Here is a 56,753-nt window from a genome sequence, read left to right on the forward strand (position 1 = left end):
TCCTCGGACCGGCGGTCGCCTTAGGCCAAGAGGTACCGCGTGTTGACGCCGGCCACTGCGGGCGGACACCCCCCGGCACGTCCCCTTGCCGCCGTGGGCGGGTGCGGCGCCGCCGGGGTGCGCCATCACGGCCGCTGTGCGACGCCGGTCCCGGCTTTCCATCCCTTCCGGCATCCGGGGCGAGGGCTGTGCCATCCGTGGCCCCCACCCACCCGCAGCTGGCTGCGCATCGCGCCGGCGGCGCTTCTCAGCGCCGGTCCCGGCATTTCAGCCCGTCCGGCGTTTGAGGACGAGGCCGTTCAGGCCGATGGGGGGCCAGGGGGCGCAGCCCCCTGGCGGGGTCGAAGGGGCGGAGCCCCTGGGGGTGGGACGGGTAGGGGCGGCGGGGGCGAGGAAGGTGCGGCTCGCCCCCGGTGGGTTAGTGCCCCGGCTCATCCTCCGGCCCGGTCTCCGGAGGAGGCGGCGCGGTAGGCCGTAGCTTCAGCCAGGTCAGGAAGAACAGGCCCAGGAGCAGCATGCCGAGGCCGGTCCAGAGGTTGATGTTGATGCCCTGGGCCTTGTCGATCGCGGCGTCGTCGTCGGTGAGGCCCACGATCGTGACGATGACGCCGTAGAGCACGAAGAGCCCGCCGATGATGCGCCGGATGTCGAAGAGCTGGGCGGCCGTCGCGGACTTGCCCTCCAGGTCCGTGACTTGCCGCAGCAGGTCCTTCTCGGAGAAGCCGGGGCGTTCGGAGTGGTGGTCGGTCATGAGTTGTCAGAGCTCCGTCGTCAGAAGGAGAACGGGATGTAGCAGGCCGCAGCGAGGACCACCGCGCCCCAGCCGAGCAGCGCCGGCTTGCGGTACCACGCCTCGTCCCCCGGCGCGGGCGGCTCGGCCATGCCGGGGGAGCGGGTGCCGTAGACCAGGCCCTGGAGTTCCTCCGTCGGCTTGGGGGCCGTGAAGAGGGAGACGGCCACCATGACGACCCCGCCGGCCACGAAGCCCGCGATCGCGGAGACGAAGTTCGCGCCCTGGTCGGAGGGGATCGAGATGAAGTCCTGCTTGTAGAGGACGAAGTAGTTCACCATCGCTGCCGTCGTGCCGGCCAGCAGGCCCCAGAAGCCCGACTTGATCGACGCCCGCTTCCAGAACATGCCGATGATGAAGACCACGAACATCGGCACGTTGAAGAAGGAGAAGAGGGTCTGGAGGTAGCTCATGATGTTGGAGAAGGACGACGCCAGGAACGCCGTGCCGATCGATGCCAGCACCCCGATCGCGGTGATGAGGCGGCCGAAGCGGACGTAGTAGCCGTCCTCGCGGTCCTTGACCACGTACCGCGCCCAGATGTCGGTCGTGAACACCGTGTTGAAGGACGAGACGTTCGCCGCCATGCCCGCCATGAACGCGGCGAGGAGGCCGGTCACGGCGATGCCGAGGACGCCGTTGGGCAGCAGGTCCTCCATCAGGTACGGGATGGCGTCGTTGTACTGGTAGCCCGACTCCTCGGTGCCGAAGCCGGGGATCAGGGCCGCGGCCGCGAGCCCCGGGATCATCACCAGGAACACGATGAAGATCTTCGGGAACGCCGCGATGAGGGGAGTGCGCTGGGCCGCCGAGAGGTTCTTGGCCGACAGCGCCCGCTGGACCTCGGCGAAGTTCGTCGTCCAGTAGCCGAAGGACAGCACGAAGCCGAGGCCCAGGACGATCGTCAGCCAGTTCGCGCCCAGCGGGTTCGCGTCGCCGATGCCGGTGCCGCCCCAGGCGGTGACGAAGTCGTCGCCGTGGGACTTGGTCAGCGTGTCCGTCAGGCCGTCCCAGCCGCCCGCCTTCTTCAGTGCCAGCACGGTGATCGGGATCAGCGCGGCCAGGATCACGAAGAACTGCAGGACCTCGTTGTAGATCGCCGACGACAGGCCGCCGAGGGTGATGTAGGCGAGGACGAAGAAGCCGGCCACGACGATCGCGACCCATTGGGGCCAGCCGAGGAGGGCCTCGACCACGATCGCCAGGGCATAGAGGTTCACCCCGGCGATCAGGATCGCGGCGAAGGCGAACAGGATCGAACTGAGCAGGTGTGCCCATTTGTCGAAGCGCAGGAGCAGGAACTCGGGGACCGAGCGGACCTTGCTCCCGTAGTAGAAGGGCATCATCACCAGGCCCAGGAAGACCATGGCCGGGATGGCGCCGATCCAGTACCAGTGGACGGTGTAGGCGCCGTACTGCGCGCTGTTGGCGGCCATGCCGAGGATCTCGGTGGCGGCCAGGTTGGCGGAGATGAAGGCGAGACCGGTGACCCAGGCGGGCAGGGAGCGGCCGGAGAGGAAGAAGTCGAGGCTGGTCTTCACCGACCGGCGGGCGGCGAAGCCGATGCCCAGCACGACGACGAAGTAGATGCCCAGCAGCGTGTAGTCGAGCCAGTTCGTGGGGAGCCGTAGCTCGGCGGCGAGGTAGGTGGGGGATTGTGTGGGGGTTTGCATACGTACTCGCTTCGTTGCGCGAACCGATACAGAGCGGAACCTACGCCGCCGTGTTCAGTAATTGAACACGTCTGGTGATGGTCTTTGTTTGATTGTGATGTTGACTGAGGTGGTGCGTTGTGTTTCTCTGTGTTTAGTTATGTTTGATGGAGGAGTCCAGCGTGAAGAAGACCTCGACCCGTCTGGCCGACGGTCGTGAGCTCGTCTACTACGACCTGCGCGACGACACCGTGCGGGACGCTGTCGACCGGCGGCCGCTGGACCGGACCGTCACGACGTCCGAGGTTCGTCGGGACGCGCTGCTCGGGGACGCGGTCGCCATCGCCTCGCACCGGCAGGGGCGGACCTATCACCCGCCGGCCGACGAGTGCCCGCTGTGCCCTTCGGAGGGTGAGCGACTGAGCGAGATCCCCGACTCCTCCTACGACGTCGTGGTCTTCGAGAACCGTTTCCCCTCGCTCGCCGGTGACTCCGGGCGCTGCGAGGTCGTCTGCTTCACCTCCGACCACCACGCCTCCTTCGCCGACCTCACCGAGGAGCAGGCCCGGCTGGTCCTGGACGCGTGGACCGACCGGACCTCCGAACTGTCGTCCCTGCCCGCCGTGGAGCAGGTCTTCTGCTTCGAGAACCGCGGCGCCGAGATCGGTGTCACCCTCGGCCATCCCCACGGGCAGATCTACGCCTACCCCTTCACCACCCCGCGTACCGCCCTGATGCTGCGCTCGCTGGCCGCCCACAAGGACGCCACCGGCGGGGAGAACCTCTTCGACGCCGTGCTGGAGCGTGAACTCGCCGGCCGGCGGGTCGTCCTGGAGAGTGAACACTGGGCGGCCTTCGTGCCGTACGCCGCGCACTGGCCCTACGAGGTCCACCTGTACCCGAAGCGCCGGGTGCCCGATCTGCTCGCGCTCGGCGAAGAGGCGCGCTCAGAGTTCCCCAAGGTTTATCTGGAACTCTTGAGGCGCTTCGACCGGATCTTCGACGGACGGGACGGGCAGGACGGAGGGAAGAACTCCGCGGGTGAGCCTCCTACGCCCTACATCGCCGCCTGGCACCAGGCGCCGTTCGGCACACTGGAGGAATTCGAGGGCGTGGTGCGGGAGGACTTCGCTCTTCACCTCGAGCTTTTCACCATCCGACGCACTTCCGGCAAGCTTAAGTTTCTCGCGGGTTCCGAGTCCGGCATGAACGTGTTCATCAACGACGTGCCGCCGGAGCGCGCGGCCGAGCGACTGCGAGAGGTAGCGAGTTCATGAGTGGGAAGTACCTGGTCACCGGTGGCGCCGGCTATGTGGGCAGCGTGGTCGCCCAGCATCTGCTGGAGGCGGGAGACGAGGTCGTCGTCCTGGACAACCTCTCGACCGGATTCCGCGAGGGCGTGCCGGCCGGGGCTTCCTTCATCGAGGGCGACATCCGCGACGCCGCCAAGTGGCTGGACGCCTCCTTCGACGCCGTGCTGCACTTCGCCGCGTCCTCGCAGGTCGGCGAGTCGGTCGTGAAGCCGGAGAAGTACTGGGACAACAACGTCGGCGGCACCATGGCGCTGCTCGGCGCGATGCGTGACGCCGGCGTGCGCAAGCTCGTCTTCTCCTCCACCGCCGCCACCTACGGCGAGCCCGAGGAGGTGCCGATCGTCGAGTCGGCCCCGACGCAGCCCACGAACCCGTACGGCGCCTCCAAGCTCGCCGTCGACCACATGATCTCCGGCGAGGCGGCGGCCCACGGACTCGGTGCCGTGTCGCTCAGGTACTTCAACGTGGCGGGCGCCTACGGCGACTGCGGCGAGCGCCACGACCCCGAGTCGCACCTGATCCCGCTCGTCCTGCAGGTCGCCCAGGGCCGGCGCGACGCGATCTCCGTCTTCGGCGACGACTACCCGACGCCGGACGGCACCTGCGTGCGCGACTACATCCACGTGGCCGACCTCGCCGACGCCCACCTGCTGGCGCTCAAGGCCGCCGAGCCGGGCGAGCACCTCATCTGCAACCTCGGCAACGGCAACGGCTTCTCCGTCCGCGAGGTCGTCGAGACCGTCCGTCAGGTCACCGGGCACCCGATCCCCGAGGTCGTGGCCCCGCGCCGGGGCGGCGACCCGGCGGTCCTGGTCGCCTCCGCCGGCACCGCCCGCGAGCGGCTCGGCTGGAACCCGTCCCGCGCGGACCTCGCGGGGATCGTCGCCGACGCGTGGGCGTTCGCCCAGCGGCACGAAGGCTAAGTTCCACGGCCGGCAGGGACGGCCGTACGTTCCAGGGCTGTTCGGCCGGTCAACTCACCGGCCGCTTCGGCCCCCGCCGCGTAGCGGCTGTCGGATGCAGCAGCAGGGAAGGTCAGGGTCAGGGGATGAACGTCGACACGGCAGCCGCGGTCGCCGAGCGGTTCAGGGAGCTGTACGGGGCGGAGCCGGAGGGGGTGTGGGCCGCGCCGGGCCGGGTCAACCTGATCGGCGAGCACACCGACTACAACGACGGCTTCGTCATGCCGTTCGCCCTGCCGCACACCGCGGTCGCCGCGGTCTCGCGCCGCACGGACGGCGCCCTGCGGCTGCACTCGGCGGACGTCGGGGGCGGCGTCGTGGAACTGCGCGTCGAGCAGCTGGAGCCCGAGTCGGACCGGAACTGGACGGCGTACCCGTCGGGTGTGGTCTGGGCGCTGCGCCAGGCCGGCCACGCGGTGACCGGCGCCGACATCCACCTGGCCTCGACGGTCCCGGCGGGCGCGGGCCTGTCGTCGTCGGCGGCACTGGAAGTCGTCGTGGCGCTCGCTCTGAACGACCTCTACGACCTCGGCCTGAAGGGCTGGCAGCTGGCCCGCCTGTGCCAGCGCGCGGAGAACGTCTACGTCGGCGCACCTGTCGGCATCATGGACCAGACCGCGTCCGCCTGCTGCGAGGCCGGGCACGCCCTGTTCCTCGACACCCGGGACCTCTCCCAGAAGCAGATCCCCTTCGACCTGGCCGCCGAGGGCATGCGCCTGCTCGTCGTCGACACCCAGGTCAAGCACTCCCACAGCGAGGGGGAGTACGGCAAGCGGCGCGCGGGCTGCGAGAAGGGCGCGGCGCTGCTGGGCGTGGACGCGCTCAGGGACGTGGCGTACGACGAGCTGGACGCGGCGCTCGACCGGCTCGGCGACGACGAGGAGGTGCGCCGGCTGGTGCGCCACGTCGTCACCGAGGACCAGCGCGTCGAGCAGGTCGTCGCCCTGCTGGAGTCGGGCGACACCCGCGCGATCGGCCCGGTCCTGACGGCCGGCCACGCCTCACTGCGCGACGACTTCCGCATCTCCTGCCCGGAGCTGGACCTGGTCGTGGACACCGCCCTGGCCGGCGGCGCCCTGGGTGCCCGCATGACCGGCGGCGGCTTCGGCGGCTCGGCGATCGTCCTGGCCGAGGCGGCCGACGTCGAGACCGTCACCAAGTCCGTCGAGGAGGCCTTCGCCGCCGCCGGGTTCACGGCACCGCGGGTGTTCGAGGCGGTGCCGGCGGCGGGTGCGCGGCGGGTGCGCTGACCCGCTCACGCCAGTCGCTTGGTGAGCGTGTACTCCGTGATCCCCGGCGGATAGTCGGGGATCACACACACCACGTCGTACCCGCGTTTGCGGTAGAACTCCGGCGCCTGGAAGTCCCATGTCTCCAGGCGTACGGCCGTGCAGGCCCGTTCGTCGCGGGCCATGCGCTCTGCAGTTGCGAGCAACTGCGAACCCAGGCGGGCACCGCGGTGGCGTTCGTCGACCCAGAGGTACGTGACATGGAGCCAGGTGGTCCAGGTGTGCCCCACGAGCCCGCCGGCCACGGCGTCTGACTCGTCCAACGCCCAGACCTGGAGCGGATGTTCGCGTTCACCTGGGGTTCCGCGCAGGGCGCGCAGAATCGGGGAGACCGCGGTGTTGGTGTCCCGCAGTCGCCGGCGGAGCAGATCCTGGCGAGATTTGTCGACTTCTGTCTCCAGACGAAACATGCGGCTCACCATAAACGCGTCGGCCAACCAGTTCTGCAAATTACCTTCCGCTGCTGCCCCCCGCCCGTACTCTGATGAGCAGCACCGGTGGGGGCCGGTGCTGATCAGGGGGCGAGACAGGTCGGGTACGACGCCCGAAGTGGGGGTAGCAGTTCTTGCACGGCGGCGGCCGTGCGGCCATCCGCGCTTCGGGCGCCGTGCCCGCGACGGTGTTCGTCTCCCGATGTCGTCCTCATGGCGATGGGGTATCCCCTGCTCTTCGGGAGCTTGGGGAAGGGGGTTTCGTGGTTCGCATCCGAGTCCTGGTCGTCGACGACCATCGCATCTTCGCCGAGTCACTCGCCGCCGCGCTGGCGGCCGAGCCCGACGTCGACGTCTCCGCCGCCGGCAGCGGCCCGGCCGCGCTGCGCAGCCTTGAGCGCGCGGCCGCCGAGGGGCGCCGGTACGACGTGCTGCTCGTCGACGCCGACCTGGGCGGCAACGCGCCGGGCATACGGCCGGCCGTACCCGTTCAGGAGGTGGGCGAGGACGGGCTCGTCGACGGCATCTCGCTGGTCGTCGGCGTCCGCTCCGCGCAGCCGGCGGTACGGATCGTCGTCCTCGCCGAGAAGGACGATCCGCGCCGGGCCGCGCTCGCCCTGCAGGCCGGCGCCTCCGGGTGGGTCGCCAAGGACTGTTCACTGTCCCGGCTGCTCACCGTCATCCGCGGGGTGCTGCGCGACGAGACGCATCTGCCGCCCGCCCTGCTCACGGGGGTTCTGCGGGAGCTGACGGCCGCGCGCAAGCACCGCACCGAGAGCGAGCGGCTGGTGGAGTCGCTGACCCCGCGCGAGCGGGAAGTTCTTCGGTGCATGGTGGCGGGACTGGGGCGCAAGGCCGTCGCCGAGCGCCTGTATCTCTCCCCGCACACCGTCCGCACCCATATGCAAAACGTCCTGGGCAAACTGGGCGTCCACTCCACACTGGCCGCCGTCGCCCTCGCGAGGCGGGCCGGGGTGGGGCCGGTCGACCTGGGACCTGCCGGCCGGATCATGCCGGAGGAGAGCAGCAGCGCCTGATCAGCGGGGCTGAGCGGCCGCGCCCCTGTAAGGGGCGCGGGGAACTGCGCGACCAGCCACCATGGCGCAGCAGGCGATCGACGGCACAGCGCGGCACTTCCCAGCGCGGCACTACCAGCGGAGCGTCTAGCCGGGAATGTTGTCGAACGGCGCCGTCAGCTGCCGCAGCAGCCCCGCCAGTTCACCCCGCTGGGCACGCGACAGCTCCGCGAGGATCGCCCGCTCCTGGTCCAGCAGCCCGGCAAGTGCCTGGTCCGCCCGGTCGCGGCCCTCGTCCGTGAGGCGGACCAGCACCCCGCGCCGGTCGCTGGGGTCGGGCAGGCGCTCCACCAAACCCTTCTTGGCCAGCCGGTCGATGCGGTTCGTCATCGTGCCCGAGGTGACCAGGGTCTGTGTCAGCAACTGCCCCGGAGAGAGCTGATACGGCGTCCCCGCGCGCCGGAGCGCGGTCAGCACGTCGAACTCCCAGGGCTCCAGGCTGTGCTCGGAGAAGGCCAGCCGGCGTGCGCGGTCCAGATGCCGGGCCAGTCTGCTCACCCGGCTGAGCACCTCGAGCGGTTCCACGTCGAGGTCCGGGCGCTCCCGGCGCCATGCTGCGACCAGCCGATCGACCTCGTCCTCCATGACGATCAGTGTAGTGGTTGTGTCGACGTGAAGTCTCTTGACGTCAAGATATCTTGCGGGGCAGGCTGGAGGGCGACAGAAGCGACCGACAGGAGACGCGATGTCCGCTGCCGACACCCCCACCTGGGACCCCGGCCAGTACCTGCGCCACGCCGATCACCGCGCCCGCCCCTTCACCGACCTCCTCGCCCGCGTCCCCGACCTCCCGGGCGACCGGCCGCGCATCGCCGACCTCGGCTGCGGCCCCGGCAACGTCACCGCCGTGCTCGCCGAGCGCTGGCCCACCGCGCACATCACCGGCCACGACAACTCCGCCGAGATGCTCGACAAGGCCCACGTCGACCACGAAGGGCCGACAGCCGGTGGCGGCCGCCTCGACTTCGCCCACGCCGACGTGCGGACGTGGACGCCGGACGAGCCGTACGACCTGATCATCAGCAACGCCACGCTGCAGTGGGTGCCGGGGCACCCGGACCGCTTCGGCGAGTGGGTGCGGGGCCTGCGCCCCGGCGGCACCTTCGCCTTCCAGGTCCCCGGCAACTTCGACGCCCCGAGCCACCGCCTGATGCGCGACCTCGCCCGCCGGCACGGCCTCACCGACACCCTGCGCCACACCGACGCCGTCCTCACCCCGCAGGACTACCTCGCCCGCCTGACCGGCCTGGACTGCACGGCCGACGTGTGGGAGACGACGTACATCCATCTCCTCACCGGCGACGACCCCGTCCTCGACTGGGTGAAGGGCACCGGACTGCGTCCGGTCCTGACAGCCCTCGCCGACGCCCCCGACCAGCGGGAAGCCTTCCTGCACGACTACCGGGCGGCCCTGCGCGAGGCCTATCCGCCCGGCGCCCACGGCACCCCCTTCCCGTTCCGGCGGATCTTCGCCGTGGCACGCAGGGGAGCGTGATGATCGCCGCCGTCGACCATGTCCAGCTCGCGGCGCCGCCCGGCTCGGAGGAGCGGCTGCGGGCGTACTACGCGGGCGTCCTCGGGATGACCGAGATCCCCAAGCCGCCTGTGCTCGCCGCGCGCGGAGGCTGCTGGTTCCGGGCGGGGCCCGTGCAGCTGCACCTCGGTATCGAGACGGACTTCCGGCCCGCGAAGAAGGCCCACCCCGGCCTGCGGGTCACCGGCATCGAGGCGTACGCCGCCCGGCTGGCGGCCCGGGGAGGCGCTGTGACCTGGGACGATGACCTGCCGGGGCACCGCCGGTTCTACTCGTACGATCCCGTCGGGAACCGGCTGGAGTTCCTGGAGCCGATCGCCGCGAGGCAGGGGACCCCTGTTTGAGGGCCCCGCTGCGGGTCACCCGCTGCGGTGAAACCGACGTCGAACCTTACGGGAGTGAGGAACGTGGCGAAGGAAGAGAAGACCCGGGCCAAGAAGGAACAGCTCAAGGGCAAGGCCAAGGAAGCGATGGGTCGCATGGCCGGCAACGAGCGGATGACCGCCGAAGGCAAGGCCGACCAGATGAAGGGCGACGCGCGCCAGGCGAAGGAGAAGGGGAAGGACACCTTCAAGCACTGAGTGCGCCGGCACCGCGGAGCGTGTCAGCTCTTGCGGTGCCCAATCAGCCGCGGCTTCGGCTCCAGCCCGTCCAGCCCGTGCCACGCCAGATTCACCAGGTGGGCGGCCACCTCCGCCTTCTTCGGGCGGCGAACGTCCAGCCACCACTGGCCGGTCAGGGCGACCATTCCGACCAAGGCCTGCGCATACAGCGGGGCCAGCTTGGAGTCGAAGCCGCGGTTCTTGAACTCGCGGCCCAGGATGTCCTCCACCTGAGTCGCGATGTCGGAGATCAGCGAGGCGAAAGAACCCGTCGACTGCGGGATGGGCGAGTCACGGACCAGGATGCGGAAGCCGTCCGTGTACTCCTCGATGTAGTCCAGGAGAGCGAACGCCGCCTGCTCGCACAGTTCACGCGGGTGGCCGGCCGTCAGCGAGCTGGTCACCATGTCCAGCAGCCGCCGCATCTCGCGGTCCACCACCACCGCGTACAGCCCCTCCTTACCGCCGAAGTGCTCGTACACCACCGGCTTGGAGACCCCGGCCTTCGCCGCGATCTCCTCCACCGACGTGCCTTCGAAGCCCTTCGCGGCGAACAGGGTCCGACCGATCTCCAGCAGCTGCTGGCGGCGCTCCGCACCGGTCATCCGGGTACGGCGCGTCCGCCGCGGCTTGTCGTTGCTGGGGGTATTGCTGGAGTCGGTCGCCACGGCGTCAATCATGCCGTCTTTACGGGTTCCTTCCGGCGCCGGGAGCCGCCTTCCTCGCTGTTCCGGCGCGAATCGATACGCGAGCGTGACGGCCAGCGCACGTCGTAGGCCAGACCGAGCTGCTCGCACCAGCGGATGATCCGGGCCGAGGAGTCGATCTGCCCGCGCTCCACACCGTGCCGCGCCGACGTCGGGTCCGCGTGGTGCAGGTTGTGCCAGGACTCACCGCAGGACAGGACCGCCAGCCACCAGACGTTGCCGGACATGTCGCGCGATTTGAACGGGCGCTTGCCCACCGCGTGACAGATCGAGTTGATCGACCACGTCACGTGGTGCAGCAGCGCCACCCGCACGAGCGAGCCCCAGAAGAAGCCCGTGAACGCGCCCCACCAGGACATCGTCACCAGACCGCCGATCAGGGCGGGCAGCGCCAGCGACAGAATCGTCCAGTAGATGAACTGACGGGAGATCGTCCGGATCGCCGTGTCCTTGATCAGATCCGGCGCGTACTTCTCCTGCGACGTGCGCTCCTCGTCGAACATCCAGCCGATGTGCGCCCACCACAGGCCCTTCATCAGAGCCGGGACCGTCTCGCCGTAACGCCACGGGGAATGCGGGTCACCTTCCGCATCGGAGAACTTGTGGTGCTTGCGGTGGTCCGCGACCCAGCGGACCAGGGGACCCTCCACCGCCATCGAGCCCGCGATGGCGAGAGCGATGCGCAGCGGGCGCTTCGCCTTGAAGGAGCCGTGGGTGAAGTAGCGGTGGTAGCCGATCGTGACGCCGTGGCAGGCGAAGAAGTAGAAGAAGACCAGCAGACCCAGGTCGAGCCAGCTCACGCCCCAGCCCCAGGCCAGGGGAACCGCGGCGGCGAGCGCCAGGAACGGGACGACGATGAAGAGAAGGAGCGCGAACTGCTCGAGCGACCCCTTCTTCTCACCGCCGAGCGTGGCAGAGGGAGTGGTGTCGTCGTTCGCCTTCGGGGCGTCTTCGATCACATCGGAGCTCGTGGTCATGGGCGTCCCCTGTGGGGTTCGAGGGTTTTGGCAGGTGCCGGGTCGCAGGAACTGTTCCCAGGTTCCGTTACATCGGTCCCTACGGCTACGTAACCTACGGCGTCGTAAGTATGGCAGTGCGTCGCCCGGCAGCAAGAGCCCGAGAGTCTGCGCGTCCGCATGGACACCTATCCTTGGAGTCGGTCGGACAGCGCGGTCCGCTCTGAATTCTTCCCGGATGCCAGGAGCCGTATGCGGCCCCCGCCGCGCGGCCCCCGGGCGCCGAGTTCCCTCCCGGACGAGCTTCAACACTGCAAGGAGCCGCACCTGTGAGCAGTGCCGACGACCAGACCACGACGACCAGCAGTGAGCTGCGTGCCGACATCCGCCGACTGGGTGACCTCCTCGGGGAGAGCCTCGTCCGGCAGGAAGGCCCCGAGCTCCTCGACCTCGTCGAAAAGGTCCGCCGCCTCACCCGCGAGGACGGCGAGGCCGCCGCCGAACTGCTGCGTGGCACGGAGCTGGACACCGCGGCCAAGCTGGTCCGCGCCTTCTCCACCTACTTCCACCTGGCCAACGTCACCGAGCAGGTCCACCGCGGCCGCGAGCTGCGCGCCCGCCGCGCCGCCGAGGGCGGCCTGCTCGCCCGTACGGCGGACCGCCTGAAGGACGCCGACCCCGAGCACCTGCGCCAGACCATCCAGCACCTCAACGTGCGCCCCGTCTTCACCGCGCACCCCACCGAGGCCGCCCGCCGCTCCGTCCTCAACAAGCTCCGGCGTGTCGCCGCACTCCTGGAGACCCCCGTACTCGAAGGGGACCGGCGCCGGCACGACACCCGACTGGCCGAGAACATCGACCTCGTTTGGCAGACGGACGAGCTGCGCGTCGTACGCCCCGAGCCCGCCGACGAGGCCCGCAACGCCATCTACTACCTCGACGAACTGCACGCCGGCGCCGTCGGCGACGTCCTGGAGGACCTCACCGCTGAACTGGAGCGCGTCGGCCACAAGCTCCCCGACGCCACCCGCCCCCTCACCTTCGGCACCTGGATCGGCGGCGACCGCGACGGCAACCCCAACGTCACCCCCCAGGTGACCTGGGACGTCCTCATCCTCCAGCACGAGCACGGCATCAACGACGCCCTGGAGATGATCGACGAGCTGCGCGGCTTCCTGTCGAACTCCATCCGCTACACCGGCGCCACCGAGGACCTGCTGGCCTCCCTCCAGGCCGACCTGGACAACCTCCCCGAGATCAGCCCCCGCTACAAGCGCCTCAACGCCGAGGAGCCCTACCGGCTCAAGGCCACCTGCATCCGGCAGAAGCTGGAGAACACCAAGACGCGCCTGGCCAGGAACATCCCGCACGAGGCAGGGCGCGACTACCTCGGCACCGGCGAGCTCCTGCACGACCTGAAGCTGATCCAGACCTCGCTCAGGGAACACCGCGGCGGCCTCTTCGCCGAAGGGCGCATGAACCGGACCATCCGCACCCTGTCCGCGTTCGGCCTCCAGCTCGCCACCATGGACGTACGCGAACACGCCGACGCCCACCACCACGCCCTCGGCCAGCTCTTCGACCGCCTCGGCGAGGAGTCCTGGCGCTACGCCGACATGCCCCGCGACTACCGCGGCAAGCTGCTGGCCAAGGAACTGCGCTCCCGCCGCCCCCTCGCCCCCACCCCGGCACCCGTGGACGCGGCCGGCGAGAAGACCCTCGGCGTGTTCCAGACCGTCAAGCGGGCCCTCGAGGTCTTCGGACCCGAGGTCATCGAGTCGTACATCATCTCCATGTGCCAGGGCGCCGACGACGTCTTCGCGGCAAGCGTGCTCGCCCGCGAGGCCGGCCTGATCGACCTGCACGCCGGCTGGGCGAAGATCGGCATCGTGCCGCTCCTGGAGACCACGGACGAGCTCAAGGCCGCCGACACGATCCTGGAGGACATGCTCTCCGACCCGTCGTACCGGCGCCTCGTCGCCCTGCGCGGCGACGTCCAGGAGGTCATGCTCGGCTACTCCGACTCCTCCAAGTTCGGCGGCATCACCACCTCGCAGTGGGAGATCCACCGCGCCCAGCGCCGCCTGCGTGACGTCGCCCACCGCTACGGCGTCCGGCTGCGCCTCTTCCACGGCCGCGGCGGCACCGTCGGCCGCGGCGGCGGTCCCTCGCACGACGCGATCCTCGCCCAGCCCTGGGGAACCCTGGAGGGCGAGATCAAGGTCACCGAGCAGGGCGAGGTGATCAGCGACAAGTACCTGGTGCCGTCCCTGGCCCGGGAGAACCTGGAACTGACCGTCGCGGCCACCCTGCAGGCCTCCGCCCTGCACACCGCGCCGCGCCAGTCCGACGAGGCTCTCGCCCGCTGGGACGCCGCCATGGACGTGGCGAGCGACGCGGCCCACGCCGCCTACCGCAAGCTCGTCGAGGACCCGGACCTGCCGTCCTACTTCCTCGCGTCGACGCCGGTGGACCAGCTCGCCGACCTGCACCTCGGCTCGCGGCCCTCCCGCCGCCCCGGCTCGGGCGTCTCGCTCGACGGACTGCGCGCCATCCCGTGGGTCTTCGGCTGGACCCAGTCCCGGCAGATCGTCCCGGGCTGGTTCGGCGTGGGCTCCGGTCTGAAGGCGCTGCGCGAGGCCGGCCTGGACACCGTGCTCGACGAGATGCACGAACAGTGGCACTTCTTCCGCAACTTCATCTCCAACGTGGAGATGACCCTCGCCAAGACCGACCTGCGGATCGCCGCCCATTACGTCGACACCCTCGTGCCGGACGACCTCAAGCACGTCTTCGACACCATCCGCGCCGAGCACGAACTCACCGTCGCCGAGGTCCTGAAGATCACCGGCGAGAAGGAACTCCTCGACGCCGCCCCGGTCCTCAAGCAGACCTTCACCATCCGCGACGCCTACCTGGACCCGATCTCCTACCTCCAGGTCACCCTGCTCAAGCGCCAGCGCGACGCGGCGGCCACCGGCGCCGAGCCCGACCCGCTCCTCGCCCGCGCCCTGCTGCTCACCGTCAACGGCGTGGCGGCAGGCCTGCGCAACACAGGCTGAGCCACCCGCACACGACGGTGCCCCCGTGCTCGTACCAAGAGCACGGGGGCACCGTCATGAACAAGACCAACAAGACCAACAAGATCAGCAAGATTTACAAGGCCGGCAAGACCAACGGATCCGCGGATCCCCAGTCCCTCAGACCGCCAGGAACGCCGCCGTCAACAGCGCCGTCCCCGACCCCGCCATCACCCACGCCAGGCGTGTGCGCCGCAGTCCGCCCGCGACGACGACCGAGGCCAGCAACAGCGCGCCGCCCAGCGGAACCCAGGAGTACAGGATTCCCGCGGGCCCGGACCGCACGACGGTGTCACCACTCGGCTTGATCACGACCGTGTACGTCTGCCCCTTGCGCACGGCCACGTTCTTCTCGATGACGACGGACCTGCGCGGCTGCGACCCCGCCGAGATAGGCGTGTACGGCCCGCTGCACGAGTCCGCACCGCACCGGGTCACCTCGATCGTGCCGCTCTCCCGGCCCTTCGTGAGCATCACGTGCTGCGCGGTGCCCCACGACGCCCACACACCCGCGATCAGAATCAGCACCACGACCGTACCCATCGCCGCGAGCCGCCCGAACCGCAGCGCGGCGAAAGCGCCCTGACTGGAGACAACGGCAGAAGGCATGGCCGCGATCCTTGGCCATGCCCCTACTGCCGGTCAACCTGGGCCCGTTCGGGTGGGCGGACAAGTCAGGAGTTGTACGTGCTTTGCGCCCGCTCCAGCCCTTCGATCACCAGAGCCTCCACCGCGTCCGACGCCCGGTCCACGAAGTAGTCCAGCTCCTTGCGCTCCGCCGCCGAGAAATCCTTGAGCACAAAGTCCGCGACCGGCATACGCCCCGGCGGCCGCCCGATCCCGAACCGCACCCGGTGGTACTCCGAACCCATCGCCTTGGTCATCGACTTGAGCCCGTTGTGCCCGTTGTCCCCGCCACCCAGCTTCAACCGCAGCGTGCCGAAGTCGATGTCCAACTCGTCATGAACAGCGACGATATTGCCCACCGGCACCTTGTAGAAATCCCGAAGAGCGTTCAGCGGGCCGCCGGAGAGATTCATGTACGACATCGGCTTCGCCACGATCACCCGCCGGTTCAACGGCCCGGGCGGCCCGATCCGCCCCTCGACGACCTGTGCCTGAGCCCGGCCGGCCCGCTTGAACTTCCCGCCGATCCGCTCGGCCAGCAGATCCACCACCATGAACCCGACGTTGTGCCGGTTCCTGGCGTACTCCGGTCCGGGATTGCCGAGACCGGCGATCAGCCACGGGGCGCTCGGGTCCGTCGTCACGTCCATGTCTCCTTGATACGCGCCAGCCGCTGCCCCCATCGGGAACAGCGGCTGACGAACCGATGGCAGAGCCGAGGATCACGCCTCTGCCAGAGCTGAGGATCAGGCCTCGGCGACTTCCTCGCCCGCGGCGGCCTCTTCGCCCTCCGGGGCCTCCTCGGCCTGCGCGGCCAGGACCTGCAGGACGACAGTGTCCTCCTCGACGGCCAGCGTGGTGCCCTTGGGCAGTGTGATGTCCTTCGCCAGGATGGAGGCGCCGGCCTCCAGGCCCTCGACGGACACGGTGACGGCCTCGGGGATGTGCGTGGCCTCGGCCTCGACCGGCAGCGCGTTCAGCACGTGCTCGAGCAGGTTGCCACCCGGGGCCAGCTCGCCCTCGGCGTGGACGGGGACCTCGACGGTGACCTTCTCGCCGCGCTTCACCAGCAGCAGGTCCACGTGCTCCAGGAAGCCCTTGATCGGGTCACGCTGCACGGACTTCGGGATCGCCAGCTCGTTGGTCTTGCCGTCGATGTCCAGAGCGATCAGGACGTTCGGCGTACGCAGGGCGAGCAGCAGGTCGTGACCCGGGAGGGTCAGGTGCAGCGGGTCGGTGCCGTGGCCGTACAGGACACCGGGAACCTTCGAGTCACGACGGATACGACGGGCGGCACCCTTACCGAACTCGGTGCGGGTCGCGGCGGAGATCTTGACCTCGGACATGATCACTCCTCGTAGAACTAGAGACGGACGTGGTCACCCGGCCACGAACGGCCTGCTACGAAGAGCGCGTCGATAACGGATCGCCGACACCTGCGCGAACAGGTACGGCCTCCCTCGCCGAGCAACTGAAGCAGTCTACTCGGACAGGGAGGCCGTTCCCAAAAGGATCTCTATCGCGCGATCACTGCTCGTCGAACAGGCTCGTCACCGAACCGTCCTCGAACACCTCACGCACCGCGTTCGCGACCGTCGGCGCGATCGACAGCACCGTCAGCTTGTCCAGATCACGGCTCAGCTCACCCGGCGTCGGCAGCGTGTTCGTGAACACGAACTCGCTCACCCGGGAGTTCTTCAGCCGGTCCGCCGCCGGACCCGACAGCACACCGTGCGTCGCCGTCACGATGACGTCCTCGGCGCCGTGCGCGAACAACGCGTCGGCCGCGGCACAGATCGTCCCACCGGTGTCGATCATGTCGTCGACCAGCACACACACCCGGCCCTTGACCTCACCCACGACCTCGTGGACGGTCACCTGGTTCGCCACGTCCTTGTCACGACGCTTGTGCACGATCGCGAGCGGCGCACCCAGCCGGTCGCACCACCGGTCGGCCACCCGCACACGCCCCGCGTCGGGAGACACGACCGTCAGCTTCTCCCGGTCCACCTTCCGGCCCACGTAGTCCGCGAGCAGCGGCAGGGCGAAGAGGTGGTCCACAGGGCCGTCGAAGAAGCCCTGGATCTGGTCCGTGTGCAGATCCACGGTCAGGATGCGGTCCGCACCCGCCGTCTTCATCAGATCCGCGATCAGACGCGCCGAAATCGGTTCACGCCCACGGTGCTTCTTGTCCTGACGTGCGTAACCGTAGAACGGCACGATCACGGTGATGGAGCGCGCCGACGCACGCTTCAGTGCGTCGATCATGATCAGCTGCTCCATGATCCACTGATTGATCGGAGCCGTGTGGCTCTGGATCACGAAGCAGTCCGCACCGCGCGCCGACTCCTGATAGCGGACGTAGATCTCACCGTTCGCGAAGTCGAAGGCCTTCGTCGGGACAACCCCGACACCCAGCTGCTGGGCGACCTCCTCGGCAAGCTCGGGGTGGGCGCGGCCGGAGAAGAACATCAACTTCTTCTCGCCGGTCGTCTTGATCCCGGTCACAGCACTGTCTCCTCAGAGGTGTCTCAGCTGCCTGTAGAGCGACCTCGGCTGGGCATGGTGGAGGCCGTCTCAGCTGGTGGGGTGCGGGTGTGCACTTATCACGGTACGCCGTGTTAGACGCACCTGTTTCCGGTCAGCCCTCGCCGTCCTCCCGGCGAGACGCCGCCTCAGCCGCCTTCGCGGCCGCACTGCCCGGACGCTTACGGGCCACCCAACCCTCGATATTCCGCTGCTGACCGCGGGCCACGGCCAGCGAACCGGGCGGCACGTCCTTCGTGATCACGGACCCGGCCGCCGTATAGGCGCCGTCCCCGACCGTGACAGGCGCCACAAACATGTTGTCCGAGCCGGTACGGCAGTGCGAGCCGACCGTCGTGTGGTGTTTGTCCTGTCCGTCGTAGTTCACGAAGACACTCGCGGCGCCGATGTTCGTGTACTCGCCGATGGTCGCATCACCGACGTAAGAGAGGTGAGGCACCTTCGTCCCCTCACCGATCGAGGCGTTCTTCGTCTCGACGTACGTACCGATCTTGCCCTTCGCGCCCAGCCGCGTTCCCGGCCGCAGATACGCAAACGGTCCCACCGTCGCGTTCGCGCCCACATGCGCACCCTCGGCCACCGTGTTGTCCACTCGTGCACCCGCATCGACACGCGTGTCCTTCAGCCGGCTGTTGGGGCCGACCTCCGCGCCCTCGCCGAGATGGGTGGACCCCTGCAACTGCGTACCGGGCAGGACGACGGCATCCTGCTCGAAGGTGACGGTCACGTCGACCCAGGTCGTCGCCGGGTCGACGACGGTGACGCCGGCGAGCATCGCGTCGGTCAGCAGCCGGTCGTTGAGAATCCGACGGGCCTCGGACAGCTGCACACGGTTGTTGATCCCGGCGATCTCGCGGTGATCGCCCGCCACGGAGGCGCCGACCCGGTGACCGGCCTCGCGCAGAATCCCGAGCACGTCGGTCAGGTACTCCTCGCCCTGCGAGTTGTCCGTACGGACCTTCCCGAGGGCGTCGGCCAGCAGCTGCCCGTCGAAGGCGAACACACCCGAGTTGATCTCCCGGATCGCCCGCTGCGACTCACTCGCGTCCTTGTGCTCCACGATGGCCGTCACGGCACCCGAGGCGCCGTCGCGCACGATCCGCCCGTACCCGGTCGCGTCCGGGACCTCGGCGGTCAGCACCGTCACGGCGTTGCCGTCGGCGGAGTGGGTGGCGGCGAGGCGGGTCAGGGTCTCGCCGGTCAGCAGGGGAGTGTCGCCGCAGACGACCACCACGGTCCCGTCGACGGCCCCGCCGAGCTCCTCGAGGGCCATCCTTACGGCGTGCCCGGTGCCGTTCTGCTCCGCCTGCACGGCGGTGCGTACGCCGGGGTCGATCTCACCGAGGTGTGCGGAGACCTTCTCGCGGGCGTGCCCCACGACCACGACCAGGTTCTCGGGCTGCAACTCACCCGCGGCGGCGAGCACATGACCCACGAGGCTGCGTCCGCAGATCTCGTGCAGGACCTTCGGTGTGGCCGACTTCATACGGGTGCCCTCACCCGCTGCGAGAACGACGACGGCTGCCGGGCGAATGGCGCTCACGGGATGCCCTTCGGCTGTGGAGGGGGTGGGGTGACATCCGCAGGATACCGGGGTGTTTCTTGGGGGACATGGGAGCGGGCCCTGACCGAGATGTCAGGGCCCGCTGGGCAAGCAGCTCCCCCATCAGGATTTGAACCTGAACTTAAGGGACCAAAACCCTCAGTGCTGCCTGATTACACCATGGGGGAAGGATCTCGACTAAACCGGACATTTGGTCAGGTTGCCGAGGTGGCACCCAACACTATGCCGTACCAAGACCCTTCGATGCGACGGTACAAGTCGGCACCCTTCAGGACTTTGATCACGAGGCACCCCCTGTAGGACTCGCCGACGTTCTTCCGTACCGTCTTGGGGTTGTGCTTCTTGAGCGTCGTCTTGTTGAACGCGGAGCCGTCGGCGCCAACGAGGTCGGCCCAGTACTTCTCGGCGTCTTCGACGTCAGCGTTCTCGTGGACCATGACGGTGAAGCGCAGTCGTTCCCGTTCGACGTCGAGCAGGTCGAGCCAGACGAGGAAGACGCGGATCATGCCGGGGTCGCTGTTCACGAAAGTGACGTTCTCGCGCCGGTCGTACGGCTTGTCCTTGCCGCCCTCCGCCCAGTAGAGGCCGACGCCCACCAGGAACAGCTCGCGGGCCGAGAGGATGCCGATCGCCTGCTCGGCTGCCTCCTTGGTCCGTTGCCGCTCCTCGTCTCGGATCCGGAGTTTCGCCTCCCATCCCTTCTTGGCGATGACCGCCGCTTCCGTGTGGCTGCGCTTCCGCTCCGGCCTCGGCAGGTCCCGCACCCAAAGAGAGACCGAACTCCTGGAGCACCCCAGCTCCGCCTCGATCTGGTCGTACGTCCAGCCCTGGAGCCGTAGCTCCCGTGCCTTCGCCTTCAGGTCGTCCTTCGCGTTCGGCCTCTTCGTCCACTCCGGCGGAGGCTCACCCTTGACCAGCCGGTTGAGGATGTCGTTGTTGAAGATCTTCAGCTCGTCGCGGATCTGCCGAAGGCTGTAGCCCTGCCGCCGCAGCGCCACCGCCCGCTTCCGCAACCCCTCGAAGTCGGCGTATTTGCCTGATGCATGTGCCATGGGCATACCGTCCGGCCGGAATGATCGCTTCCAGGGTCGAACGGTGTGCGATTCAGCAGTTCGAGGGATATCGGGTCGTTTCGCTTACGTTCGGTCACGGAGTGTGGTGTAGGCCAGTCCACAAAAGTCGCCGGAAAACCACGGCTGCCCGCCCGTAGGCTGGAGGCATGACCACGACGGGGGAAGAGCAGGCCGGGGAACCACCACCGGGGGCGGGGCCGTGGTGGTGGGGCAGGTTGCGCAGTGCCGTGCTGGACGTGAGTCTGGCCGTCGTGTCCGCGCTGGAGTGCGGAGCTGAGGGGGTTCGGTTCGCGCGGGAAGCCGGGATTCCGGTGGCCGCGGGGGTGGTGTTCGGGGTTCTGGCCGGGTCGGTGCTCCTGGTGCGGCGCCGGTGGCCGATAGCCGTCGTGCTCGTGTCGATCGCCGTCATGCCCGCCCAGATGGGCATCCTGCTGGGCATCGTGGGCCTCTACACCCTCGCGGCGTCCGAGCTGCCGCGGCGGATCATCGCGTCGCTCGCGGGGATGTCGTTCGTCGGGACGCTGATCGTGACGTTCGTGTGGGTGCGCCAGGACGTGGCGCGGGGGAATCTGACCTTCGGGGACTGGGTGATTCCGTTCGCGTCGATCACCACGGCTCTCGGTGTCACGGCGCCTCCGTTGCTGCTCGGGCTGTATGTGGGCGCCCGGCGACGGCTGATGGAGAGCCTGCGGGAGCGGGCGGACAGTCTCGAGCGGGAGCTTCAGTTGCTCGCGGAGCGCGCGGAGGAGCGTGCGGAGTGGGCGCGCAACGAGGAGCGGACGCGGATCGCGCGGGAGATGCACGATGTCGTCGCGCATCGGGTGAGTCTGATGGTGGTGCATGCGGCGGCGCTCCAGGCCGTGGCGCGGAAGGACCCCGAGAAGGCCGTGAAGAATGCCGCGCTCGTGGGAGACATGGGACGGCAGGCGTTGACCGAGTTGCGGGAGATGCTCGGGGTGCTGCGCAGTGGGGGTGCCGCGCGGCGGCCTTCGGATGTGGATCAGCCTCTGGGGGCTGCCGTACCGCTTGCCGCGGTGGGGGCCGCTGCCGCTGCGGCGGCCGATCGGGGGCGTGGTGTCGGCGGGGACGACGTCGGCGCCGAGGGGCCTTGCCTGTCGGAGTTGGACGAGCTGATCGGGCAGTCGGCCGCGGCGGGGATGGTGGTGGATCTGTCCGTCGAGGGGGACTCGCGGGCGTATGCGCCGGAGATCGAGCAGACGGCGTTTCGGGTGGTGCAGGAGGCACTGACGAACGTCCACAAGCATGCGGCGGGTGCGAAGACGCATGTACGGCTCGCGCATCGGGTGTCGGAGATCGCGATGCAGGTGGAGAACGAGCCGCCGCCGGAGCTGTCGTCGGCGTCGCTGGCCCGGCTGCCGTCGGGGGGGAACGGCCTGGTGGGGATGAAGGAGCGGGTCGTGGCGCTCGGCGGGGTGTTTGTGTCGGGGCCGACGGATGCCGGGGGGTTCCGGGTGTCGGCGGTGATTCCGGCGGCGTAGCCGCGGTCCACGGACGCCGGGCCGGTGGTGCCGGTGCGGCCGTCTTCGTGTGTCAGCCCGCTGTCAGCCGTGCCGGTTCTATGCCGGCGACGAGGCCGGCGAGGGCCTGGTCGATGTCGGGGCCGAGGTACCAGTCGCCGGTGTGGTCGAGGGCGTAGATGCGGCCCTCGGTGTCGATGGCGAGGAGGGCCTCGGTGTCGGTTTCGGCACCGAGGGGGCAGACCTCGGTGTCGAGGGCGCGGCCGAGGTCGCCGAGGGTGCGGGCCATGTGGAGGCCGTGGAGCGGGTCGAAGTGGAGGGTGGCGGGGGCGACCTGGCGGCCGGGGCCGGTGGGTGCGAGGTGCAGACCGCCGAATTCGGCCCAGGCTTCCACGGCGGCGGGGAAGACGGCGTGGCGGTGGCCTGCGGGTGAGGCGTGTTCGCGCAGGGTGTCGGCCCAGATCTCCGCTTGTTTGATGTCCCAGCGTCCGGGTTGCCAGCCGGCGGCGCGCAGGGCGGCGTCGACGGGGACGGGGAAGCGGGTGGTGGAGGTGCGGTCGGTGTGCATCTGCCCTTCGTTCGTCGGTGTGATGGGGATGTGCGGGGGTGTGGGGTGGGGGTGGGTCGGCAGTCCGTGGCGGGGTTGAGAGGTCAGCCGTCCGCCGCTGCCGGGTCGACGACGCGGACGCCGAAGTGGGCGCTGAGGGCGGTGCAGGCGCGGCAGGGGGTGGCGAAGCTGCCGTGCAGGGGGTCGCCGTCCTCGCGGATGCGGCGGGCGGTGAGTTTGGCCTGTTTGAGGGCTTTGCGGGCTTCGCCGTTGGTCATGGGTTTGCGGGCGGCGCGTTTGCTGCGAGTGGCGTCGGCCGCGGTGATGTGGCGTGAGATGAGGATGGTTTCGGCGCAGCGGCCGGTGAAGCGGTCGCGTTGACCGCTGGTGAGGGTGTCGAGGAAGTCCTGGACGAGGTGGTGCAGCGCGGGGGGCTGGTCGCCGCGGGCGGCGGTGCCGGTGAGGGTTTCGCCGCGGACGGAGAGGGCGGCGGCGACGGTGGGGAGTATGCCGTCGCGGCGGTGGCGGAGGGCGGGCGCGTGGGGGTTTTCGGTGGCGCTCCAGCCGATGCGGGGGTCGCCGGACCTGGCGGCGGGTTGGCCTGTCTGCGTCGCGTTCATGTTCTCATCCCCTCCCGAGCATCCCCCGGGCATGCTCTCGGACGTCACAGAGTGCCAAACGGCGTGGCGGGTGCGGAAGCTGGGGCGCCGCGACACGCCCGGGTTTGGGCGGGCTGTCACGGCAGGGTGACGGCTGGTCACGGAAGCGGAGGGGGTCGCAACCGGCGCCGGTGACCGGTGTCGTCGTACCGCATAGGCTGTCGGCACCGCTTTCCATGCAGTGACGCGTGGACGGGGACGAGACAGTTGATACGGGGCGTTGTGACCGAGAGTGGTCATGGCGGACCGTATCTGAACGCCGCAGGGGGCAACCGCCATGACGACAGGTCGGCTCGGGCTGGGGGCACCTCCCGGCCGCCAGGCCGGGGGACACGCCGCGCCGCCGAACGCGGCCTACGCCGGGCAGGTCGTGCATTTCCCGGATCCGGTTCGCGCGTCGCGTCACCCGAGAGGAGTACGGGTGGACGAGCGTGGTCACCCCGACTTCTCGCCGTATGCGCGCGCGGCGGTGGAGATCGCGGAGCCGCCGGAGGGCTTCGGAGTCGACGAGTTGCGGCTGACGGACTATGTGTCGGCGAACGCGGCGCTGGCGGCGTCGGGGCACGAGTTGTGGGGCACGGTGCCGGCGGTGGCGACGCCGCACGGCTGGACGTGGCATCACGTGGTGGGTTCGCGGCGGCTGGAGCTGGTTCCGGTCGAGGTGAAGGCGTTGCTGCGGCATCACGGCGGTATCGCGACGTCGGCGGTGGAGCACGACAAGCGGGGGACGCGGCCGTTGCAGGAGACGCGGCCGGCGCACTTCCGGCTGCCGAAGTCGGGTGTGGCGGTGACGGAGGCGCAGGCGCTGGGGGTCGAGGAGGATCTCGGGTACCGGTTGCCGGGGGCGTATCGGTCGTTCCTGAAGGCCGCGGGCGGATGTGCGCCGGTGGGGACGGCGTTGGACGCGGAGTTGGGTCTGCTGGTCGACCAGCCGCTGTTCACGGTGCGGGACGAGGCCGCGGTCAATGACCTGGTCTATGTCAACAAGTGTCTGCGCGACCATCTGACCAAGGACTACCTGGGTGTCGGGTTCGTGCAGGGCGGGTTGCTGGCCGTGAAGGTGAAGGGCGACCGGCTGGGTTCGGTGTGGTTCTGCGCGTACGACGACGCGCGGGACGTCGATCCTTCGTGGGCGCCGGCGGATCGTGTGGAGCGGCTGTTGATGCCCTGCGGTGAGGACTTCGACGCGTTTTTGTCCCGGCTGGCGGGTTCTCCGCCGGAGTTGGAGACGGTGGCGAATCTGATGGTGGACGGTGGGTTCGCGCGTGTGGTGCCCGTTGCTGCCGCGGCTGTGGGGGAGTGAGCTTCGCGATGGTGACGTTCGCACAGGCGCAGGAGCGTGCGGAAGAGTGGATCAACGGTGAGGTGCCGGGGTACCAGCATCGTGAGGTGCGGGTACGGGAGTTCGGGCTCGGGTTCGTGGTGTGGGCCGAGGACCGCGCCGACGGTCCGCGTTCGGACGGGGGCGCACAGCGGCTGGTGATCGCCCGGGACAGCGGGGAGGCCACGTTGTGGCCCGGGCTGCCGGTGGGTGAGGTGATTCGCCGGTACGAGGAGGAGTACGGCCGTGGGGACGCGGCTGCGCAGCCGGCGCCGGCGGCCCCGGCGCGGGTGGATCTGAATCAGACGTCGTTCCTGCTGACGCCGCCGGAGTGGTTGCAGGAGGCGGCGGACCGGATAGGGGTTCCGGACCGGCGGGACGGGGGCTCGGGCTCCGGTTCGGGCTCGGCTTCGGTTTCGGACTTCGACACCGGTGCGGGCGGCGGTACGTCGGGTGCCGGGTCGTTGCCCGAGACGCAGGGCGGGGTGCCGGTGGGTGCCGCGTCTGCGTCGACTCCTCCGCCGCGGGAGCCCGGGGTGCCTGACGGGGCGACTCCCTGGGCCGGTACGGACACCAACGCCGATCCCGGTGAGGACCGTTCGGTGCCGTTGCCGGAGACGGTGTTCGCACCGCCGCTGAGCGGTGACGACGCCACGCCGCCGGACGCCAAGACGGCGCTGATCTCGGGCGGCAGCCAGCTTCCGAAGACCGCGGTCTCGCCGGCGCTGGACGGTTCCGACGTGCCGGGCGCGACGCCGCCGCCGGGGGCGCCTCCTTCGTACGGGTATCCGCAGGGTGCGGCCGGTCCGGGTACGCCGCCTCCGCCGCCGGGTGCGCCTTCGTACGGCTATCCGCAGGGGCCGGGTGCGCCGGGTACGCCCGCGCCGGGTGTTCCTGGGGCGGGTGCCACGCCGCTGCCTGCGCCTTCCTATGGCTATCCGCAGGGTGCGCAGCAGGCTCCGGAGACGCCCGGGCGCTCGCTCGCGCCCAACGCCGGTGACATCGCCGATGCCGCGACCAGCAAGGCGGCGCCTCCTCGTGCGCGGGGTGGGGCCACGCCGCCGCCTCCGCCTGGGGTTCCGGGGACACCGGGCGCTCCGGGTGCGCCGGGGGGCGGGTACGTTCCGACGCAGCTGGTGTCGTCGCTCGGCCCCGACGGGCCCGAGGGCGCTGCCGGGCCGGGGGCTCCGCAGGGTCCGGGTGCCCCGAGCGGGCCCGGCATTCCGCAGCCTCCGGGTGCCCCGGGTGCGCCCGGCATGCCCGGCGCACCGCAGCCTCCGGGCGCCCCCAACCCGCCCGGCACGCCCGGCGGTACGCCCCCGGGCGGTGTGCACCATGCCGCGACCGTGCTGGCCGACCCGAGCCAGATGGGCGGCGCCCCGCAGCCGCCGGGACCGCCCGGACCTCCTGGGGCGCCGGGTGCGCCGAATCCGCCCGGTCTTCCCAACCCGCCTGGTGCTCCCGGCGCTCCGGGCATGCCTGGTGCGCCGCAATCGCCCGGCATCCCGAACCCGCCCGGCGCTCCGGGTATGCCGGGTTCGCCGCAGCCGCCGGGTGCCCCTGGCGCGCCCGGTGCTCCGGGTGCCCCTGGCGGCGCTCGCGATGGCGTTCACCACGCGGAGACGGTGCTCGCCGCACCTTCGGTGGGCGGACCCGGTGTGCCGCCTGCACCGTCCGCGCCCGGCGCGCCGCAGCCGCCCGGAGCTCCGGGCATGCCGCCGGGTGCACTCGGCATGCCGCCCGGCGTCCCCGGTGCCCCGCCCGGAGCCCCGGGTGTGCCGCCCGGTGCGATGGGTATGCCGCCCGGCGCACCCCAGCCCCCGATGCCGCCCGGCGCGATGCCCCCGCCCGGCCGGCCCGGTCCGGGGCAGCCACCGGCGTACGGCTACCCGCAGCCGCCCGCCGGTCAGCCGACCGTGGGCCCCGGCTACCAGGCCGTGCTCCGCTACCGTGCGCAGGACGGGTCGGAGCAACAGCTGATCCGGCGTTCGGCGCCGGGTACGCCGCATCCGGAGTGGCAGATCTTCCACGAGCTGCGGGGCATGAACGTGCCCCCGGACCAGGTGCTGGAGCTGCACACCGAGCTGGAGTCGTGTGAGCTGCCGGGCGCGTACTGCGCGCGGATGATCCGGGAGCAGTGGCCGCAGGCGCGGATCACGTCGATCGCGCCGTACGGCACGGATCACGCGAGCCGGCAGCAGGGCATGCAGCAGCTGATCGCCCATCAGGGCGAGTTGCACCAGGTGGCGGACGGGCCCGCCCGGCCGGCGCCGGTGCGTGTCCCCGTGCAGCCGGTGCAGCCGGTGCCGCCGATTCCCCCGGAGGGCGTGGCGCAGGAACTGGCGGGGGCGTTCGGGCCGGGGCTCTTCCGGTTCGAGCAGGCCGCCGTGTCCCGGCAGGGTGTGCCGCCGGTCGTGGCGCACTGTCTGGTGGTCGGTGGTCTGCCGATGGACATGGGTCCGTTCTTCTGGGCGCAGGCCCAGCCGGGGCGGCCCGTTCCGACGCTGGCGGAGCTGGCGCAGGAGCGCGGGGTGCAGCCGGCGTCGGACGCGGGGTCGTACCTGGTGATGGGCAGCGACTTCGGCAAGGCGCTCTGTGTGCAGTACGGGACGGCGAACATCGTCGCCGTGCCCGTGGAGGCGGGCCCGGGCGGCGCGCCCGTACCGCCGCAGTTCGTGAACACGGGCTTGCTCGAGTTCCAGCGCTGTCTGGCGCTGCTGGGCCGGATGTGGCGTCTTCGCTTCGGCCTGAACCAGGAGCAGGCGGGCCGCTGGACCGTCGACTTCCAGGCCCAGCTCGCCTCGCTCGACCCGGCGGCGCTCGGGTCGCCGGAGAGCTGGTGGTCGGTGCTGCTGGAGCAGATGTGGGACGGGCTGCTGTGACGCCGTGCGGCTGCTCGATGTGAGGTGATGTCACCCGACTGCCGCTGACGGCGGCGTGCGGGTTGTGAAAGGGCCGGCTCCCGGTTGTGCGACCGGGGCCGGCCCTTTGCGTATGCGCTACTCGCCGCGCCTTTGTGCCTCTGTGCCCACCGTGCCGTGCCTCCTGCGCGGAGTGTCGCGTTATGAACGGTTCCGCCCGATACATCAAGATGTGCGCTAAATCATCATTTCGCATCCGTTCGGCGGAGAGGGGTTCAAGGATGAGCAGCGCACCGGTCCCGCTCTACGACTTCGTGGTCGCACGAGGGCGTGGCTACCGTCCGGAACAGGTCGACGCCTACATCGACGACCTGTTTCGCGACCGTGACGCCGCCTGGGAGCGGGCCGCCCGGCTCACCGTGCTCGCCAGGGAGATGGATGCGGAGGCGGAGCGGCTGCGCGAGGTGGTGGACGAACTCGACCCGCAGACGTACGAGGAACTCGGGCATCGGGCGTGGCGGCTGTTCGAGATGGTGCAGGAGGAGGCCGCCGCCGTGCGGGAGGGTGCGCGCAAGGAGGCGCAGCGGCTGATGGAGGAGGCTCAGACGTACGCGGACGAGATGCGTGACGCGGCACAGGCGCACGCCGACGCGGTGAACGCCGAGGCCGAGGAGTGCGCCCGTCAGCGGTTGCTCGCCGCGCGCGGTGAGGCGGGCGAGATCCGTATCGCCGCCCGGCGTGAGGTGAAGGAGGAGCGCGGGGAGGTGCTCGGCCCGATGCGTGAGGCGCGCCAGCGCACCAAGGTGTTGCTCGCCCAGCAGGCCAAGGAGCACGCCGCGCGGGAGGAGGAGGCAGAGCGGGAGGCCGAGAAGGGGCTGGCCGCGGTGGAGGCGTCGGAGGAGGAGGGGGTGGCGCGGGCCGAGGCGGCGTTGGCCGAGGCGCAGCAGGAGTTCGCGGACGCGGAGACCACGTCGAAGACCCTGCAGGTGGAGGCGCGGGCGCGTGCGGAGGAGGTGGTCGAGCAGGCGCGCAAGCGGGCGGAGGAGATCGCCCGGGACACGGAGCAGGTGCTGCGCGAGCACGGGGAGACGTGGGACGAGGTGCGCATGCAGATGGACCAGATGCGCAACAGCCTCTCGACGCTGGAGCGGCAGGCGGCCCTGGAGTGAAGCGGGGCCGGGATCCGGGGCGCAACCCCGGCCCCGGCCCCGTGAGGCAGGCTCAGTTCCCCCTGCGCACCGCCCCGGCCAGAATCCACCCTTCGACGGCCTCGTACTGCCGCCGCTGTTCCTCCGACTTGCCCCGTCCCGACACGACCGTCCCCAGCCAGCCGAAGAGGAACCCGGCCGGAATGGACACGAGCCCGGGCGTGGTGAACGGGAACCAGTTGAAGTCGGCTTCGGGGAAGGCCGAGATCGGCGACCCGGAGACCAGATTGGTCCCCGGCATCATCACCAGCACGACCAGCGAGCCGCCGATCAGCGTCCACAGCAGACCGGACCGCGTGTACCGGCGCCAGAAGAGGCTGTAGACCAGGGCCGGGGCGATCGCCGAGGCGCCGAGTGTGAAGGACAGCGTCACCAGCGGCTGGAGGCTGCGGTGCTGGACCATCGTGGCCAGCACGATCGCCGGGACGCCCACCGCCAGTGCCGCCAGCCGGGCCACCATCATCTCGCGGCGGCCGGACAGCTCCCGCAGCCGGGTGGCGAACACGTCGTGGGCCAGGGAGTTGGCGCAGGCGAGGATCATGCCGGCGACCGAGGCGAGCACGGTCAGGAAGATGGCCGTGGTGACCGCCGTGAACAGCAGCGTCTCCGCGGTGGAGACCTCGGCGCCGAACGCGGCCCTGGAGCCCAGCAGATACGCCGTGTTGCCCTGCGGGTCCGCCCCGGCGATCACCTCGCGCCCGATCAGCGCCGTCGCGCCGAAGCCGACCACCGTGATCACCAGCACGAACAGCGCCACGCTCGACACCGCCCACGACATGGAGCGGCGCACCTGACGGGCGCCCGACGCCGTGTACATGCGCATGGTGATGTGCGGCAGGACCGCACCGCCGAGGACGACCGCGAGCTGGGAGCTGATCATGTCGAGCCGGGGATGCGGACCACCCGCGAACTGCAGACCCGACTCCAGGAACGCCGAGCCGACCCCACTTCGGTCCGCTGCCGCGTTGAACAGGGCGCCCGGGTCCCAGTCGAACCGGTCCAGCACCAGTACGGCGACCACGGCGCCCGATCCGAGCAGCATCACCAGCTTCAGGATCTGGATGAGCGCGGTGCCCTTCATTCCGCCGATCGCCGCGTAGCTGATCATCAGCACGCCCAGGCCGACGATGCATCCCGTCTTCAGGGTGTCGCTCGAGAATCCGAGGATGAACGCCAGCAGCTGCCCGGTCCCGGCCAGCTGCACGAGCATCAGCGGCACCAGCGCGGCCAGCGTCACCGCGCAGGCCGCGATCCGTACGCCCCGCCCCGGCATCCGGCGCGCGAGCGCGTCCCCCATGGTGAACCGGCCCGCGTTGCGCAGGGGTTCGGCCAGCAGGAACATCAGCAGCATCAGCGACAGGGCGGTACTCAGGGCCAGCACGATCCCGTCGTAACCGCACAGCGCGACCACACCGGTGGTCCCGAGCACGGTGGCCGCGCTGATGTAGTCGCCGCCGATCGCCAGGCCGTTGCGCATCGGGGACAGAGAGCTGTAGCCCGTGTAGAACTCGTCGAGGTCGTCCCGGTCCGGGCCGGTCATCACGCACAACAGCAGCGTGACGGTGGCCACCGCACAGAAGGCGACCAGCGACATCGCCTGCGCGTTATCGCTGAAGTCCGTCATCGCCACGTCTCCCTCTGCCCCGTGCCCTGCCTGCCCGCCTCCCGCTTGCCCGCTTCCCGCTTGGCGTCCACCGCGGCCTCCCTGCGGATGCGGTCCGCGAGCGGGTCGACGTAACGCCGGGCGGTGTGCTCGTACAGCCATATCGCCAGCCAGGTGACCGGCAGTTGGAGCAGCGCGAGCAGCAGGCCCGCGGGCAGGCCGTCGGTGACCGTGCCCGACATGAACCCGGGCGCGAACGCGGACAGGATCAGGAAGAGGGTGAAGTAGCCGAGCGCGGTGAGCGTCGCCACGCGCCGCTGCCAGCGGTAGGCGGTGCGCAGGATCCGCAGGTCACGGTGGTGCCCGAGCGGTGGGTGATCGGGGGTTCGGTGCTGTGGGGGTGGGGGTGGTTGCGGTGGGTCGGGGGGCTGCCAGGGGTAGCCGGCGTATGGGTCGTACGGGGAGGACATCCCGTGCTCCTTGCGTGACTCGGGTCCGGTGCGGCGGACCGCAGGGAGTGTGGGGGGCGGGCGAGCCACGCACGTTACTTCGGAGTACCTGTTGAACGCGAGGGTTTCTTCAAACTGAGTGGTCGGTATGCACTTCCTTCACCGAACCGTGTCTGACCTGGTGCGTTACCCCCGTTAACTCAGACTTTTGAGTCGGCTATGAGCTACAGCAGGCGACGGTTGCGCTACTTCAGGTGAGCCGGCGCGTCAGGCGAGCGCCGGTAGCGGAGCCCGGGCCGTCCGTCGATGGTGATGTCCTCCACCACGGTGAAGGCATTCCTCTCCAGGACGGTCCGGGAGGCGCGGTTGTCCAGGGTGGTGACGGCGACCAGCGACGTCAGTCCGTACGCCGTCGCTGCCATCCGGCACAGCTCCGCCACCGCCGCCGTGGCGACGCCCTTGCCGGCCGCTCGCTCACCGACGCGGTACCCGAGTTCGGCGCAGCCGTTCTCGGCGTCCATCAGGTTGACCCGTCCGACGATGTGGCCCTCGTCGTCCAGTACGACATGGAAGTGGCAGATTCCGGCGTCCTGTTCGGCCAGCAGGGCCTGGTGCCGGGCGGCGAACCCGGCGGCTTCGAAGTACGCGTCGCCGCGGTCCGGGATCGTACGGGCGAAGTACTCCCGGTTCTCCGCCTCGAAGGCGAGAAGGGCGGGCGCGTGGTCGGCGCGCAGGCGTTCGAGGGTCAGCATGACGGCCAGGGTAAGGGTCCGTCCGCGGTACCACCGGGCGTCCGGAGGAGGGGACTGCGGGGCGACGCCCGGTCAGGGGCCGCGGCCTAGCGTCCTTTGCATGAACCGATCACGCTTCTCAGCCGTCGCCGCGGCCGCCGTCCTCGCGCTCGCGCCCGCCCTGACCGCGCCCGCCGTCGCCACGGGCACGGGGCCCGGCTCCGCCGCGCCCGTGTCCGCCGGTTCTGCCCTCGCCGACCCCGCGGCCTCCACCACCCTCGCCGGGGCGGCCCGGCTGCCGGGCCCCACCGGTCTGCACGCCGTCGGCCGCAGCACCCTCCACCTCGTCGACCACGACCGACCGGACCCCTGGGTGCCGTCCGCCGGCGCCCGTCAGCTGATGGTGTCCATGTACTACCCCGCCCGCCCCGGCACGGGCGGAGCGACGGCTCCCTACATGACCACCGAAGAGGCCCGTCTGCTGCTGGAGTTGAGGGTCCCGGACACCACGGTTGCGCCGGAGGAGATCAGCGGCGTACGCACCTGGGCGCGCACGGAGGCCCGTCCGGCGCACGGCCGGTTCCCGCTCGTCGTGCTCTCGCCCGGGTTCACGTTGCCGCGCGCGACCCTGACCGCTCTCGCCGAGGACCTCGCCGGCCGCGGATACGTCGTCGCGCTGGTCGACCACCCGTACGAGAACGCCGGTACGACCCTCCCCGACGGGCGGACGCTGCCCTGCGCCATCTGCGACGAGTTCGACTCGATCGGAGGTTCGGCCGTTGCCCGGAGCCGTGCCGAGGACGTCTCCTTCGTGCTCGACCGGCTGACGGGGCGGCACCCTGCGTGGCGGTACGCGCGCGTGATCGACCCGAAGCGGACCGGCATGGCCGGGCACTCCATCGGCGGCAACGCGGCCGCCGCGACGATGGCCGCCGACGCGCGCGTACGGGCCGGCGTGAACATGGACGGCACCTTCTTCTCCCCGGTCCCCGCAGGCGGACTCGACGGCCGGCCCTTCCTGATGATCGGGGCCGAGAACAGGCCCCCGCGCGACACGACATGGGACGAGGCCTGGGCCGACCTCGACGGCTGGAAGCGCCGGCTCACCTTCGACGGAACCGACCACGGCTCGTTCACCGACGCGCCTCTGCTCGGGGAACTCCTCGGCATCCCGGACACCGCGCCGCTGCCCTACGGGCGTTCACTGGCCCTCACGCGTGCGTACGTCGCCGCGTTCTTCGACCTGCATCTGAAGGGCGTCCCGCAGCCCGTCCTCGACGGGCCGTCACCGGCCAACCCCGAGGTCCATGTCCGTCTTCCGTGAGCCGTCCTCGTCGAGTACCGGGAACCGTCTCGGCGCCAGCAGCAACAGCATCAGGAACGCCATCGCCGCCGCGGCGGACGCCCCCAGGTACACGGCGTGCACCGCGTCGGCGATGGCCCGCCTGGTCGCCTCCGGCGCCGCGCTGCCGGAATCCAGGGCCCGCGTCACCGAGTCCAGGTCGCTCGCCCCGCCGAGCCTCGACGCCAGCACCCCGTTGGCGACCGCGCCGAAGATCGCAGCGCCCAGCGTCTGCCCCGTCTGACGGCAGAACAGCACCGACGCCGTCGCCGTGCCCCGCTCCGACCAGCCCACCGTCGACTGCACGCCCACGATCAGCGGCAGTTGGAACAACCCCAGCGCCGCCCCCAGCAACAGCATCAGCAGCGTCGGCTGCCACGCCTGCCCGGGATACGGCAGGAACGGAAACGCCAGCAGGATCAGCGACGCCGTCCCGATGCCCAGCATCGCCGTGTTGCGAAAGCCGATCCTGCGATAGACGTGCTGGCTCAGCGCCGCCGACACCGGCCAGCTCAACGTCCACACGGACAGCACGAATCCGGCCGCCACCGGCGCCAGCCCGAGCACCGACTGGGCGTACGTCGGCAGGAACACCGCCGGCGCCACCATCAGCAGCCCCAGCGCGCCCAGCGCCAGATTCACCGCCGCGATCGTCCGGCGCCGCCACACCCACCCGGGGATGATCGGGTCGGCCGCCCGGCGCTCCACGATCACCACGACCGCGGCGAGCGCAAGTCCCGTGGCGAACAAGGCGATCGACGGCACCGACAGCCACGGCCACGCCACCCCGCCCTGCACCAGCGCCGTCAGCAGCACGCCCCCGCACGCGAACACCGCCAGCGCGCCCGCCCAGTCGACACGCGCGCGCGTGGCCGTCGGATCCGCACGCGTGTCCTTGGCATGCTGCGGCTCGTGCAGGTACCGCACGATCAGCCACAACGCCACCGCCCCGATGGGCAGGTTGATCAGGAAGATCCAGCGCCAGTCCGCGTAGGCCGCCAGGACCCCGCCCACCCCGGGACCGGCCACGGCCGAGACCGCCCACACCGTCGACAGCTTGGACTGGATCTTCGGGCGTTCCTTGAGCGGGTACAGGTCGGCGGCCAGTGTCTGCACCGTCCCCTGAAGGGCCCCGCCGCCCAGCCCCTGCACGATCCGGAACGCGATCAGCGCCCCCATGTTCCAGGCCACCGCGCACAGCAGCGACCCCAGCAGGAACAGCGCCGAGCCCGCGATCAGCACCGGCTTGCGGCCGAAGGTGTCGGAGAGCTTGCCGTAGACCGGGAGGGTCACCGTCACGGCCAGCAGATAGCCGGAGAACAGCCAGGAGAAGACGGAGAAGCCGCCGAGGTCGCCGACGATCTGCGGTACGGCGGTGGAGACGATGGTGGCGTCGAGTGCCGCCAGCGCCATCGCGAGCATCAGGGCCGCAACCACGGCTCCCCGCTTCGGGGTTCCGGTGCTCTGCGCGGTGTCGCGTATCGCGGGTCCCGTACTGCCCACCGGGGTCCTCCCCTGTTGCTTTCCCCTTGCACCTATCTGCCGCGGAACAGCTTCCCACTTGACCCTCACGCGGCGGGAGGGTGGAGCCTTCATGGGCCCGAGGGAGGAGACGACCCCGAGATGCTCTCCATCGAAGGGTGGAGTGCCCCTAGGGGTACCTCCGTACCAGGGGTCGGGGAGGGTTCGTACCGGCGGAGGACGAGACGCCCCGGTGTCCGTCCTTAACCTGGCTTTACGCCGCTGGGGGGCGGCTCACCGAACCGGCGGGGGTGGGGTTTTCCCCCGCACAAGAGGGGGCTGGGCACCAGCGCGCCGGCCCCTCTCCCGCCACGAGACTGACGGTCGTAGCAGTGACCGACCGTCGCAAGACATAGGAGATATACCGTGACATCGGCTGTGACCATTCCCAGGCACGGGGGTACTGGAGGGCGTACGGCCGTTGCCGCGCGGGCGCGGCAGGTCGTCAAGGCGTACGGGTCGGGGGAGACCCGGGTCGTCGCTCTCGACCACGTCGACGTGGACATCGCGCGGGGCCAGTTCACCGCGATCATGGGCCCCTCCGGGTCCGGCAAGTCCACCCTGATGCACTGCCTCGCCGGGCTCGACACCGTCACCGGCGGCCAGATCTACCTCGACGAGACCGAGATCACCGGGCTCAAGGACAAGAAGCTCACGCAGCTGCGCCGGGACCGGATCGGCTTCATCTTCCAGGCGTTCAACCTGCTGCCGACGCTCAACGCCATCGAGAACATCACGCTGCCCATGGACATCGCCGGCCGCAAGCCCGACCGGGCCTGGCTGGGACGTGTCGTCGACACCGTGGGGCTCTCCGACCGGCTCAAGCACCGGCCCACCCAGCTCTCCGGCGGTCAGCAGCAGCGTGTCGCCGTCGCCCGTGCGCTCGCCGCGCGGCCGGAGATCATCTTCGGTGACGAGCCGACCGGAAACCTCGACTCGCGTGCGGGCGCCGAAGTCCTCGGCTTCCTGCGGCGGTCCGTCGACGAGCTCGGGCAGACCATCGTGATGGTCACGCACGACCCCGTCGCCGCCTCGTACGCGGACCGGGTGCTGTACCTCGCCGACGGGCGCATCGTCGACGAAATGTACAAGCCGACCGCCGAGGCCGTCCTGGACCGCATGAAGGACTTCGACGCCCGGGGACGTACGTCATGACCGTCCTGAAGACCTCGATGCGCAACTTCTTCGCGCACAAGGGACGCATGGCCCTCTCGGCCGTGGCGGTGCTCCTGTCGGTCGCCTTCGTCTGCGGCACGCTCGTGTTCACCGACACGATGAACACGACCTTCGACAAGCTCTTCGCCGTCACCTCCTCCGACGTCACCGTCAGTCCCAAGGACGCCGAGGACGAGGACAGCGGCGGCGGCACGGGCAAGCCCGTCTCGCTGCCCGCCTCGGCCGTCGAGCAGGTCGCGGCCGTCGACGGCGTCAGGAAGGCGGAGGGTGCGGTCGCCTCGACGAGCGTGACCGTCGTCAACTCCGAGAACGACAACATGGGTTCCTCCACCGGCGCGCCCACCTTCGCCGGCAACTGGACCGAGAACGACAAGAGGTCCATGGAGATCACCTCCGGGCACGCCCCGCGCGGGCCCACCGAGGTGATGGTCGACGCGGACACCGCCGACAAGCACGACCTCAAGCTGGGCGACGAGTTGCGCACCATAGCCGCAACGGGCGACGTCCGCGCGCGGATCGTCGGCGTCGCCTCCTGGAAGGTCACCAACCCGGGCGCGGCCGTCGTCTACTTCGACACCGAGACCGCCCAGCGCACCCTGCTCGGCGCCACCGGCCGCTTCACGCAGGTCTCCGTCACCGCGGCGGACGGCGTGAGCGACGCGCAGCTCAAGCAGAACGTCGCACAGTCCCTGGACGGCACGTACAAGATTCAGACGGCCAAGGAGAACTCCGACGAGAACCGCAAGGACGTCGGCGCGTTCATGGACGTCATCAAGTACGCCATGCTCGGCTTCGCCGGGATCGCGTTCCTGGTCGGCATCTTCCTGATCATCAACACCTTCTCGATGCTGGTCGCCCAGCGCACCCGTGAGATCGGCCTGATGCGGGCGATCGGCTCCTCGCGCCGGCAGGTCAACCGGTCGGTGCTGGTGGAGGCGCTGCTGCTCGGCTTCATCGGCTCCCTCCTCGGCGTGGGCGCCGGTGTCGGCATCGCGATCGGCCTGATGAAGCTCATGTCGATGGCCGGCATGAACCTCTCCACCGACGACCTCACGGTCAAGGCCACGACCCCGGTGGTCGGTCTGATCCTCGGCGTCGTGGTGACGGTGTTGGCCGCCTACCTGCCGGCCCGCCGCGCCGGCAAGGTTTCCCCGATGGCCGCCCTGCGTGACGCCGGTACGCCGGCCGACGGCAAGGCGGGCTGGATCCGCGGGCTGATCGGTCTGGTCCTGACGGGCGCGGGTGCCTTCGCCCTCTTCGCGGCCGCCACCGCCGACAAGGCGAGCGACGGCGCGCTGATGCTGGGCGGCGGCGTGGTGCTGTCCCTGATCGGCTTCGTGGTCATCGGCCCGCTCCTCGCGGGCGCCGTGGTCCGCGTGATCAGCGCGGTGCTGCTGCGTGCCTTCGGCCCCGTCGGCCGCTTGGCCGAGCGCAACGCCCTGCGCAACCCGCGCCGTACCGGTGCCACGGGCGCCGCCCTGATGATCGGCCTCGCGCTGGTCGCCTGTCTGTCGGTGGTCGGCTCCTCGATGGTCGCCTCGGCGACGAGCGAGCTGGACAAGTCGGTGGGCGCGGACTTCATCGTCATGGCCCAGCAGCAGCGGATCGTGCCGCAGGCCGAGAAGGCGATGCAGCAGACGCCGGGTCTCGCCCACGTGACCCGCTACAAGGACATCGACGCCACCCTGACCTCGCCGGACGGCAAGACCGACGACAGCGGGCTCACGGCCGCCGACCCGACCTACGCCGAGGACCTGCGCCGCACCACCACGGCGGGCACCCTCTCCGCCGCGTACGGCAAGGACGCCATGTCGGTCGGCTCCGACTACGCGAAGAAGCACGGCGTGCGGGTCGGTGACACCATCACCGTCGCCTTCAAGGGCGGCGAGACGGCGAAGCTGAAGGTCGCGGCCATCACGGACGACGACACCTCCATCGACCAGGGCGCTCGCTACATGAGCATCGAGACCCTGTCGAAGTACCTTCCCGCCGACCGGACCCCGCAGAACGTGATCATGTTCGGCAAGGCGAAGGAGGGCCAGGAGGAGGCGGCGTACGCGGCACTGAAGAAGTCGCTCGACGGCTATCCGCAGTACCAGGTCCGCGACCAGACCGACTACAAGGAGGAGCTGAAGGACCAGGTCGGCCAGCTCCTGAACATGGTCTACGGCCTGCTCGCCCTGGCGATCATCGTCGCGGTCCTGGGCGTGGTGAACACCCTGGCCCTGTCGGTGGTGGAACGCACCCGCGAGATCGGCCTGATGCGTGCCATCGGCCTCTCCCGCCGCCAGCTGCGCCGCATGATCCGCATGGAGTCCGTGGTGATCGCCCTGTTCGGCGCCCTGCTGGGTCTCGGGCTCGGCATGGGCTGGGGCGCGACGGCCCAGAAGCTGCTGGCTCTGGAGGGTCTGAACGTCCTGGAGATCCCGTGGCCGACGATCATCGGGGTCTTCATCGGCTCGGCCTTCGTGGGTCTGTTCGCGGCCCTGGTGCCGGCGTTCCGGGCGGGCCGGATGAACGTACTCAACGCGATCGCGACCGAATAGCCACCGCACACGGGGGTTGCGGGGGACGGGCCCGGTCCGAGGGCGACACCTTCGGACCGGGCCCGGACGTGTGCGGGGCGCCCCCTGCCGCTGAGTCCGCTATCCCGTCCGGCGTTCCAGGAGTACGACCCCGTAGGCGGTGCCCTTGATCGTGTACCGCGCATCGGGGTGCAGGGTGCGGGCGTAGGCCTCGACATCGCGGTAGCGCTTGCGGGAGTTGTCGAGGGCGATGAAGTCCGGCTCGACGCCGCGCGTGTTGGTGACCCAGAAGACGCGGCAGCGCGAGGTGAGCCGGCTGATCGGGGCGATGTTCGCCTCGACGGACGCGCCGTCCGGAACCGTGCCCAGCAGTCGCTCGATGGCACTCACGCGCGCGGGCTTGCGATAGATCTCCCCCTCGGCCAGCGCGGACAGCGGCAGCGAGGTCGTCAGTGCGACCGAGGCCGCGGCGACGGCGGCCGGCAGGTGCCGGCCGTACGACCGCAGCCACGCGCGCGGGCTGTGCCGGGCGGTGCCGAGGGCGTCGACGAGCGCGAGGGTGACGACGGGCATGAGGACGGCGCTGTAGTGCCAGTCGGTGCCCCAGTACTGCGAGTAGGAGGAGACGAAACGCCAGCCGACGGTGGGCAGGGCTATGAGCAGGATCGGGGACCGCAGCGCGAGCAGCCCGGTGGTGGGGATGAGCAGCCAGCACAGCGTGCGGAGCTTGGTGTCGAGGCCGTCGAGGGGTCCGCCGCCGCCGGACTCGCTCACCTTGTTCCAGTAGTCGTAGGTGCCGGCGGAGTTGAAGCTCGGTATGACCAGGAGCAGGGTGAGAGCGACGGCCACCACGCCGAACACGGCGACGCCGAGCGCGTACCGGAACGCGCGCGGCGAGAGGTGGCGGGCCCGCCAGGCGACGACCAGGGCGAGGGCGGTGACGGTGAACCCCAGGTCCTCCTTCACGAGGACGAGCGGAACGGCCCACAGCAGAGCGGCGCGCCAACGCTGCCCGAGAAGCGCCTCGAGGCTGAAGGCGATGAGCGGGACGGCGAAGCAGATCTCGTGGAAGTCGAAGTCGACGGCCTGCTGAAGCCCCCACGACAGCCCGTACGCGATACCGATCGCGAGCCCCCGCCGCCGCCCGAGCAGCCGGGCCGCGGCGCGCGTGACGGGCACGGCGGACAGCGCGAACAGCGCCGCCTGCGCGACGAGCAGCGTCACCGACGAGGGGAAGACCCGGTACACCGGCGCCAGCAGCACGGTCACCGGGCTGAAGTGATCCCCCAGGATGTTGAACCCCGGCCCCTTCAGATCGGCGATCGGTGCCTGAAGATGCGCGTACGACCGGATGACCTGCTCGAATATCCCCAGATCCCACGACCGCTGCCCGAGATGCCGGTAACGACCGACCGAGACGACCGCATACCCGACGAACAGCACGGCGGCGAGCACCCAGGGATCACGCCGCCAGGGACCGGGCTGCACGTGCTCCGGCTCGGGCGCGGCGGGTGCCGGTATGTGGGGGTCCGAGGACGTGTCCCGGGTCGGGGAGGTGGCGGGGGTGGGCATGGGGGGACCTTACGCGGTACGCGCGTTCGAGTTTTCGCCTGCCTGTGCGACTCGGTCACTTCCAGGTGTCGATCCGGGCACTCCGGCTGGTCGGACGTGTGAGGCGCCGGTCCGGGCAAATCCAGCCCGTCCGGCGTTCGAGGACGAGGCCCGTTCAGGGCCGATGCGGGGTCCGGGGCGGCAGCCCCGGCGGGGTCGAAGGGGCGGAGCCCCTTCGCGACGTCACGTCAACGCCGGTGACCCGAGAACGGACGTTATCCACAGCCCCGGCACCCGCCCGCGCAGCGACGTACGCTGGAAGCCCCCCGGCCCGCAACACGTGTCGGGCCCTTCGTGTTGCCCACCCAGGACGGAAAGCCCCCCTCCATGAGCCTGCACGGTCTGCTCGACGCCGTAGTCAAGGACACCGCCCTCGCGGAAGCGATCACGGCGGCCGCAGACGGCAACCGCATGCACGTCGACCTCGTCGGCCCCCCGGCGGCCCGTCCGTTCGCGATCGCCGCCCTCGCCCGTGAGACGGACCGCCCGGTCCTCGCGGTGACGGCGACGGGCCGGGAGGCCGAGGACCTCGCGGCAGCCCTGCGCTCCCTCCTCCCCCCGGAGGGCGTCGTGGAGTACCCGTCCTGGGAGACCCTCCCGCACGAGCGCCTCAGCCCTCGCAGCGACACCGTCGGCCGTCGCCTCGCGGTCCTGCGCCGCCTCGCCCACCCCAGCACCGACGACCCCGAGACGGGCCCGGTCTCCGTGGTCGTGGCGCCCGTACGCTCCGTGCTCCAGCCGCAGGTCAAGGGCCTCGGCGATCTGGAACCGGTGGCTCTGAGAACCGGCCGGACCGCCGACCTGAACGCCGTCGTGGACGCCCTCGCGGCCGCCGCGTACGCGCGCGTGGAGCTCGTCGAGAAGCGCGGTGAGTTTGCCGTACGAGGCGGCATCCTGGATGTCTTCCCGCCCACCGAGGAACACCCCCTGCGCATCGAGTTCTGGGGCGACGACATCGAGGAGATCCGCTACTTCAAGGTCGCCGACCAGCGCTCCCTCGAAGTGGCCGAGCACGGCCTGTGGGCCCCGCCCTGCCGCGAGCTCCTCCTCACCGACGACGTACGCGCACGCGCGCGTGCCCTCGCCGAACAGCACCCGGAGCTCGGCGAACTGCTCGGCAAGATCGCCGAGGGCATCGCGGTCGAGGGCATGGAGTCCCTCGCCCCCGTCCTCGTCGACGACATGGAGCTGCTGCTCGACGTGCTGCCCAAGGGCGCCATGGCCGCCGTATGCGACCCGGAGCGGGTGCGCACGCGGGCCGCCGATCTCGTGGCGACCTCGCAGGAGTTCCTGCAGGCCTCCTGGGCCGCCACGGCCGGCGGCGGCGAGGCGCCCATCGACGTCGGCGCGGCCTCCCTGTGGTCCATCGCGGACGTCCGGGACCGGGCGCGCGAGCTGGAGATGATGTGGTGGTCGGTGTCGCCGTTCGCCGCCGACGAGACGCTCGACGCGGACACCCTCAAGCTGGGCATGCACGCGCCCGAGTCGTACCGCGGCGACACCGCGAAGGCCCTCGCCGACACCAAGGGCTGGCTCGCCGACGGCTGGCGCACGGTCTTCGTGACCGAGGCGCACGGCCCCGCGGCCCGCACGGTCGAGGTGCTCGGCAGCGAGGGCGTGGCGGCCCGCCTGGAGTCCGACCTCGGGGAGATCTCCCCGTCGGTCGTCCATGTCGCCTGCGGCTCGATCGACTACGGCTTCGTGGATCCGGCGCTGCGGCTTGCCGTCCTGACCGAGACCGACCTGTCCGGGCAGAAGGCGGCAGGCAAGGACGGCGCCCGCATGCCCGCCCGCCGCCGCAAGACGATCGACCCGCTCACCCTGGAGGCGGGCGACTACATCGTCCACGAGCAACACGGCGTCGGCCGCTACATCGAAATGGTGCAGCGGACCGTGCAGGGCGCCACGCGCGAGTACCTTGTCGTGGAGTACGCCCCCGCCAAGCGCGGCCAGCCCGGCGACCGGCTCTACATCCCCACCGACCAGCTTGAGCAGATCACCAAGTACGTCGGTGGCGAGGCCCCCACCCTGCACCGCCTGGGCGGCGCCGACTGGACGAAGACCAAGGCGCGGGCCAAGAAGGCCGTCAAGGAGATCGCGGCCGACCTGATCAAGCTGTACAGCGCGCGGATGGCGGCCCCCGGGCACGCCTTCGGCTCGGACACCCCCTGGCAGCGCGAGCTGGAGGACGCCTTCCCGTACGCCGAGACTCCCGACCAGCTGACGACCATCGCCGAGGTCAAGGAGGACATGGAGAAGTCGGTCCCGATGGACCGCCTGATCTGCGGCGACGTCGGCTACGGCAAGACGGAGATCGCGGTCCGCGCCGCCTTCAAGGCGGTCCAGGACGGCAAGCAGGTGGCCGTACTGGTGCCCACGACCCTGCTGGTGCAGCAGCACTTCGGGACGTTCTCCGAGCGCTACTCCCAGTTCCCGGTGAACACCCGGGCTCTGTCCCGCTTCCAGACCGACACCGAGGCGAAGGCGGTCCTGGAGGGCCTGCGCGAGGGCGCTGTGGACATCGTGATCGGCACGCACCGGCTGTTCTCGTCGGAGACCAAGTTCAAGGACCTGGGCCTGGTCATCGTCGACGAGGAGCAGCGCTTCGGCGTCGAGCACAAGGAGCAGCTGAAGAAGCTGCGCGCGAACGTCGACGTCCTGACGATGTCCGCGACCCCGATCCCGAGAACCCTGGAGATGGCGGTCACCGGCATCCGGGAGATGTCGACCATCACGACCCCGCCCGAGGAACGGCACCCGGTTCTGACCTTCGTCGGCCCGTACGAGGAGAAGCAGATCGGCGCCGCGATCCGCCGTGAACTGCTGCGCGAGGGCCAGGTCTTCTACATCCACAACCGGGTCGAGTCGATCGACCGGGCGGCCGCGCGCCTGCGCGAGATCGTCCCGGAGGCGCGCATCGCGACGGCGCACGGCCAGATGTCGGAGCAGTCGCTGGAGCAGGTCGTCGTCGACTTCTGGGAGAAGAAGTTCGACGTGCTCGTCTCGACGACGATCGTCGAGTCCGGCATCGACATCTCCAACGCCAACACCCTGATCGTGGAGCGCGGCGACAACTTCGGCCTCTCCCAGCTGCACCAGCTGCGCGGCCGCGTCGGCCGTGGGCGCGAGCGCGGGTACGCGTACTTCCTGTACCCGCCGGAGAAGCCGCTGACCGAGACCGCCCACGAGCGCCTCGCCACCATCGCCCAGCACACGGAGATGGGCGCGGGCATGTACGTGGCGATGAAGGACCTGGAGATCCGAGGCGCGGGCAACCTCCTCGGCGGCGAGCAGTCCGGGCACATCGCCGGAGTCGGCTTCGACCTGTACGTCCGCATGGTCGGCGAGGCCGTCGCGGACTACCGGGCGTCCCTGGAAGGCGGCGTCGAGGAGGAGCCCCCGCTCGAGGTCAAGATCGAGCTCCCCGTCGACGCCCACGTCCCCCACGACTACGCACCCGGCGAACGCCTCCGCCTGCAGGCCTACCGCGCCATCGCCTCCGCCAACACGGAGGAGGACGTCAAGTCCGTACGCGAGGAACTCGTCGACCGCTACGGCAAGTTGCCCGAGCCCGTCGAGAACCTCCTCCTCGTGGCGGGCCTGCGCATGCTGGCCCGCGCGTGCGGCGTCGGCGAGATCGTCCTGCAGGGCACCAACATCCGCTTCGCCCCCGTGGAGCTGCGCGAGTCCCAGGAACTCAGGGTCAAGCGCCTGTACCCCGGCACCGTCATCAAGCCGGCGGTGCACCAGTTGCTGGTCCCGCGTCCGAAGACCGCGAAGGTGGGCGGGAAGCCGCTGGTCGGGCGGGAGTTGCTGGGGTGGGTCGGGGAGTTCCTGGCGTCGATTCTGGGGTCGTGAGCGGGGCGGTGCCGGGATCGTGAGCGGGCGATCCCGGGGCCGTGAACGGGCGGTCGGCGGCGGGCGCGGGCGGGTCCTAGGCGGCCCGCACCTCGGTGTTCTGGCAGGCGTGCAGCACCCACCGTCCGTCGTCCTGCCTGGTCATGACGTACAGCGGGGCACCTTCCGTGTCGCCGCTCGGTGAGTGGTACACCTGCCGGACCTTGACGGCCGCCACGTCGGGCCGCAGGAACTGCGCGTGCGCCACCTCGTAGGTGACCTCGCCGTCCCAGGTGGCGGCGGGCAGCACGGCACGGGTGAACTCGGCGATGGCGTCGAAGCCGATGAGGACCTTGCCGTGGGCGGTCGTCCACAGGGCGTCGGGGTGGAAGAGCGCGAGGAAGCCCTCGGCGTCCTTGGCACGCTGGGTGCGCTCGACGGTGGCGACGACCTGTGCGATGGCCTTGAGGTCCGCCTCTTCGACGGCCTTGATCTCGACGGTCCGGACGGACTCGGTCCCGGTGGTCCGGGCGGCCTCGCTGCCCGCGGGCTGCACGGAGTTGTCGTCTGCGGTTTCGGTGGTCATGCGGACACCCTGTGACCTCAAGTTGACTTGAGGTCAAGCCATGTCTCAGGGCCCGGTCCGGAACAGCATCGCCGCCAGTGTCCGGAACACCTCCTCGGGGTCCTTGTCGCCGACCGGGCCGTCCAGGTTGTGACCGAGGAGCAGCGTGGCGAAGCCGTGCGCCAGGGACCAGGCGGCGACGCCGGCCAGGCGGGCGTCGATGCCGAGGCTCTCGGGCCGTACGGCGGAGACGGCGCCGCGCAGCGCGTCGCCGGCCAGGGTGCGCGCCGTCGTCAGTTCCAGATCGTCGGTGCGCAGGAGCTCGGGTGTGAACATCACCTGGAAGTGCGCAGGGTGCTCGCGTGCGAAGCGGACGTAGCGCACTCCTGCGTCCTTCAGTTCCACGGCCTCGTTGAGCGTGTCCGCGAGCAGGCCGAATCCCTCTGCGGCGATCGCCGTGAGCAGCCCGGTGCGGTCCTTGAAGTGGTGGGCCGGTGCGGCGTGCGAGACACCGGCGCGCCGGGCGAGGTCGCGCAGGCTCAGTGCGGAGGGGCCGTCGGCGGCGATGGCATCCAGCGCGGCGGTGAGGATGGCGCGGCGCAGGTCGCCGTGGTGGTAGGGGCGGCGGGGGCTGCGAGCGCCGCGGGGCGGCGGCTGCTGGGAAGGGGGCGGCTGCCGGGAAGGGGGTGGCTGCGGTGCGGGGGGCATGGGCAGCAGCGTACGCACAATCTAGGCATTGACAAGTTTCGGCGCGTCGGGCAATCTTGTCAGTGTCAAGTTGCAAAGGGTTGGGGATCCGGAACTTCGAACTGGGGATTGCGTCATGGTCAAGCACGAGGGGCAGCTGGGACTGGACCGCGTACGTCAGCTCTGGCACCTGCTGGAGCCTCTTCACGCGGTGCTGTACTACGCGCCGGCAGTCTTCGAGGAGGCCGCGGCGCTGGGTTACGACACCGAGGAACGCTGGCCGAGCTACTTCCCTTACCGTGCCGCGCCGTTGGGGGCGATCGGTGCCGAACGGGTCGCGTCCGCGTTCTACAGCTTCAGCCCTCGCATGGTCGTCGAACACATCGACCCCGCGTGGAAGATCGCGAGCGCCGAGGCTCTGCTTCAGGCGCGGGTCCGGGGGATCGACCGGGCCTACCGCGCGATACTCGGCGACCGGACGGACAGCCCCGAGCTGGCGGAAGCCGCAGCCCTCGCCCGCCGCGCTGCCGAGGCGGCGGACATCGCGGGCCGCCCGCTCGCCGCGGCCAATGCCGTCCTGGAGTGGCCGCGGGCCCCGCACCTCCAGCTCTGGCACGCGGCCACAATCCTGCGCGAGCACCGAGGCGACGGCCACATAGCGGCCCTGATGGTGGCCGGCCTCGACCCGGTCGAGTCCCTGGTGTCCTTCGCCGCGATAGGTGCCGCGTCGGTTGAGCGCTTCGAGAGCCGCGGCTGGACCCCGGCGCAATGGACGTCAGCCCAAGAACGCCTTATCGCCCGGGGCCTGATCGACATCGACGGTACGGCCACGGAGGCGGGCCGAGAACTCCGCCGCACCGTCGAGGAGCACACCGACCAACTCGCCGCCGGGCCTTGGCAGTCACTTGCTCGGGACGAGATCGACCGCCTCGTGGAGCTGCTGGGGGAGTTCTGGGTGGCTGTGCTGTCCTCCGGCCTGCTGCCGTCGGAGACCACGTTGGGGATCGGGAAGGTCTGAGGAGTTGCGGAGAGGCCCGTTGGGGAGCGGGAGCCGGGGGGCGGGGGCCTGGAGGCAACCCGGCAAGCGTGAAGCCGCCCGCGGGAGTCGGGTCCCGTGGACGGCTTCCGGGTCTGAGGTGGTGCGCTGAAAGCCAGTGGCGCGGGCGCCGGCGGGTGCGTTGAGGTGTGCCGCGGCGTCGGCGCCCTGCCTTACGGTCGCGTGGTCCTCCGTGGGCCTTGGGCCCTACGGCTGCTCGGGCGGCCGGTCGCGATCCATGCCCATTCCGCGCTCCATCCGTTGCTGCGCGTCGTCGACCTGGCTCTCGTACTTGTTGCCCGTCTTCTCGTTCGCCTTCCGTTCCGCGGTGTCGGACATGTCCCTGGCCTTGTCCTGCGCGTGACGGTTCTTGAACTTGTCGAAGATGCCCATGCAGAGCTCCTTCCCGAGGTGACTCACCACCGACGATACGCCCGAGTTGTGAAGTATGCCTGCCTGGCCCTGAGGTGGTCTGGACCTCTCGAATGCCGCCGTGCGCCGGGTCGCTACCGTGTGCACGACGGTGTACCGGGGAAAGCCGCCTGTGCGGGGCGGCAAGGGCGGCAGGGGAGGGGACGCATCGTGATGCGTCGAAAGGGTCGAAGGGGCCGAAGGGGCGGGGCGGCCGGCGCCGTCGCGGTGCTCGGCATGGTGCTGGTACTGGCGGGGTGCGAGAACGTCGACCTGCGCGTGGACGAGGAGCCCTCCGGCTCCGCCCCCGCCGCGGGCACCGGCCGGGCAGTGAGCCCACTGGACAACCCGGACGGCACGAAAGCCGGCCTCGCGCCCCTCACTTCCGGCGCCGACCGGGCCGAGGCGCGGGCCCTGATCGAGAAGGTGGCGACCAAGGGCCGCGGCCCGAGGACGGGCTACGACCGCGACGAGTTCGGCTACGCCTGGATGGACTCGGCCCCGGGCGGCATCCCGTTCTCCCGCAACGGTTGCGACACCCGCAACGACCTGCTCAAGCGCGACGGTGAGGAGGTCCGGTTCCGTTCCGGCTCCGACTGTGTCGTGGCGTCCATGACCCTGCACGACCCGTACACGGGCCGGACGATCGAGTGGGCCAAGTCCCGCGCCACGACCGTACAGATCGACCATGTCATGCCGCTCTCGTACGACTGGCAGATGGGCGCCGCCCGTTGGCCCAAGGGCAAGCGCCAGGACATCGCCAACGACCCCCTCAACCTCATGCCGGTCGACGGCCCGACCAACAGTTCCAAGGGCGACTCCGGCCCCGCGTCCTGGCTGCCCCCGAACAAGCGGATCCGCTGCTCGTACGCGGTGCGTTTCGCCCAGGTCTCGCTGAAGTACGAACTTCCGGTGACGGCCGCCGACAAGGAGATGATGCTCAGCCAGTGCGCCGGCTGACATCCTGGTCCACGCCCCGAAAACGGCTTCCCGGTGCCTCCGGCCCAGGCCTACGGTGACCGGCATGGAGCTGAAGACATCGAGCCTCGCCGAACGCCCCGAGATGCTCGACCGGGTCATGGAAATGCCGGACTCCTGGCACCGGTTCACGACCCAGGACCCGGTGGGCAACGCCCACTACGGCCGGATCCCGCGCGAACTCCCCGAGTACGCGCTGTTCGCCGAGGACGAGCGCGGCGAGGTCGTCGCCCACGCCTTCAGCGTGCCGTTCGCCCTCGCCGCCGAGGACCGAGGCCGGCTGCCCGCCCGAGGCTGGGACGAGGTGCTCATGTGGGCCTTCGCCGACCTGCGCGCCGGCGTCCGCCCCGACACGGTCAGCGCCATCTCCGTCGTCGTCGCCCCGCACGCCCAGGGCAGTGGCCTGTCCGCCCGGATGCTCTCCGCGATGCGCGACAACGCCCGGGCCCACGGCTTCGGCGAGGTCGTCGCCCCGGTCCGCCCCAGCGCCAAGCACCTCGAACCGCACACCCCCATCGAGGAGTACGCCCACCGTGTGCGCCCCGACGGCCTGCCGCACGACCCGTGGCTGCGCGTCCATGCCCGCGCCGGCGCCACCATCGACTCCATCGCCCCGGCCTCCATGACCGTCGCCGGCTCCCTGGAGCAGTGGCGCCACTGGACCGGACTGCCCTTCGACACGGCGGGCGACATCGAGGTGCCGGGCGCGCTGGTGCCGGTGCGCTGCGAGCCGGAGCGGGACTGCGCGGTGTATGTCGAGCCCAATGTGTGGATGCGGCACCCGCTGTGACCCGGAAGCGAGGCCTCCGCGACCTCCGCCGTTGTACGAAGTGATCAGCTCGGCAACGGTTCGGTACAACCGGTGACCGTATGTCGGTGTCGGCCTATACGCTCGAAGCGACAATCGCACGACCGAGGTTGCCCCGCACCGGGCAGGACCGGCCGTCCGTACGCCCACTTCAGGCATCAGGAGCAGCCATGCAAGGCCACGGCTACACGCAGCCGGTGAAGCAGCCGCCGCCCACCGGGTGGCTGGTCTTCCTGCGCCTGCTGTTCGTCGTGATCTCGGTGCTGAGCTTCGGCCTGCTGACGTGGACGATGATGCTGCGGCTGGCCATCGTGACCCGCAAGCCCCTCGACTGGGGCCTGTTCGCGGCGTCGATCGTGGTGGAGTTCCTCGGCCTGTACATGATCGGCTCCGAGCCCGGCGACGAGATCCACACCGCGGGCGGCTGGTTGGGCCTCGCCCTCCTCCTGGGCGGCCTCGTGGCCGCGATCGCGTACTACCTCTCCGCGGACATACGCCACTTCCACCAGCTCCGCTTTCCGGGCTACAGCGCCCAGCGGCCCTCCGTCCCGTCCCAGTCCTACGGCTATCCGCAGGCCGGGTCGCCGTACACCGCCACGACGGTGCCGCAGTCGACGCCGATACCCCGGACGCCGATACCCCAGGCACCGGGCCCCCAGACCCCGACGTCCCAGACCCCGGCGTCCCAGACGCCGATGCCCCGGACCCCCGTCCCGCCGCCCCCGCAGCGCCCCGCGCCCGCGCGCATCGACCAGGTGCGTGCCGAGCTCGACGAGCTCAGTGACTACCTGCGCAAGCACGACGGCCGCCAGGACGGCACCCACGAGGGCGACAGGTGACCGTGACGACAGGACGTGTCGTCGCCGACCGCTATGAACTGTCCACGCTCATCGGACAGGGCGGCATGGGACAGGTCTGGACGGCGTACGACCAGCGGCTCGACCGGCGCGTGGCCGTGAAGCTGCTGCGACCCGACAAGGTGGCCGGGCAGGAGGCGGGCGAACTGCGCCGCCGGTTCGAGCGAGAGTGCCGGGTCACCGCGCAGGTCGACCATCCCGGGCTCGTCACCGTGCACGACGCGGGCAGCGCGGGCGAGGAACTGTTCCTCGTCATGCAGTACGTCGACGGCGTCGACCTCGCCGGCCATCTCGCCGAGCACGACCCCTACCCCTGGCAGTGGGCCGTGGCGGTCGCCGCGCAACTGTGCGCCGTTCTGAGCGCCGTGCACGCCGTGCCGATCGTCCACCGCGACCTCAAGCCGCGCAACGTGATGGTGAAGCAGGACGGCACCGTCACCGTCCTCGACCTCGGCGTCGCCTCCGTCATGGACGCCGACACCACCCGCCTCACCCACACCGGCACCCCCATCGGCTCGCCCGCCTACATGGCCCCCGAGCAGGCGATGGGCGGCGCGGTCGGCCCGTACACCGACCTGTATGCGCTCGGCGTGGTCCTGCACGAACTCCTCAGCGGCGACGTGCCGTTCTCCGGCTCGACCGCGCTCGGCGTGCTGCATCGGCACCTGTACGAACCGCCGCTGCCCGTGCGCCGTATCCGCCCCGAGGTCCCCGAGGCACTCGAGGCCGTGGTCCTGCGCCTGCTCACGAAGGACCCGCAGCAGCGCCCCGCCTCCGCCCAGGAGGTGTACGAGGATCTGGCGCCCCTCCTGCCCGCGCGCGGCACGCCCACCGGCTCACCCCTCGACCCCACGCGCCCCTTCCTGCGCCCGCACGCACCCTGGCCGGACCGCGCCCGCACTCCCGCGCCGCAGCCCGCCCCGGCCACACCCGGCCCGCCCGCCACCGACAAGCCGGACGTCGCGCGCGCCGTCGACGAGGTCAAGCGCCTCCTCGGCGAGGGCCGTATCACCCAGGCCGTCGACATCCTCGGCTCGATCCTGCCCGCCGCCGCCGAACAGCACGGCGAGCACTCCCCGGTCGTGCGCAGCCTGCGCAAGCAGTACGCGGCCACGCTCATGGACGACGGCCAGTACCGGCGCGCGCTGCCGGAGCTGCGCCGCCTCGCCGACGAGCGCGCTGCCGAGGCCGGCCAGGCCGACCCGCAGTCCCTGCGCTTTCGCTACGACGCCGCCCAGTGCCTGGAACAGCTCGGCGAACCCGCGGCCGCGCTCGCCGAGTACCGCCAACTGCTGCCGTACTACGAGAACCAGTACGTCTCCGGCGACCCCCAGCTCGCCCACGACGTCCGCCGCCGCATCGGCCACCTCCTGCTCGCCCTGGGCGACCGGCCCGCCGCCCACGACACCCTGGCCCGCCTGCTGCACGACGTGGAACGCCTGCACGGCCCCGGCCACCCGCTCGCGACGGAGGTACGGCGGACCTTGCAGTGGCTGGGGCAGGTGCGCGGCTAGGTCCTGCCCGCTGCCCGGCTCCCGGCGCCGGTGGGCCGGGCGGGGGTGCTTCGGTGCCCGAAGTCCTGGCGAATCGTTGGTCGAATGGGTTGGCCAGAGCTTGCCCACTGCCTACCATCGATCACCGCAAGACTTTGTGCACCGCCGCACAAGCTCCCCCCAGGAGGTCTCATTGCACCGCCGCCGTCGTACCGCGCTCCTTCTCTCCGCCGCGATCGCCGCGGCGCCCCTGCTGACCGCCTGCGGAAGCGACGCGCATCCCGGTGCGGCGGCCGTCGTGGGCGGCCAGCGGATCACCGTCGCGCAGCTGGAGGACCGGGTCGGCGAGGTACGCGCCGCACAGCGCGAGGCCGTCCCCGACGACGCCCAGTACGCGCAGGTCATCGCCAAGTCCGGCACCCTCCCGCGGGACGTCCTGCACACCATGGTTCTCGACCAGGTGCTGCACCGGGCCGCCCAGGACGCGGGCGTGACCGTCACCCGCAAGGAGCTCCAGGAAATGCGCGGCGGCCTGGAGAAGCAGGTCGGTGGCGCCAAGGCGCTGGAGACGGCCTGGCTCCAGCAGTACGGCATCCCGCCGCAGCGCCTCGACGAGAACCTCCGCCTCCAGCTCGAGGCCCAGAAACTCGCCACCTCCCTCGGCACCGACACCGGCAAGCCCGCCTTCTGGAACGCCCTGGCCGAGGCGTCCAAGAAGCTCGACATCGACCTCAACCCGCGTTACGGCACCTGGGACGTCCAAAAGAGCGGGCGGGCGGACGCGAAGACGCCGTGGGTGCGCGAGGTGACGGCGACGGGGACGCAGCAGACGGCGTAGCGGCGGGGCAGCCGCGCTGCCTGTGGACAACTCGGGGCGCTGTCGGTGACGTGGGTTACGTTCGGATCGTGAACGCAACCAGTCCCGAAGCCGCCCCCGGCCGCATCGTCCTGCTCACCACCAGCCACCGTGTCGCGCCCGGCCTGCTGTCCTGGCCCGCCTGGCAGGCGCTGCACGCGGCCGACCGTGTGCTGTGCGCGGACGGCGCGCACCCCCAGCTGCCGTATCTGCGCGAGGCAGGCATAGCGGTCGACGAGAACGCTCCGACCGCCGAGCAGCTGATCGACGCGTGCGGAGGCGGCCGCACGGTCGTGGTCGTGGCGACGGGCGAGGGCGAGCCGGCCCTGACGGACGGCCTGGCACGCCTCGCGGGCTCCGGACGCGTCAGCATGCCGGACCTGGAACTGCTCCCCGCCTCCTACGACCTGCCCGGCGCCCGACTCCTCGACCTGGTCCAGGTCATGGACCGCATCCGCCTAGAGTGCCCGTGGTCCTCCCAGCAGACCCACAAGGGCCTCGCGAAGTACGGCATCGAGGAGGCCTACGAACTCGTCGAGGCGATCGAGGACGGCGACCGCGACGAACTCCGCGAGGAACTGGGCGACGTCCTGCTGCAGGTCGTCTTCCATGCCCGGATAGCCGAGGAGGACCCGGAGTCCCCCTTCTCCATCGACGACGTGGCCGGCGGCATCGTCACCAAGCTCATCCACCGCCACCCGCACGTCTTCGGCGACGAGACGGCGACGACCCCCGAGGAGGTCAAGGAGCACTGGCTGCGCACGAAGGCGGCGGAGAAGCAGCGCGAGTCGGTGACGGACGGAATCCCGCTGGGACAGCCGGGCCTGGCACTGGCCGCGAAGCTGGCCTCCCGGGTGCGTACGGCAGGCCTGGAGGTGCCCCTGCCGACGGGGGACGGCCTCGGCTACGAGCTCCTCGCGATGGCGGTCCGCGCGGAGGCCGCCGGGGTGGACCCGGAGGCGGCCCTGAGAGTCGCGGCTCGGACCTACCGGGACGCGGTGCGGGCCGCCGAGGGGGTGTCCCCTCAGTAGGGAGAGAGGGGCCGGTGACAGGGCGACGGGGGCCGGAACAGGGAGCGGGGGCCGGACTGGCAACGGATACCGTCAGGGAGTGACCAACCAGCCCACCCCCACCGGCACCACACCCGGCCCCACCGACCCTCCCGACCTCTTCACCTGGGAGTTCGCGACCGACCCGTACCCCGCCTACGCCTGGCTCCGCGAGCACGCCCCGGTCCACCGGACCCGGCTGCCCAGCGGCGTGGAGGCCTGGCTGGTCACCCGGTACGCCGATGCCAAGCAGACCCTCGCCGACAACCGGCTCTCCAAGAACCCGGCCCACCACGACGAGCCCGCGCACGCCAAGGGCAAGACCGGCATCCCCGGGGAACGCAAGGCCGAGCTCATGACGCATCTGCTCAACATCGACCCGCCGGACCACACCAGGCTGCGCAGGCTCGTCTCCAAGGCCTTCACGCCCCGCAGGGTCGCCGAGTTCGAGTCTCGGGTGCAGGAGCTCACGGACCGTCTGATCGACCAGTTCGCGGCGAAGGGGAGCGCCGACCTCATCCACGAGTTCGCCTTCCCGCTCCCCATCTACGCCATCTGCGACTTGCTCGGCGTCCCCCGCGAGGACCAGGACGACTTCCGGGACTGGGCGGGCATGATGATCCGCCACCAGGGCGGCCCTCGCGGCGGTGTCGCACGGTCGGTGAAGAAGATGCGCGGCTATCTGGCCGACCTCATCCACCGCAAGCGGGAAGCCCTGCCCGAGGAACCCACGCCCGGTGAGGACCTCATCTCCGGTCTCATCCGGGCCTCCGACCACGGAGAGCACCTCACCGAGAACGAGGCCGCTGCGATGGCCTTCATCCTCCTTTTTGCCGGTTTTGAGACGACCGTGAATCTGATCGGCAACGGCGTCTACGCGCTGCTCACCCACCCCGAGCAACGCGCCCGCCTGCAGACGTCCCTCGCCGCCGAGGAGACCGGCCTCCTCGAAACCGGTGTGGAGGAACTCCTGCGCTACGACGGCCCCGTCGAGCTCGCCACCTGGCGTTTCGCCACCGAGCCGCTCACCATCGGCGGGCAGGACATCGCGGCCGGCGACCCCGTTCTCGTCGTCCTGGCCGCCGCCGACCGTGACCCGGAGCGGTTCGCCGACCCCGACGTCCTCGACCTCGGTCGCCGCGACAACCAGCACCTCGGCTACGGCCACGGCATCCACTACTGCCTCGGCGCCCCGCTGGCCCGACTGGAGGGCCAGACGGCTCTCGCCACGCTCCTCACCCGTCTCCCGGATCTCCGACTCGCCGTGGATCCGGGGGAGTTGAGGTGGCGCGGAGGTCTCATCATGCGCGGGCTGCGTACACTTCCGGTGGATTTCACACCAGTTGAGTGAGTGCGTCCACCCAGTCAAACGTGACACGCGCTCAATTTTGTGATCTTCACGTGATCTACGCGGCATTAACTTGTGACAAGTGATCGTCTGCCTATACGTTCACGGATCAACGACGGCGTCGAGGTTTCATGCGCCGCGGTCACTGCTGCCTCGTGAAAGGTCCCCGCATGCTCTCCGGGAACGGTCGTCACCGTCGCCCCCGTCAGGCCCCGGCTCTCCTCGTCGCGGCCGGAGTGACCGGGTCCGCCATCGCCATCCCGCTGCTCGGCGCCACGAGCGCCGGCGCAGCCGACGGCAGCGTGTGGGACAAGGTGGCCGAGTGCGAGAGCGGCGGCTCCTGGAGCACGGACGAGGGCAACGGGCGCTACGGCGGCCTGCAGCTGACCCAGGACGACTGGGAGCAGTACGGCGGCCTCGACTACGCCCCGCGCCCCGACCTGGCGAGCCGCTCCCAGCAGATCGCCGTGGCGCAGGCCCTCCTCGCCGACCAGGGAACCAAGCCCTGGGGTACCTGTGCGGTGCTCAACGGGCTCACCCCGAAGAACGGTTTGGTCGACCTCGACACCGGAGTGGAGGACGACTCGCCCTCCGAGGTGTCCGGATCCTCCGGCTTGCTCGATTCGTCCGACTCGTCGAGTTCGTCCAATTCGTCTGACCCTTCGGGTTCCTCGAACTCGTCGGACGCGACCGACGGCCCGTCGAGCTCGTCGAGTGAATCCCCCAGCGCTTCGTCCGAATCGCCCCGGGATTCATCCTCTTCTCCCTCTTCCTCCCCTTCCTCGTCGTCCAAGGCGGACAGCTCGGCGAAGCCTGACGCGTCACCTGACGGCAAGGCCTCGCAGTCGCCCGACAGCTCTCCCGTGGAGACCTCGGACGGGGACAATCAGGACAACTGGGTGCAAGATGTGGGCGCCTGGAGCCTCGTCGACACCAGTGCGTTCACCGGCGAGGACGCCGGCGCGGGTCGTCACCGTGGGTCCAGTGCCGACGAGAGTGAGGCCGCCGACCCGGCCGCCGGGACCTCCGGCCGCCATGCCTCGTACAAGGTCCGCGCCGGCGACACTCTGGCCTCCATCGCCGACTCCCTTGACCTCGACGGCGGGTGGCGGGCGCTGTACGACGCGAACGAGGGCGCCATCGGCGGCGATGCGAACGACATCGCCCCCGGTCAGACCCTGGACGTCCCCGTCGAATAAGGGCCGAACGGGGCGAAAAGCAGCGGGAGTTCGCGTCACCTTTCGCACCTGAATGTCCGTTTTGAATGCAGTGAGAGATAGATCTCAGAAGCCCTGATCGTCTTTGTAATTCCGGGAATCGGGTGTCTACGGTCGTGATCGCTCGTCACCGCGAGCCCCGGCTGCCGCAACGCCGAATCCTGCCAGCGGCCGCACGGGAACAGTCGTCGCGTCAAGCGCCGTAGGCAGGAGCGGGGGACCCAAGGTAAGTGCCGGGTCCGGCAGTTGAGGCCCTTCGGGGCCGCACGCCGGAGCCGGCTCGGGGTGAAGCCGCGCAACGCGAGCCGAAAGGCAGACGAGCGCGGCCGGGCAACTCAACCGGCCCGAACCCGACAGCTCACCTCGCAGGCGTCGGTGAGGGGATCCACCATGCTGTTTTCCAGCAAGGGCAAGCACCGTCGTCCGTCCAAGGCCGCTCGCGCCATAGCCGTCGTCGGCGTCACCGGCGCCGCCGCCGTCGCCGCCCCGCTGATGGCGGCCGGCAGCGCCTCCGCCGCCACCGCCTCCGAGTGGGACGCCGTCGCCCAGTGCGAGGCCGGCGGCAACTGGTCCATCAACACCGGCAACGGCTACTACGGCGGTCTGCAGTTCTCCGCCTCCACCTGGGCCGCGTACGGCGGCACGGCGTACGCCGCCACCGCCGACAAGGCCACCAAGGCCCAGCAGATCGAGATCGCCGAGAAGGTCCTCGCGGGCCAGGGCAAGGGCGCCTGGCCGCACTGCGGCACCGGCCTGTCGAGCGCCGCGTACAGCGGCTCCGGCTCCTCGCAGAGCACCGAGTCCGCCCCCCGCGCCACCGAGGAGCAGCCGGCCTCCCGCTCCGCCGAGCGTCCGGCGGCCGAGAAGAAGTCGACCAAGACCGTCACCACCCCGACCGGCAAGAAGGTCAAGAAGGGCGACGGCGAGTACAAGGTCGCCACGGGTGACACCCTCAGCTCGATCGCCGCGGAGAAGAAGGTCAAGGGCGGCTGGGAGAAGCTCTTCCAGCTGAACAAGGACATCGTCGAGGACGCCGACCTGATCTACCCGGGTCAGCAGCTGCACCTGAAGTAATACGCGGCCACCAGCTGAACCACAGGGCCCTCACATCCGTGGAACTCATATTGAAGACCTCGTGAGGGTCACCCCCGTCCCCCACGGGCTCCCCGCTCCGGTGCGTGTTCCCCCGTACGCACCGGGGCGGGGCTTTTTCTTTCCCTGTTGGTCACCCACCCTTTGTTCCGGTAGGGAACAATGGGTACGGTTCGGTCCTGTCCACGGGACGGTCGGTCGGCTGCCGATGTCCCCGGGGCGGTTAGGCTCTAGTCGCAAGGCTCACAGCCCCGCACCACCAGCGACACAGTGCTTCACATCCCAAGAAGGAGATACTCGTGCCGTCCATCGACGTCGTCGTAGCCCGGGAAATCCTGGACTCCCGAGGCAATCCCACGGTCGAGGTCGAGGTCGGCCTCGACGACGGCAGCACGGGTCGTGCCGCCGTTCCGTCCGGCGCTTCGACGGGCGCCTTCGAGGCCATCGAGCTCCGCGACGGTGACTCGAACCGCTACCTCGGCAAGGGCGTGGAGAAGGCCGTCCTCGCCGTCATCGAGCAGATCGGCCCGGAGCTCGTCGGCTACGACGCCACCGAGCAGCGCCTGATCGACCAGGCGATGTTCGACCTGGACGCCACCGACAACAAGGGCTCCCTCGGCGCCAACGCCATCCTCGGCGTCTCGCTCGCCGTCGCCCACGCCGCCTCCGAGGCCAGCGACCTCCCGCTGTTCCGCTACCTGGGCGGCCCCAACGCGCACCTGCTGCCGGTGCCGATGATGAACATCCTGAACGGCGGCTCGCACGCCGACTCCAACGTGGACATCCAGGAGTTCATGATCGCCCCGATCGGCGCGGAGTCCTTCTCCGAGGCCCTGCGCTGGGGCGCCGAGGTCTACCACACGCTGAAGAAGGTCCTGAAGAGCAAGGGTCTGGCCACCGGCCTCGGCGACGAGGGCGGCTTCGCCCCGAACCTCGGTTCCAACCGCGAGGCCCTCGACCTCATCCTGGAGGCGATCAAGGAGGCCGGCTACACCCCCGGCGAGCAGATCGCCCTCGCGCTCGACGTCGCCGCGTCCGAGTTCTACAAGGACGGCGTCTACACCTTCGAGGGCAAGGACCGCTCGGCCGCCGAGATGACCGAGTACTACGCGGAGCTCGTCGACGCGTACCCGCTCGTCTCCATCGAGGACCCGCTGTTCGAGGACGACTGGGACGGCTGGAAGACCATCACCGACAGGCTCGGTGACAGGGTCCAGCTCGTCGGCGACGACCTGTTCGTCACCAACCCCGAGCGCCTCGCCCGCGGCATCGACGAGGGCGCGG

General features: G+C 70.4%; 49 protein-coding genes and 1 riboswitch (1 of these 50 running past the window's edge). Of the genes, 27 read left to right on the top strand and 22 right to left on the bottom strand.

Features of this window, described 5'->3' with window-relative positions; translation table 11 throughout:
• Positions 1 to 418: 418 nt before the first annotated feature.
• Positions 419 to 751 (bottom strand): hypothetical protein, encoded by a 333-nt coding sequence (locus ACWGDB_RS29655; protein ID WP_453825239.1) that lies wholly within the window; start codon positions 749 to 751, stop codon positions 419 to 421.
• A 20-nt stretch (positions 752 to 771) separates the two neighbouring features.
• Entirely contained in the window at positions 772 to 2,463 is a 1,692-nt protein-coding gene (locus ACWGDB_RS29660) for a sodium:solute symporter family protein (RefSeq protein ID WP_453825240.1), read from the bottom strand.
• A gap of 161 nt (positions 2,464 to 2,624) precedes the next feature.
• On the opposite strand from ACWGDB_RS29660, the gene galT reads away from it, so the two are divergent.
• The 3 genes from galT (at position 2,625) to galK (ending at position 5,967) form a co-directional block, all read left to right on the top strand.
• The gene (galT, locus tag ACWGDB_RS29665) at positions 2,625 to 3,719 is read left to right on the top strand and encodes a galactose-1-phosphate uridylyltransferase (protein ID WP_453825241.1); all 1,095 of its coding nucleotides are present in this window, start codon (positions 2,625 to 2,627) and stop codon (positions 3,717 to 3,719) included.
• Positions 3,716 to 4,678 carry a UDP-glucose 4-epimerase GalE gene (gene galE / locus ACWGDB_RS29670; protein WP_453825242.1) on the top strand — a complete coding sequence of 321 codons (963 nt, stop codon included), beginning with the start codon at positions 3,716 to 3,718 and terminating at the stop codon, positions 4,676 to 4,678. The genes galT and galE overlap by 4 nt, the downstream gene beginning before the upstream one ends.
• 125 nt (positions 4,679 to 4,803) lie before the next feature.
• A complete protein-coding gene (gene galK / locus ACWGDB_RS29675) occupies positions 4,804 to 5,967 on the top strand; it encodes a galactokinase (RefSeq protein WP_453825243.1) in 1,164 nt (387 codons plus the stop codon).
• A 5-nt stretch (positions 5,968 to 5,972) separates the two neighbouring features.
• Here galK and ACWGDB_RS29680 read toward each other — a convergent pair whose 3' ends face one another.
• Positions 5,973 to 6,428 (bottom strand): GNAT family N-acetyltransferase, encoded by a 456-nt coding sequence (locus ACWGDB_RS29680; RefSeq protein ID WP_453825336.1) that lies wholly within the window; start codon positions 6,426 to 6,428, stop codon positions 5,973 to 5,975.
• A 272-nt stretch (positions 6,429 to 6,700) separates the two neighbouring features.
• Here ACWGDB_RS29680 and ACWGDB_RS29685 point away from each other — a divergent pair, with 272 nt between their 5' ends.
• Positions 6,701 to 7,474: a LuxR C-terminal-related transcriptional regulator gene (locus ACWGDB_RS29685; protein ID WP_453825244.1), complete on the top strand. Its 774-nt coding sequence runs from the start codon at positions 6,701 to 6,703 to the stop codon at positions 7,472 to 7,474.
• Between the two features lie 126 nt (positions 7,475 to 7,600).
• Here the strand turns inward: ACWGDB_RS29685 and tamR are convergent, their stop codons facing one another.
• The gene (gene tamR / locus ACWGDB_RS29690) at positions 7,601 to 8,098 is read right to left on the bottom strand and encodes a MarR family transcriptional regulator TamR (RefSeq protein ID WP_059196100.1); all 498 of its coding nucleotides are present in this window, start codon (positions 8,096 to 8,098) and stop codon (positions 7,601 to 7,603) included.
• 100 nt (positions 8,099 to 8,198) lie between these two features.
• Between tamR and ACWGDB_RS29695 the strand changes: the two genes are divergently transcribed.
• The 3 genes from ACWGDB_RS29695 to ACWGDB_RS29705 all read left to right on the top strand — a co-directional run bounded on the left by ACWGDB_RS29695 (position 8,199) and on the right by ACWGDB_RS29705 (position 9,628).
• Positions 8,199 to 9,008: a trans-aconitate 2-methyltransferase gene (locus tag ACWGDB_RS29695; RefSeq protein WP_453825245.1), complete on the top strand. Its 810-nt coding sequence runs from the start codon at positions 8,199 to 8,201 to the stop codon at positions 9,006 to 9,008.
• Positions 9,008 to 9,391, top strand: coding sequence for a VOC family protein (locus tag ACWGDB_RS29700; RefSeq protein WP_453825246.1), 384 nt, complete (start codon positions 9,008 to 9,010; stop codon positions 9,389 to 9,391). The genes ACWGDB_RS29695 and ACWGDB_RS29700 overlap by 1 nt, the downstream gene beginning before the upstream one ends.
• 63 nt (positions 9,392 to 9,454) lie before the next feature.
• Positions 9,455 to 9,628, top strand: a complete 174-nt coding sequence (locus tag ACWGDB_RS29705; protein WP_363039606.1) for a CsbD family protein — start codon at positions 9,455 to 9,457, stop codon at positions 9,626 to 9,628.
• Positions 9,629 to 9,651: 23 nt separating this feature from the next.
• On the opposite strand, the gene ACWGDB_RS29710 is transcribed toward ACWGDB_RS29705, so the two are convergent.
• Both ACWGDB_RS29710 and ACWGDB_RS29715 read right to left on the bottom strand, forming a co-directional pair.
• On the bottom strand, positions 9,652 to 10,329 hold the full coding sequence (locus ACWGDB_RS29710; protein ID WP_453825247.1) for a TetR family transcriptional regulator: 678 nt from the start codon (positions 10,327 to 10,329) through the stop codon (positions 9,652 to 9,654).
• Positions 10,326 to 11,333 (bottom strand): acyl-CoA desaturase, encoded by a 1,008-nt coding sequence (locus tag ACWGDB_RS29715; protein ID WP_453825248.1) that lies wholly within the window; start codon positions 11,331 to 11,333, stop codon positions 10,326 to 10,328. The genes ACWGDB_RS29710 and ACWGDB_RS29715 overlap by 4 nt, the downstream gene beginning before the upstream one ends.
• 308 nt (positions 11,334 to 11,641) lie before the next feature.
• On the opposite strand from ACWGDB_RS29715, the gene ppc reads away from it, so the two are divergent.
• Complete coding sequence (gene ppc / locus ACWGDB_RS29720; RefSeq protein WP_453825249.1) at positions 11,642 to 14,374, top strand: phosphoenolpyruvate carboxylase; 2,733 nt, start codon at positions 11,642 to 11,644, stop codon at positions 14,372 to 14,374.
• 138 nt (positions 14,375 to 14,512) lie between these two features.
• Here ppc and ACWGDB_RS29725 read toward each other — a convergent pair whose 3' ends face one another.
• From ACWGDB_RS29725 to ACWGDB_RS29750, 6 genes are all read right to left on the bottom strand, one after another.
• Positions 14,513 to 15,001: a hypothetical protein gene (locus ACWGDB_RS29725; RefSeq protein ID WP_453825250.1), complete on the bottom strand. Its 489-nt coding sequence runs from the start codon at positions 14,999 to 15,001 to the stop codon at positions 14,513 to 14,515.
• 65 nt (positions 15,002 to 15,066) lie between these two features.
• Positions 15,067 to 15,669, bottom strand: a complete 603-nt coding sequence (gene pth, locus ACWGDB_RS29730; protein ID WP_328427139.1) for an aminoacyl-tRNA hydrolase — start codon at positions 15,667 to 15,669, stop codon at positions 15,067 to 15,069.
• A gap of 96 nt (positions 15,670 to 15,765) precedes the next feature.
• Positions 15,766 to 16,365: a 50S ribosomal protein L25/general stress protein Ctc gene (locus ACWGDB_RS29735; RefSeq protein WP_453825251.1), complete on the bottom strand. Its 600-nt coding sequence runs from the start codon at positions 16,363 to 16,365 to the stop codon at positions 15,766 to 15,768.
• 181 nt (positions 16,366 to 16,546) lie between these two features.
• Positions 16,547 to 17,527: a ribose-phosphate diphosphokinase gene (locus ACWGDB_RS29740; RefSeq protein WP_383613580.1), complete on the bottom strand. Its 981-nt coding sequence runs from the start codon at positions 17,525 to 17,527 to the stop codon at positions 16,547 to 16,549.
• 133 nt (positions 17,528 to 17,660) lie between these two features.
• A complete protein-coding gene (gene glmU / locus ACWGDB_RS29745; protein WP_453825252.1) occupies positions 17,661 to 19,109 on the bottom strand; it encodes a bifunctional UDP-N-acetylglucosamine diphosphorylase/glucosamine-1-phosphate N-acetyltransferase GlmU in 1,449 nt (482 codons plus the stop codon).
• A gap of 215 nt (positions 19,110 to 19,324) precedes the next feature.
• On the bottom strand, positions 19,325 to 20,182 hold the full coding sequence (locus ACWGDB_RS29750; RefSeq protein WP_453825253.1) for a hypothetical protein: 858 nt from the start codon (positions 20,180 to 20,182) through the stop codon (positions 19,325 to 19,327).
• Between the two features lie 167 nt (positions 20,183 to 20,349).
• Between ACWGDB_RS29750 and ACWGDB_RS29755 the strand changes: the two genes are divergently transcribed.
• A complete protein-coding gene (locus ACWGDB_RS29755; protein ID WP_453825254.1) occupies positions 20,350 to 21,702 on the top strand; it encodes a sensor histidine kinase in 1,353 nt (450 codons plus the stop codon).
• Between the two features lie 52 nt (positions 21,703 to 21,754).
• On the opposite strand, the gene ACWGDB_RS29760 is transcribed toward ACWGDB_RS29755, so the two are convergent.
• Both ACWGDB_RS29760 and ACWGDB_RS29765 read right to left on the bottom strand, forming a co-directional pair.
• Positions 21,755 to 22,249, bottom strand: coding sequence for an SUKH-3 domain-containing protein (locus ACWGDB_RS29760; protein ID WP_383613571.1), 495 nt, complete (start codon positions 22,247 to 22,249; stop codon positions 21,755 to 21,757).
• A gap of 83 nt (positions 22,250 to 22,332) precedes the next feature.
• Positions 22,333 to 22,848 carry a YwqJ-related putative deaminase gene (locus ACWGDB_RS29765; RefSeq protein ID WP_453825255.1) on the bottom strand — a complete coding sequence of 172 codons (516 nt, stop codon included), beginning with the start codon at positions 22,846 to 22,848 and terminating at the stop codon, positions 22,333 to 22,335.
• A gap of 316 nt (positions 22,849 to 23,164) precedes the next feature.
• On the opposite strand from ACWGDB_RS29765, the gene ACWGDB_RS29770 reads away from it, so the two are divergent.
• The 3 genes from ACWGDB_RS29770 (at position 23,165) to ACWGDB_RS29780 (ending at position 28,238) form a co-directional block, all read left to right on the top strand.
• On the top strand, positions 23,165 to 24,190 hold the full coding sequence (locus ACWGDB_RS29770) for an SMI1/KNR4 family protein (protein ID WP_453825256.1): 1,026 nt from the start codon (positions 23,165 to 23,167) through the stop codon (positions 24,188 to 24,190).
• Positions 24,191 to 24,198: 8 nt separating this feature from the next.
• Complete coding sequence (locus ACWGDB_RS29775; RefSeq protein ID WP_453825257.1) at positions 24,199 to 27,090, top strand: SUKH-4 family immunity protein; 2,892 nt, start codon at positions 24,199 to 24,201, stop codon at positions 27,088 to 27,090.
• Positions 27,091 to 27,350: 260 nt separating this feature from the next.
• Complete coding sequence (locus tag ACWGDB_RS29780) at positions 27,351 to 28,238, top strand: cellulose-binding protein (protein WP_453825258.1); 888 nt, start codon at positions 27,351 to 27,353, stop codon at positions 28,236 to 28,238.
• A gap of 52 nt (positions 28,239 to 28,290) precedes the next feature.
• Here ACWGDB_RS29780 and ACWGDB_RS29785 read toward each other — a convergent pair whose 3' ends face one another.
• From ACWGDB_RS29785 to ACWGDB_RS29795, 3 genes are all read right to left on the bottom strand, one after another.
• A complete protein-coding gene (locus tag ACWGDB_RS29785) occupies positions 28,291 to 29,901 on the bottom strand; it encodes a sodium/solute symporter (RefSeq protein ID WP_453825259.1) in 1,611 nt (536 codons plus the stop codon).
• Positions 29,898 to 30,350, bottom strand: coding sequence for a DUF485 domain-containing protein (locus tag ACWGDB_RS29790; protein WP_453825260.1), 453 nt, complete (start codon positions 30,348 to 30,350; stop codon positions 29,898 to 29,900). Before ACWGDB_RS29790 ends, ACWGDB_RS29785 begins: the two co-directional genes overlap by 4 nt.
• Positions 30,351 to 30,574: 224 nt before the next feature.
• Positions 30,575 to 31,081, bottom strand: a complete 507-nt coding sequence (locus ACWGDB_RS29795) for a GNAT family N-acetyltransferase (protein WP_453825261.1) — start codon at positions 31,079 to 31,081, stop codon at positions 30,575 to 30,577.
• 100 nt (positions 31,082 to 31,181) lie between these two features.
• Between ACWGDB_RS29795 and ACWGDB_RS29800 the strand changes: the two genes are divergently transcribed.
• Positions 31,182 to 32,384 carry an alpha/beta hydrolase family protein gene (locus ACWGDB_RS29800; protein WP_453825262.1) on the top strand — a complete coding sequence of 401 codons (1,203 nt, stop codon included), beginning with the start codon at positions 31,182 to 31,184 and terminating at the stop codon, positions 32,382 to 32,384.
• Here the strand turns inward: ACWGDB_RS29800 and ACWGDB_RS29805 are convergent.
• Positions 32,346 to 33,905 (bottom strand): MFS transporter, encoded by a 1,560-nt coding sequence (locus ACWGDB_RS29805; RefSeq protein WP_453825263.1) that lies wholly within the window; start codon positions 33,903 to 33,905, stop codon positions 32,346 to 32,348. The genes ACWGDB_RS29800 and ACWGDB_RS29805 overlap by 39 nt on opposite strands.
• Positions 33,906 to 34,289: 384 nt before the next feature.
• Here ACWGDB_RS29805 and ACWGDB_RS29810 point away from each other — a divergent pair, with 384 nt between their 5' ends.
• A complete protein-coding gene (locus ACWGDB_RS29810) occupies positions 34,290 to 35,078 on the top strand; it encodes an ABC transporter ATP-binding protein (protein WP_453825264.1) in 789 nt (262 codons plus the stop codon).
• The gene (locus tag ACWGDB_RS29815) at positions 35,075 to 37,645 is read left to right on the top strand and encodes an ABC transporter permease (protein WP_453825265.1); all 2,571 of its coding nucleotides are present in this window, start codon (positions 35,075 to 35,077) and stop codon (positions 37,643 to 37,645) included. The genes ACWGDB_RS29810 and ACWGDB_RS29815 overlap by 4 nt, the downstream gene beginning before the upstream one ends.
• 99 nt (positions 37,646 to 37,744) lie before the next feature.
• Here the strand turns inward: ACWGDB_RS29815 and ACWGDB_RS29820 are convergent, their stop codons facing one another.
• Complete coding sequence (locus ACWGDB_RS29820; RefSeq protein ID WP_453825266.1) at positions 37,745 to 39,196, bottom strand: DUF2079 domain-containing protein; 1,452 nt, start codon at positions 39,194 to 39,196, stop codon at positions 37,745 to 37,747.
• A 366-nt stretch (positions 39,197 to 39,562) separates the two neighbouring features.
• Between ACWGDB_RS29820 and mfd the strand changes: the two genes are divergently transcribed.
• Entirely contained in the window at positions 39,563 to 43,093 is a 3,531-nt protein-coding gene (gene mfd, locus ACWGDB_RS29825) for a transcription-repair coupling factor (RefSeq protein ID WP_453825267.1), read from the top strand.
• A 76-nt stretch (positions 43,094 to 43,169) separates the two neighbouring features.
• On the opposite strand, the gene ACWGDB_RS29830 is transcribed toward mfd, so the two are convergent.
• Both ACWGDB_RS29830 and ACWGDB_RS29835 read right to left on the bottom strand, forming a co-directional pair.
• Positions 43,170 to 43,658: an SgcJ/EcaC family oxidoreductase gene (locus ACWGDB_RS29830; RefSeq protein WP_453825268.1), complete on the bottom strand. Its 489-nt coding sequence runs from the start codon at positions 43,656 to 43,658 to the stop codon at positions 43,170 to 43,172.
• Between the two features lie 45 nt (positions 43,659 to 43,703).
• A complete protein-coding gene (locus ACWGDB_RS29835) occupies positions 43,704 to 44,345 on the bottom strand; it encodes a TetR/AcrR family transcriptional regulator (protein ID WP_453825269.1) in 642 nt (213 codons plus the stop codon).
• 115 nt (positions 44,346 to 44,460) lie between these two features.
• Here ACWGDB_RS29835 and ACWGDB_RS29840 point away from each other — a divergent pair, with 115 nt between their 5' ends.
• Positions 44,461 to 45,342 carry an SCO6745 family protein gene (locus ACWGDB_RS29840; protein ID WP_453825270.1) on the top strand — a complete coding sequence of 294 codons (882 nt, stop codon included), beginning with the start codon at positions 44,461 to 44,463 and terminating at the stop codon, positions 45,340 to 45,342.
• 225 nt (positions 45,343 to 45,567) lie between these two features.
• On the opposite strand, the gene ACWGDB_RS29845 is transcribed toward ACWGDB_RS29840, so the two are convergent.
• A complete protein-coding gene (locus ACWGDB_RS29845) occupies positions 45,568 to 45,753 on the bottom strand; it encodes an Rv0909 family putative TA system antitoxin (RefSeq protein ID WP_383613525.1) in 186 nt (61 codons plus the stop codon).
• A 255-nt stretch (positions 45,754 to 46,008) separates the two neighbouring features.
• Here ACWGDB_RS29845 and ACWGDB_RS29850 point away from each other — a divergent pair, with 255 nt between their 5' ends.
• From ACWGDB_RS29850 to eno, 10 genes are all read left to right on the top strand, one after another.
• Positions 46,009 to 46,731: an HNH endonuclease family protein gene (locus tag ACWGDB_RS29850; RefSeq protein WP_453825271.1), complete on the top strand. Its 723-nt coding sequence runs from the start codon at positions 46,009 to 46,011 to the stop codon at positions 46,729 to 46,731.
• Positions 46,732 to 46,795: 64 nt separating this feature from the next.
• Positions 46,796 to 47,539, top strand: a complete 744-nt coding sequence (locus ACWGDB_RS29855; protein ID WP_453825272.1) for an N-acetyltransferase — start codon at positions 46,796 to 46,798, stop codon at positions 47,537 to 47,539.
• A 188-nt stretch (positions 47,540 to 47,727) separates the two neighbouring features.
• Positions 47,728 to 48,396 carry a hypothetical protein gene (locus ACWGDB_RS29860; protein WP_453825273.1) on the top strand — a complete coding sequence of 223 codons (669 nt, stop codon included), beginning with the start codon at positions 47,728 to 47,730 and terminating at the stop codon, positions 48,394 to 48,396.
• Between the two features lie 38 nt (positions 48,397 to 48,434).
• The gene (locus ACWGDB_RS29865; protein ID WP_453825337.1) at positions 48,435 to 49,928 is read left to right on the top strand and encodes a protein kinase domain-containing protein; all 1,494 of its coding nucleotides are present in this window, start codon (positions 48,435 to 48,437) and stop codon (positions 49,926 to 49,928) included.
• A gap of 172 nt (positions 49,929 to 50,100) precedes the next feature.
• Positions 50,101 to 50,745, top strand: a complete 645-nt coding sequence (locus ACWGDB_RS29870; protein WP_453825274.1) for a SurA N-terminal domain-containing protein — start codon at positions 50,101 to 50,103, stop codon at positions 50,743 to 50,745.
• 68 nt (positions 50,746 to 50,813) lie between these two features.
• On the top strand, positions 50,814 to 51,794 hold the full coding sequence (locus ACWGDB_RS29875) for a nucleoside triphosphate pyrophosphohydrolase (RefSeq protein WP_383613514.1): 981 nt from the start codon (positions 50,814 to 50,816) through the stop codon (positions 51,792 to 51,794).
• 79 nt (positions 51,795 to 51,873) lie between these two features.
• Positions 51,874 to 53,163: a cytochrome P450 family protein gene (locus ACWGDB_RS29880; RefSeq protein ID WP_453825275.1), complete on the top strand. Its 1,290-nt coding sequence runs from the start codon at positions 51,874 to 51,876 to the stop codon at positions 53,161 to 53,163.
• A 167-nt stretch (positions 53,164 to 53,330) separates the two neighbouring features.
• Complete coding sequence (locus ACWGDB_RS29885) at positions 53,331 to 54,359, top strand: transglycosylase family protein (RefSeq protein WP_453825276.1); 1,029 nt, start codon at positions 53,331 to 53,333, stop codon at positions 54,357 to 54,359.
• A 206-nt stretch (positions 54,360 to 54,565) separates the two neighbouring features.
• Positions 54,566 to 54,764, top strand: a riboswitch (cyclic di-AMP (ydaO/yuaA leader).
• 3 nt (positions 54,765 to 54,767) lie between these two features.
• Positions 54,768 to 55,451 (top strand): transglycosylase family protein, encoded by a 684-nt coding sequence (locus tag ACWGDB_RS29890; RefSeq protein ID WP_453825277.1) that lies wholly within the window; start codon positions 54,768 to 54,770, stop codon positions 55,449 to 55,451.
• Positions 55,452 to 55,768: 317 nt separating this feature from the next.
• Positions 55,769 to 56,753, top strand: the 5' portion of a protein-coding gene (eno, locus tag ACWGDB_RS29895; RefSeq protein WP_453825278.1) for a phosphopyruvate hydratase. It continues 296 nt past the right edge of the window; only the first 985 of its 1,281 coding nucleotides appear in the window; it begins with the start codon at positions 55,769 to 55,771; its stop codon lies off the right edge, out of view.

It is taken from the genome of Streptomyces sp. NPDC055013 (assembly GCF_053608645.1).

Excerpts from the sequence above, each read along its gene's own strand:
- ACWGDB_RS29655 (WP_453825239.1), bottom strand. The coding sequence starts at position 751 with ATGACCGACCACCACTCCGAACGCCCCGGCTTCTCCGAGAAGGACCTG.
- ACWGDB_RS29660 (WP_453825240.1), bottom strand. The coding sequence starts at position 2,463 with ATGCAAACCCCCACACAATCCCCCACCTACCTCGCCGCCGAGCTACGG.
- galE (WP_453825242.1), top strand. The coding sequence starts at position 3,716 with ATGAGTGGGAAGTACCTGGTCACCGGTGGCGCCGGCTATGTGGGCAGC.
- galK (WP_453825243.1), top strand. The coding sequence starts at position 4,804 with ATGAACGTCGACACGGCAGCCGCGGTCGCCGAGCGGTTCAGGGAGCTG.
- ACWGDB_RS29680 (WP_453825336.1), bottom strand. The coding sequence starts at position 6,428 with ATGGTGAGCCGCATGTTTCGTCTGGAGACAGAAGTCGACAAATCTCGC.
- tamR (WP_059196100.1), bottom strand. The coding sequence starts at position 8,098 with ATGGAGGACGAGGTCGATCGGCTGGTCGCAGCATGGCGCCGGGAGCGC.
- ACWGDB_RS29695 (WP_453825245.1), top strand. The coding sequence starts at position 8,199 with ATGTCCGCTGCCGACACCCCCACCTGGGACCCCGGCCAGTACCTGCGC.
- ACWGDB_RS29700 (WP_453825246.1), top strand. The coding sequence starts at position 9,008 with ATGATCGCCGCCGTCGACCATGTCCAGCTCGCGGCGCCGCCCGGCTCG.
- ACWGDB_RS29710 (WP_453825247.1), bottom strand. The coding sequence starts at position 10,329 with ATGATTGACGCCGTGGCGACCGACTCCAGCAATACCCCCAGCAACGAC.
- ACWGDB_RS29715 (WP_453825248.1), bottom strand. The coding sequence starts at position 11,333 with ATGACCACGAGCTCCGATGTGATCGAAGACGCCCCGAAGGCGAACGAC.
- ACWGDB_RS29725 (WP_453825250.1), bottom strand. The coding sequence starts at position 15,001 with ATGCCTTCTGCCGTTGTCTCCAGTCAGGGCGCTTTCGCCGCGCTGCGG.
- pth (WP_328427139.1), bottom strand. The coding sequence starts at position 15,669 with ATGGACGTGACGACGGACCCGAGCGCCCCGTGGCTGATCGCCGGTCTC.
- ACWGDB_RS29735 (WP_453825251.1), bottom strand. The coding sequence starts at position 16,365 with ATGTCCGAGGTCAAGATCTCCGCCGCGACCCGCACCGAGTTCGGTAAG.
- ACWGDB_RS29750 (WP_453825253.1), bottom strand. The coding sequence starts at position 20,182 with ATGGCACATGCATCAGGCAAATACGCCGACTTCGAGGGGTTGCGGAAG.
- ACWGDB_RS29755 (WP_453825254.1), top strand. The coding sequence starts at position 20,350 with ATGACCACGACGGGGGAAGAGCAGGCCGGGGAACCACCACCGGGGGCG.
- ACWGDB_RS29760 (WP_383613571.1), bottom strand. The coding sequence starts at position 22,249 with ATGCACACCGACCGCACCTCCACCACCCGCTTCCCCGTCCCCGTCGAC.
- ACWGDB_RS29765 (WP_453825255.1), bottom strand. The coding sequence starts at position 22,848 with ATGAACGCGACGCAGACAGGCCAACCCGCCGCCAGGTCCGGCGACCCC.
- ACWGDB_RS29770 (WP_453825256.1), top strand. The coding sequence starts at position 23,165 with ATGACGACAGGTCGGCTCGGGCTGGGGGCACCTCCCGGCCGCCAGGCC.
- ACWGDB_RS29775 (WP_453825257.1), top strand. The coding sequence starts at position 24,199 with ATGGTGACGTTCGCACAGGCGCAGGAGCGTGCGGAAGAGTGGATCAAC.
- ACWGDB_RS29780 (WP_453825258.1), top strand. The coding sequence starts at position 27,351 with ATGAGCAGCGCACCGGTCCCGCTCTACGACTTCGTGGTCGCACGAGGG.
- ACWGDB_RS29785 (WP_453825259.1), bottom strand. The coding sequence starts at position 29,901 with ATGACGGACTTCAGCGATAACGCGCAGGCGATGTCGCTGGTCGCCTTC.
- ACWGDB_RS29790 (WP_453825260.1), bottom strand. The coding sequence starts at position 30,350 with ATGTCCTCCCCGTACGACCCATACGCCGGCTACCCCTGGCAGCCCCCC.
- ACWGDB_RS29795 (WP_453825261.1), bottom strand. The coding sequence starts at position 31,081 with ATGCTGACCCTCGAACGCCTGCGCGCCGACCACGCGCCCGCCCTTCTC.
- ACWGDB_RS29800 (WP_453825262.1), top strand. The coding sequence starts at position 31,182 with ATGAACCGATCACGCTTCTCAGCCGTCGCCGCGGCCGCCGTCCTCGCG.
- ACWGDB_RS29815 (WP_453825265.1), top strand. The coding sequence starts at position 35,075 with ATGACCGTCCTGAAGACCTCGATGCGCAACTTCTTCGCGCACAAGGGA.
- ACWGDB_RS29820 (WP_453825266.1), bottom strand. The coding sequence starts at position 39,196 with ATGCCCACCCCCGCCACCTCCCCGACCCGGGACACGTCCTCGGACCCC.
- mfd (WP_453825267.1), top strand. The coding sequence starts at position 39,563 with ATGAGCCTGCACGGTCTGCTCGACGCCGTAGTCAAGGACACCGCCCTC.
- ACWGDB_RS29830 (WP_453825268.1), bottom strand. The coding sequence starts at position 43,658 with ATGACCACCGAAACCGCAGACGACAACTCCGTGCAGCCCGCGGGCAGC.
- ACWGDB_RS29835 (WP_453825269.1), bottom strand. The coding sequence starts at position 44,345 with ATGCCCCCCGCACCGCAGCCACCCCCTTCCCGGCAGCCGCCCCCTTCC.
- ACWGDB_RS29840 (WP_453825270.1), top strand. The coding sequence starts at position 44,461 with ATGGTCAAGCACGAGGGGCAGCTGGGACTGGACCGCGTACGTCAGCTC.
- ACWGDB_RS29845 (WP_383613525.1), bottom strand. The coding sequence starts at position 45,753 with ATGGGCATCTTCGACAAGTTCAAGAACCGTCACGCGCAGGACAAGGCC.
- ACWGDB_RS29850 (WP_453825271.1), top strand. The coding sequence starts at position 46,009 with ATGGTGCTGGTACTGGCGGGGTGCGAGAACGTCGACCTGCGCGTGGAC.
- ACWGDB_RS29855 (WP_453825272.1), top strand. The coding sequence starts at position 46,796 with ATGGAGCTGAAGACATCGAGCCTCGCCGAACGCCCCGAGATGCTCGAC.
- ACWGDB_RS29860 (WP_453825273.1), top strand. The coding sequence starts at position 47,728 with ATGCAAGGCCACGGCTACACGCAGCCGGTGAAGCAGCCGCCGCCCACC.
- ACWGDB_RS29885 (WP_453825276.1), top strand. The coding sequence starts at position 53,331 with ATGCTCTCCGGGAACGGTCGTCACCGTCGCCCCCGTCAGGCCCCGGCT.
- ACWGDB_RS29890 (WP_453825277.1), top strand. The coding sequence starts at position 54,768 with ATGCTGTTTTCCAGCAAGGGCAAGCACCGTCGTCCGTCCAAGGCCGCT.